The organism is Aeromonas sp. R4-1 (assembly GCF_040908325.1).
GTDB classification, from domain to species: domain Bacteria; phylum Pseudomonadota; class Gammaproteobacteria; order Enterobacterales; family Aeromonadaceae; genus Aeromonas; species Aeromonas veronii.
The window spans coordinates 56944-110587 of record NZ_JBFODM010000064.1; the positions used below are offsets into that span (position 1 = coordinate 56944).

At 59.1% G+C, this 53644-nt stretch carries 46 protein-coding genes, 1 tRNA gene, 2 pseudogenes and 1 riboswitch (1 of these 50 cut by a window edge); of the genes and pseudogenes, 24 read left to right on the forward strand and 25 right to left on the reverse strand.

Features of this window, described 5'->3' with window-relative positions:
- The 4 genes and pseudogenes from flgJ to mgtE form a co-directional block, all read left to right on the forward strand.
- On the forward strand, window positions 1-186 hold the 3' portion of the coding sequence (flgJ, locus tag AB5Y90_RS11395) for a flagellar assembly peptidoglycan hydrolase FlgJ (RefSeq protein WP_270819026.1). The gene continues 888 nt to the left of window position 1, outside the view; 186 of the gene's 1074 nt are visible here — the last part of the coding sequence; its start codon lies beyond the left edge, outside the window; the stop codon is at window positions 184-186.
- Between the two features lie 3 nt (window positions 187-189).
- Window positions 190-2193, forward strand: coding sequence for a flagellar basal body rod C-terminal domain-containing protein (locus tag AB5Y90_RS11400; RefSeq protein ID WP_368166887.1), 2004 nt, complete (start codon window positions 190-192; stop codon window positions 2191-2193).
- Window positions 2194-2197: 4 nt separating this feature from the next.
- Window positions 2198-3403, forward strand: a complete 1206-nt coding sequence (flgL, locus tag AB5Y90_RS11405; protein ID WP_270819028.1) for a flagellar hook-associated protein FlgL — start codon at window positions 2198-2200, stop codon at window positions 3401-3403.
- A 183-nt stretch (window positions 3404-3586) separates the two neighbouring features.
- Window positions 3587-3756, forward strand: a riboswitch (M-box (ykoK) riboswitch).
- 122 nt (window positions 3757-3878) lie between these two features.
- A pseudogene (gene mgtE / locus AB5Y90_RS11410) lies at window positions 3879-5222 on the forward strand (magnesium transporter).
- A gap of 60 nt (window positions 5223-5282) precedes the next feature.
- Here mgtE and ppx read toward each other — a convergent pair.
- From ppx to AB5Y90_RS11425, 3 genes are all read right to left on the reverse strand, one after another.
- Complete coding sequence (ppx, locus tag AB5Y90_RS11415; protein ID WP_100654059.1) at window positions 5283-6773, reverse strand: exopolyphosphatase; 1491 nt, start codon at window positions 6771-6773, stop codon at window positions 5283-5285.
- On the reverse strand, window positions 6763-8832 hold the full coding sequence (ppk1, locus tag AB5Y90_RS11420) for a polyphosphate kinase 1 (RefSeq protein WP_005350671.1): 2070 nt from the start codon (window positions 8830-8832) through the stop codon (window positions 6763-6765). The genes ppx and ppk1 overlap by 11 nt, the downstream gene beginning before the upstream one ends.
- 74 nt (window positions 8833-8906) lie before the next feature.
- On the reverse strand, window positions 8907-9422 hold the full coding sequence (locus tag AB5Y90_RS11425; protein ID WP_047437655.1) for a glycine cleavage system protein R: 516 nt from the start codon (window positions 9420-9422) through the stop codon (window positions 8907-8909).
- A gap of 196 nt (window positions 9423-9618) precedes the next feature.
- On the opposite strand from AB5Y90_RS11425, the gene AB5Y90_RS11430 reads away from it, so the two are divergent.
- The 5 genes from AB5Y90_RS11430 to AB5Y90_RS11450 all read left to right on the forward strand — a co-directional run bounded on the left by AB5Y90_RS11430 (window position 9619) and on the right by AB5Y90_RS11450 (window position 15571).
- Window positions 9619-10497: a DUF2726 domain-containing protein gene (locus tag AB5Y90_RS11430; protein WP_100654058.1), complete on the forward strand. Its 879-nt coding sequence runs from the start codon at window positions 9619-9621 to the stop codon at window positions 10495-10497.
- A gap of 268 nt (window positions 10498-10765) precedes the next feature.
- Window positions 10766-12187 (forward strand): sigma-54 dependent transcriptional regulator, encoded by a 1422-nt coding sequence (locus tag AB5Y90_RS11435; protein ID WP_168176933.1) that lies wholly within the window; start codon window positions 10766-10768, stop codon window positions 12185-12187.
- 106 nt (window positions 12188-12293) lie between these two features.
- A complete protein-coding gene (locus tag AB5Y90_RS11440; protein ID WP_005334126.1) occupies window positions 12294-13328 on the forward strand; it encodes a PAS domain-containing sensor histidine kinase in 1035 nt (344 codons plus the stop codon).
- Complete coding sequence (locus AB5Y90_RS11445) at window positions 13325-14668, forward strand: sigma-54 dependent transcriptional regulator (protein WP_100654057.1); 1344 nt, start codon at window positions 13325-13327, stop codon at window positions 14666-14668. The genes AB5Y90_RS11440 and AB5Y90_RS11445 overlap by 4 nt, the downstream gene beginning before the upstream one ends.
- A gap of 141 nt (window positions 14669-14809) precedes the next feature.
- Window positions 14810-15571, forward strand: a complete 762-nt coding sequence (locus AB5Y90_RS11450; RefSeq protein WP_005350685.1) for a Nif3-like dinuclear metal center hexameric protein — start codon at window positions 14810-14812, stop codon at window positions 15569-15571.
- A gap of 117 nt (window positions 15572-15688) precedes the next feature.
- Here the strand turns inward: AB5Y90_RS11450 and purN are convergent, their stop codons facing one another.
- On the reverse strand, window positions 15689-16327 hold the full coding sequence (gene purN, locus AB5Y90_RS11455) for a phosphoribosylglycinamide formyltransferase (RefSeq protein WP_005350686.1): 639 nt from the start codon (window positions 16325-16327) through the stop codon (window positions 15689-15691).
- Complete coding sequence (gene purM, locus AB5Y90_RS11460) at window positions 16324-17361, reverse strand: phosphoribosylformylglycinamidine cyclo-ligase (protein ID WP_005334116.1); 1038 nt, start codon at window positions 17359-17361, stop codon at window positions 16324-16326. The genes purN and purM overlap by 4 nt, the downstream gene beginning before the upstream one ends.
- Before the next feature lie 176 nt (window positions 17362-17537).
- On the opposite strand from purM, the gene upp reads away from it, so the two are divergent.
- The 3 genes from upp (at window position 17538) to hda (ending at window position 20138) form a co-directional block, all read left to right on the forward strand.
- Window positions 17538-18164, forward strand: a complete 627-nt coding sequence (upp, locus tag AB5Y90_RS11465; RefSeq protein WP_005334115.1) for a uracil phosphoribosyltransferase — start codon at window positions 17538-17540, stop codon at window positions 18162-18164.
- 150 nt (window positions 18165-18314) lie between these two features.
- The gene (locus AB5Y90_RS11470) at window positions 18315-19334 is read left to right on the forward strand and encodes a DUF2066 domain-containing protein (protein ID WP_064338284.1); all 1020 of its coding nucleotides are present in this window, start codon (window positions 18315-18317) and stop codon (window positions 19332-19334) included.
- Window positions 19335-19436: 102 nt separating this feature from the next.
- Entirely contained in the window at window positions 19437-20138 is a 702-nt protein-coding gene (hda, locus tag AB5Y90_RS11475; RefSeq protein WP_013723920.1) for a DnaA inactivator Hda, read from the forward strand.
- A gap of 106 nt (window positions 20139-20244) precedes the next feature.
- On the opposite strand, the gene aceA is transcribed toward hda, so the two are convergent.
- From aceA to AB5Y90_RS11495, 4 genes are all read right to left on the reverse strand, one after another.
- On the reverse strand, window positions 20245-21558 hold the full coding sequence (aceA, locus tag AB5Y90_RS11480) for an isocitrate lyase (protein ID WP_005344572.1): 1314 nt from the start codon (window positions 21556-21558) through the stop codon (window positions 20245-20247).
- A 73-nt stretch (window positions 21559-21631) separates the two neighbouring features.
- On the reverse strand, window positions 21632-23239 hold the full coding sequence (gene aceB, locus AB5Y90_RS11485) for a malate synthase A (protein ID WP_100654056.1): 1608 nt from the start codon (window positions 23237-23239) through the stop codon (window positions 21632-21634).
- Window positions 23240-23927: 688 nt separating this feature from the next.
- Window positions 23928-24068, reverse strand: coding sequence for a hypothetical protein (locus AB5Y90_RS11490; protein ID WP_005334106.1), 141 nt, complete (start codon window positions 24066-24068; stop codon window positions 23928-23930).
- 223 nt (window positions 24069-24291) lie between these two features.
- Window positions 24292-24368 (reverse strand) — tRNA-Pro (locus AB5Y90_RS11495).
- A gap of 255 nt (window positions 24369-24623) precedes the next feature.
- Here AB5Y90_RS11495 and tadA point away from each other — a divergent pair.
- From tadA to AB5Y90_RS11540, 9 genes are all read left to right on the forward strand, one after another.
- Window positions 24624-25163 (forward strand): tRNA adenosine(34) deaminase TadA, encoded by a 540-nt coding sequence (tadA, locus tag AB5Y90_RS11500; RefSeq protein ID WP_100654824.1) that lies wholly within the window; start codon window positions 24624-24626, stop codon window positions 25161-25163.
- A 204-nt stretch (window positions 25164-25367) separates the two neighbouring features.
- On the forward strand, window positions 25368-27605 hold the full coding sequence (locus AB5Y90_RS11505) for an ABC transporter permease subunit (protein ID WP_100654055.1): 2238 nt from the start codon (window positions 25368-25370) through the stop codon (window positions 27603-27605).
- A gap of 32 nt (window positions 27606-27637) precedes the next feature.
- Entirely contained in the window at window positions 27638-29287 is a 1650-nt protein-coding gene (gene pstA, locus AB5Y90_RS11510; RefSeq protein WP_005359546.1) for a phosphate ABC transporter permease PstA, read from the forward strand.
- Between the two features lie 133 nt (window positions 29288-29420).
- Window positions 29421-30239: a phosphate ABC transporter ATP-binding protein PstB gene (gene pstB, locus AB5Y90_RS11515; RefSeq protein ID WP_005334102.1), complete on the forward strand. Its 819-nt coding sequence runs from the start codon at window positions 29421-29423 to the stop codon at window positions 30237-30239.
- An 85-nt stretch (window positions 30240-30324) separates the two neighbouring features.
- Window positions 30325-31035 carry a phosphate signaling complex protein PhoU gene (phoU, locus tag AB5Y90_RS11520; protein ID WP_005334097.1) on the forward strand — a complete coding sequence of 237 codons (711 nt, stop codon included), beginning with the start codon at window positions 30325-30327 and terminating at the stop codon, window positions 31033-31035.
- 190 nt (window positions 31036-31225) lie between these two features.
- Window positions 31226-32545, forward strand: coding sequence for a hemolysin family protein (locus tag AB5Y90_RS11525; protein WP_005334094.1), 1320 nt, complete (start codon window positions 31226-31228; stop codon window positions 32543-32545).
- A gap of 19 nt (window positions 32546-32564) precedes the next feature.
- Window positions 32565-33107 (forward strand): hypothetical protein, encoded by a 543-nt coding sequence (locus tag AB5Y90_RS11530; protein WP_307895143.1) that lies wholly within the window; start codon window positions 32565-32567, stop codon window positions 33105-33107.
- Between the two features lie 293 nt (window positions 33108-33400).
- The gene (locus tag AB5Y90_RS11535) at window positions 33401-34303 is read left to right on the forward strand and encodes a homocysteine S-methyltransferase family protein (RefSeq protein ID WP_257687750.1); all 903 of its coding nucleotides are present in this window, start codon (window positions 33401-33403) and stop codon (window positions 34301-34303) included.
- Between the two features lie 9 nt (window positions 34304-34312).
- Complete coding sequence (locus tag AB5Y90_RS11540; protein WP_368166888.1) at window positions 34313-35728, forward strand: basic amino acid/polyamine antiporter; 1416 nt, start codon at window positions 34313-34315, stop codon at window positions 35726-35728.
- A 111-nt stretch (window positions 35729-35839) separates the two neighbouring features.
- Here the strand turns inward: AB5Y90_RS11540 and AB5Y90_RS11545 are convergent, their stop codons facing one another.
- Window positions 35840-36679 (reverse strand): sterol desaturase family protein, encoded by an 840-nt coding sequence (locus tag AB5Y90_RS11545; RefSeq protein ID WP_201951489.1) that lies wholly within the window; start codon window positions 36677-36679, stop codon window positions 35840-35842.
- 211 nt (window positions 36680-36890) lie between these two features.
- On the opposite strand from AB5Y90_RS11545, the gene AB5Y90_RS11550 reads away from it, so the two are divergent.
- Window positions 36891-37646, forward strand: coding sequence for an ABC transporter substrate-binding protein (locus AB5Y90_RS11550; protein ID WP_257688163.1), 756 nt, complete (start codon window positions 36891-36893; stop codon window positions 37644-37646).
- Between the two features lie 107 nt (window positions 37647-37753).
- Here AB5Y90_RS11550 and AB5Y90_RS11555 read toward each other — a convergent pair whose 3' ends face one another.
- The 5 genes from AB5Y90_RS11555 to AB5Y90_RS11575 form a co-directional block, all read right to left on the reverse strand.
- The gene (locus tag AB5Y90_RS11555) at window positions 37754-38497 is read right to left on the reverse strand and encodes an amino acid ABC transporter ATP-binding protein (protein ID WP_307895138.1); all 744 of its coding nucleotides are present in this window, start codon (window positions 38495-38497) and stop codon (window positions 37754-37756) included.
- Window positions 38481-38603 carry a hypothetical protein gene (locus AB5Y90_RS11560; protein WP_307895137.1) on the reverse strand — a complete coding sequence of 41 codons (123 nt, stop codon included), beginning with the start codon at window positions 38601-38603 and terminating at the stop codon, window positions 38481-38483. The genes AB5Y90_RS11555 and AB5Y90_RS11560 overlap by 17 nt, the downstream gene beginning before the upstream one ends.
- Window positions 38587-38709, reverse strand: a complete 123-nt coding sequence (locus tag AB5Y90_RS11565; RefSeq protein ID WP_019445266.1) for a hypothetical protein — start codon at window positions 38707-38709, stop codon at window positions 38587-38589. The genes AB5Y90_RS11560 and AB5Y90_RS11565 overlap by 17 nt, the downstream gene beginning before the upstream one ends.
- Window positions 38693-39652 carry an amino acid ABC transporter permease gene (locus AB5Y90_RS11570; RefSeq protein WP_058058080.1) on the reverse strand — a complete coding sequence of 320 codons (960 nt, stop codon included), beginning with the start codon at window positions 39650-39652 and terminating at the stop codon, window positions 38693-38695. Before AB5Y90_RS11570 ends, AB5Y90_RS11565 begins: the two co-directional genes overlap by 17 nt.
- 99 nt (window positions 39653-39751) lie before the next feature.
- Complete coding sequence (locus tag AB5Y90_RS11575; protein ID WP_005334079.1) at window positions 39752-40552, reverse strand: transporter substrate-binding domain-containing protein; 801 nt, start codon at window positions 40550-40552, stop codon at window positions 39752-39754.
- Between the two features lie 518 nt (window positions 40553-41070).
- Here AB5Y90_RS11575 and AB5Y90_RS11580 point away from each other — a divergent pair.
- A complete protein-coding gene (locus tag AB5Y90_RS11580) occupies window positions 41071-42204 on the forward strand; it encodes a GGDEF domain-containing protein (RefSeq protein WP_005359567.1) in 1134 nt (377 codons plus the stop codon).
- A gap of 92 nt (window positions 42205-42296) precedes the next feature.
- Here AB5Y90_RS11580 and AB5Y90_RS11585 read toward each other — a convergent pair whose 3' ends face one another.
- The 8 genes from AB5Y90_RS11585 to AB5Y90_RS11620 all read right to left on the reverse strand — a co-directional run bounded on the left by AB5Y90_RS11585 (window position 42297) and on the right by AB5Y90_RS11620 (window position 50980).
- Window positions 42297-43631, reverse strand: coding sequence for an MFS transporter (locus tag AB5Y90_RS11585; protein WP_127006778.1), 1335 nt, complete (start codon window positions 43629-43631; stop codon window positions 42297-42299).
- Window positions 43632-43652: 21 nt separating this feature from the next.
- The gene (uhpB, locus tag AB5Y90_RS11590) at window positions 43653-45173 is read right to left on the reverse strand and encodes a signal transduction histidine-protein kinase/phosphatase UhpB (protein ID WP_368166889.1); all 1521 of its coding nucleotides are present in this window, start codon (window positions 45171-45173) and stop codon (window positions 43653-43655) included.
- The gene (uhpA, locus tag AB5Y90_RS11595; RefSeq protein ID WP_005334071.1) at window positions 45170-45760 is read right to left on the reverse strand and encodes a transcriptional regulator UhpA; all 591 of its coding nucleotides are present in this window, start codon (window positions 45758-45760) and stop codon (window positions 45170-45172) included. The genes uhpB and uhpA overlap by 4 nt, the downstream gene beginning before the upstream one ends.
- A gap of 193 nt (window positions 45761-45953) precedes the next feature.
- Window positions 45954-46349, reverse strand: coding sequence for a nucleoside diphosphate kinase regulator (gene rnk, locus AB5Y90_RS11600; RefSeq protein WP_005334070.1), 396 nt, complete (start codon window positions 46347-46349; stop codon window positions 45954-45956).
- 245 nt (window positions 46350-46594) lie between these two features.
- On the reverse strand, window positions 46595-47332 hold the full coding sequence (locus AB5Y90_RS11605) for an ABC transporter substrate-binding protein (RefSeq protein ID WP_201990368.1): 738 nt from the start codon (window positions 47330-47332) through the stop codon (window positions 46595-46597).
- Between the two features lie 82 nt (window positions 47333-47414).
- Window positions 47415-48101, reverse strand: a complete 687-nt coding sequence (locus AB5Y90_RS11610; protein WP_151287117.1) for a hypothetical protein — start codon at window positions 48099-48101, stop codon at window positions 47415-47417.
- 78 nt (window positions 48102-48179) lie between these two features.
- The gene (locus AB5Y90_RS11615; protein WP_151287101.1) at window positions 48180-49571 is read right to left on the reverse strand and encodes an alkaline phosphatase; all 1392 of its coding nucleotides are present in this window, start codon (window positions 49569-49571) and stop codon (window positions 48180-48182) included.
- A gap of 11 nt (window positions 49572-49582) precedes the next feature.
- Window positions 49583-50980, reverse strand: coding sequence for an alkaline phosphatase (locus AB5Y90_RS11620; protein WP_005334065.1), 1398 nt, complete (start codon window positions 50978-50980; stop codon window positions 49583-49585).
- A 323-nt stretch (window positions 50981-51303) separates the two neighbouring features.
- Between AB5Y90_RS11620 and ylqF the strand changes: the two genes are divergently transcribed.
- Window positions 51304-52254, forward strand: coding sequence for a ribosome biogenesis GTPase YlqF (ylqF, locus tag AB5Y90_RS11625; RefSeq protein WP_199416693.1), 951 nt, complete (start codon window positions 51304-51306; stop codon window positions 52252-52254).
- A 158-nt stretch (window positions 52255-52412) separates the two neighbouring features.
- On the opposite strand, the gene AB5Y90_RS11630 is transcribed toward ylqF, so the two are convergent.
- Both AB5Y90_RS11630 and AB5Y90_RS11635 read right to left on the reverse strand, forming a co-directional pair.
- Complete coding sequence (locus tag AB5Y90_RS11630) at window positions 52413-53309, reverse strand: histone deacetylase (protein ID WP_368166890.1); 897 nt, start codon at window positions 53307-53309, stop codon at window positions 52413-52415.
- Between the two features lie 82 nt (window positions 53310-53391).
- A pseudogene (locus AB5Y90_RS11635) lies at window positions 53392-53644 on the reverse strand (IS1595 family transposase); the annotation flags it as partial.

Here is a 53644-nt window from a genome sequence, read left to right on the forward strand (position 1 = left end):
GACTACGTGGACTTCCTCACTTCCGGCTCTCGCTACAAGGGAGCCCTGGCGAAGGTGGATAGTCCCGATCGCTACTTTGAGGCGCTGCAACAGGCGGGTTATGCCACCGACCCGCACTACGCCAGAAAATTGAAACAGGTATTGCGCAGTGATGCCATTGCCCAATACAACGAGATGGAGCTGTAACGTATGGCAAGCGACCTGCTTGGGATTGGTTCATCGGGCGTGCTGGCACAGCAACGCCTGCTGCAGACCACCAGTAACAACATAGTGAACGTCAATAGCCAGGGCTATGTGCGTGAGCGTACGCTGGTGTATACCAATACCATCGGTCTGGGGACCGGTGACATCAAGACCCAGCGGGTAATCAACGACTATATGCAGGGGGAGGTGCGCCGTGATACCTCCGCCTATCATGCCTCCCTGACCCATTATGAACAGTTGGCTGGCGTTGACAGCTTGCTTGGGGATACCAGCAACAGCGTGGGGGCGACCATCACCTCCTACTTCAAGTCATTTCACTCTGCCAATGAATCGCCTGCCGAGATCGGTGGGCGCAAGGTGGTGATGACGGAGTTGAGTGGCATGGTCAACCGTTTTCATACCCTCTCGGCGCAGCTCGACAAGCAGAGCGATACCCTCAACACCCGCATTGAAGATGAAACCAAGCAGGTCAACAGCCTGCTCATCAGCATCAATGATCTTAATCAGGCCATCATCCGCACTCAGGGGTCACCCGAAGAGAACCTGATGCTGTTTGATCAGCGGGATGAGGCGATCCGCCAGCTGTCGGAGAAGATGGATATTCGTACCGTAGCCCAACCCAACGGCAGCATGCTGGTCAATATGAGCACCGGCCATTCGCTGATCCTCGATGGGGGCGTCGCCCAGTTCAAGGTGATTGCAGGAGATCCTGACTCCCGAGATCAGGAGCTGCAACTGACTCTGGGGGATAATCAGGCAACCATCGACCACGATACGTTTGGTGGCGCCATGGGGGGGCTGTTCAAGGCGCGTACCGACCTTGAGCCTACCAAGCGCGAACTGGGGCAGCTGGCCGTGGCGATGGCCGATGCGATGAACCAGCAGAACCGCCTCGGGATGGATCTGGATAACGAGATTGGCGGCGATATTTTCACCCTGCCTGCCAGCAAGGGCTTACCCTACGGCAATAACACCGGGACGGTCGGGGCGAATGTCAGCTTCGTGCCGGGCAAGGGGACATCAGTGACCCCGTTTGATTACGAAGTGCGCTTTAGCAGCGCCACCGGTTATGAGGTGTTCTCGCTGGACAAGTCTGGTAATCGAACCTCTGTGGCGACTGGCACGACCCCTCCTGCAACGTTTGAACTCACGGGTCACGGCATTTCAATCGATCTCACCGGTGCGCCGGCTGCGGGTGACAGACTGTTGCTGCAACCGACCAAAAGTGCGGCCGCCGGTCTGGGTCAGCTGATCACCCGACCGGAAGATTTGGCCCTGGCCTCTCCGCTTAAAGCGGAAAAGACCACCAATAATGGCGGCGGGGCTGATATCAAACTGGGTGGCGTATTCAATACAGGTGCAGGGTCAGGTTTTGGTACCAATAGTCTGAGCCCGACAGCGCCTCAGGTCGTCAAGATTGACGCCAACGGTAACTATCAGGTGTTTCAAGCCGATGGCACGACCCTGATTGGCACTGCCCCTGCGAGCAGCAAGGGGCAAAACCTGATGTCTGCGATCGTCAACCCTTTCCCCGCCGGAGCTGCAGTCTATGCCAACCCGAAACAGGCGCCAGGCTACGAGTTCAGCATCACCGGAACGGTGGATGCCGGTGACGGCTTCAAGCTCAGTTACAACAGCAATGGCTTTGCCGATAACAGCAATGGCCTGGTTCTGGCTGAGCTGCAAAACAAGGATCTGGTGCGCAAGAGCACCAATGGTGGGACGACCAACGACAAGATGACCTTCAATCAGGCCTATTCCGGGTTGGTGATGGAAGTGGGTAACAATACCAGTCAGGCAAAAACGCTGCTCAAGGCCAATGAGTCCAAGCTTATCCAGAGCACCGGCATCTTTGAAAGCGTGTCTGGGGTCAATCTGGAGGAGGAGGCGGCCAATCTGATCCGCTTCCAGCAATCCTATGCGGCATCGGCGCAAATCGTCAGCACGGCCAAAACCATTTTCGATACACTGCTCTCTTCCGTGAGGTAACGTCATGCGCATCACCACCAACATGATCTACGACCGGAATATCTATTCCCTCAACAGTGCCAACGAGCGGTTGAATACTGCCTATCAACAGCTGCAAACCGGCAATAAATTTCAGACTGCCGGCGAAGATCCTGCGGGGATGAGCCAGAAGATGGCACTGACCAAGGAGATCGACCTGTTCAAGCAGTACAGTGTCAATGGCAGCTTGCTGGAAAACAGCCTGGGGCATGAGGAGACGGTATTAACGTCGATTAACAATGCGATGCTTAGTGCCCAGACTCTGATCCAGAAGTCAAATAATGGCGCTATCAGCATGGATGATCGCAAGGCCATAGCCAGCGAGCTGGAAGGGTTGCAGCAGCAGATGTTTGACCTGATGAATAGCAAAAACTCCTCGGGTGAATTTATATTTGGCGGCAATCAGAGCAAGACCCAGCCATATATAAAAGACGCTAACGGAAAATATATTTATCAGGGTGACCCTGGTCAGCGAAATATTCAGGTCTCACCCACGGTACAAATTGCTGCCAATGATTCCGGGCAAGATCTGTTTGAAATCGTGGCGACCAGAAGAACCGCCAGTGCAACCACAGCAAATATCAAGGTTGGGATAGGCGATCAGGGTAACTTTGATAATTTCTATAAGTCCAATTATAACTCGGCACTGCCCAGTAATACCTATACCGTATCAACCACCATAGGCCCACCGGATACCTACGATATCAAGGATGCCGGTGGTGCTACCCTGCAAACGGGTAACTACACTGCTGGCACCAAGATCCCTTTCAATGGATTGGAGTTGACCGTCAGCTCGCCTGCGGGCAGTTCTGAGCAGTTTGATCTTAATCCACCGAAGAATGACAACATATTGAATGGTATGTCGGATTTTATTACCGCCTTGCGTGATCCCGCTATTACCGCTGACAACTTTGCGCTGGAAGTAGCCGATGCTACCGTCCATATGAAAAATGCTCGTCTGAATATCGATCATGGATTGGGGGAGTTGGGTGGCAGGATGAACAGTCTCGAGGCAGTCATGGATTCTAACGAGGGGTTGAGTACCCTCAACGCCGAGGCGAGAGCCAAGGTATCGGAAGCGGATCTCTATGAAGTGATTTCCGCGCTGTCAAAAGAGGATGCGGCATTGAGTGCCTCGCAACTCTCTTTCAGCAAAATAAGTCGTCTGACGCTATTTGACTATATTCGCTAATTAAAGAAGGGCCCCTTTGGGGCCTTTTCTTTTGTCCAGACTATGAAAATTGGTTCCGTGTCATCTCCTGCCAATTGTAACAAGCTGTTGCCGTTGCCCATTTAATGGGAGCTGCGGGGTTGACCTCCCTGCGGGATTGGATAATCATGCCGCCCGCACAACAGAGGGTTGTGCGAATTATTTGCAGCATCTCGTTAGGCGAGGCTCCTGTATAAACACAGGCCACTGATCTCACGACGTCCAGAGACGCCCAAGATCAGGACAGTTTTCATCGGATTAAGGTGTAAACCCAAGTGGCTTCCGGCATGCCGGATACGTTATACAGTGCTAAAGCTGGTACGTGGGGATGATGACACGCCGAACGGCGTCATTTCCTGCCTATTACTCGTCAATCAAATTGCTGTTTTCTTGTCGTTGCACCCGGCTATTTCCGGAGGCATTCAGGCTCGCCTGAAATCACATGAGGATATCTGTGATGAAGAAAACACATACCATTCTTAACCGTCACCAACTGCTCGATCTGGCCGCCCTGCAGGGTTGGCTGGAACATAATCTGGATCCGGTTCAGCGCGCCGATCAACTGCTGACCCTGCGTCCGGAAGAGCTCAACTGCATCTTTGATACCCTGCCAATCCCGCAAGGGGCCGCACTGCTTGGTTCACTCTCGGCCGAGAGTGCCGGGCGCCTGTTGCAGCGGCTCCATGGCAGCATCGTCAGCGTGTTGCAGGAGGCCATTCCCCGCCGTGATATGGTCGCCATCCTGCGCAAACTGAGTCGTCAGGATCGCACCATGTTGCTGGCTCGCTTCCCGACCCAGGCTCAGGCCATCTATTACTCCCTGCTGGATTGGCCCACCGAGTCGGTGGGGGCCAACATGCGCCACGAATATCTGGCGGTGCGGGAGGAGGACACGGTCGGTCACGCCAAACAGCTGATCCACGATGCCTGGGACAATGCCCAGCTGTTTCGCCATATCTATGTGGTCAACGGGGACGGTCGTCTGCAAGGGAGCCTCTCCCTCAAGACCTTGCTGATCGCCGACCCGCTGGCCAGTGTCGCGACCCTGATGGATCGGGAGACGGTGCGGATCAACGCCCGAGCCGATCAGGAGCTGGCAGCGCGCCTGCTCATCGACCGCGATCTGTCGGTATTGCCGGTCGAGGATCAGGGGCGACTGGTCGGTATTTTCCACGTCGATGATGCGGCGGATATTCTGGAGCTCGAATCCACCGAGGATGCCGAGATGCAGGGAGGATCATCACCGCTCGATACTCCCTATCTGCAGGCGACCCCCTGGCAGCTGTGGCGCAAACGGGTGGGCTAGCTGCTTATCCTGTTTGTGGCGGAAGCCTACACCGGCACCGTGCTGCGGGCATTTGAGGAGCAGCTGGAAGCGGCCATCGCGCTGGCTTTCTTTATCCCCTTGCTGATCGGTACTGGTGGTAACAGCGGCACCCAGATCACCACCACCATAGTACGAGCCATGGCGGTCGGGGAGGTGAGTCTGCGCAATCTCGGCACAGTGCTGAAAAAGGAGCTCTCCACCGGTCTGCTCATCTCGGGTGCCATTGCCATGGCGGCTTGGGTACGGGCATGGAGTCTCGGCGTCGGTCCCCAGATTGGCATGGTGGTGACCTTTACCATCATCGCCATCGTGCTCTGGAGTGCTACGGTCGCGTCCATTATTCCCATGGTGCTGCGCCGTTTCCGCATCGATCCGGCGGTGGTCTCTGCGCCATTCATCGCGACACTGGTGGATGGTACCGGCCTTATCATCTACTTCGAGATGGCCAAGTGGTTGTTGCCCGAGTTGCAGTAACCGGGAGATTGAGATGAAAAAGGCAGCCATTGGGCTGCCTTTTGCATTTATCTTTCCGGTTTAGCCGAGCTGGAACAACAGTGGCCAGCCCTGCTCCTGGCAATAACGATGCTCCTTCTCCAGATTCTGCATCAGGAGACGGTTCTCCTCGCACCAGTCGATCGGCAGGGTCACGACCAGCTGATCCCCTTGCACTGCGACTTTCCACTCAGGCAGCAGGTTGTCCTGCCGCTTGTGGTGAGCGGCGACTGCGAGGCGCAGGATACGGATGCAACGCAGCACCGTCTGCATGTCGTGGTTGGGCAGGGGCGGCAGCTCGGAGAGTTTTAGCCCCTTGCGCTGAAAGCGCACCAGCGCGGCCAGCAATGCCTGATCGTCCTGGTTGAAGCCAGGCAGGTCGGTGTGTTGCAGGATATAGGCGGAGTGGCGGTGAATGCCGCTGTAGTTGATGGCAAGGCCAATTTCGTGCAGCCGCGCCGCCCAGCCGAGAATGGCGCGATAGGGCTCTATCTCCATCTGCCAGGGCTCTTGCAGGGCATCAAACAGCGTCAGCACGCTCTGCTCCACCCGGGCTGCTTGTTTGCGATCCATCCGGTAGTGGGTGCCTAGCGCTTGTGCGGTGCGCTCACGGATATCGTGGTGCTGCAAGCGCTCCTCAAACTCATACAGTAATCCTTCGCGCAGAGCGCCATCGGAGTAGTCGAGCCGCTCGATGGGCAGCGAGGTAAACAGCCCGAGCAGGATGGCGACCGCAGCGGCAAACACCTCCTGACGCTCCTCGGTAAGCCCGACCAGTTTGAGGTTATCCACTCGCTTGCGCTCAATCATCAGCGCCTTGAGCCGCTCCAGCGCCTCCAGCGTAATGCTGCCGTCAGTCAGCCCTTCACCCTGCAGTACATCCCGTACCGTACGAATGGAACCTGAGCTGCCAAGGCAGCTCTGCCAGCCCAGCTTGCGGTACTGGTTGACGATGGGGGCGAGCTGGTGCTGCGCCTCCAGCACGGCATTGGTGAAGTGCTTGTCGCTCAGCTTGCCGCTGGCGAAGAAGCTCTGGGTAAAGCTGACGCAGCCCATCTTGCGGCTGGTGAGGGCCTTGTGTTCAAACCCTTCACCGATGATGAGCTCGGTGCTGCCGCCGCCGATATCGATCACCAGTACCTGGCCCTCGATATGCTGGGTATGGGCAACCCCCTGATAGATGAGGCGTGCTTCTTCCTGCCCGCTGATGATCTCGATGGGGTGGTTGAGCACCTTGGCCGCTTCACTCACAAATTCGCGGGCGTTGCTGGCGCGGCGCAATGTGTAGGTACCGGCGATGCGGATCTGATCCGGTTTGATGTTGGTGAGCCGCTCGGCAAAGAGTGACAGACAGGCGAGGCCGCGTTCCATCGCCTCCGGGCTCATTCGTTTCTGCTCATCCATCCCTTCCGCCAGCCGCACGCGCTCCTTGATGCGATCGACGATACGAAAACGCCCTTCGCTCAGATGGGCGATCACCATGTGAAAACTGTTGGAGCCGAGATCCACGGCGGCATAGAGACTATTGTCCATTGTTTGACTCGATACGTTTGAGATAGTCGTAAATCGCCACCTGAGAGCGGATCTTGCGGCGGTTGCCCCGCTTCACATATTCGTTCTGCTGGTCGGCATCAATGACCCGCGCCTTGCAGGTATCACTCAGTTGTAGTTCGAGAATGTCCATGATGCGCTGCTTGAGGCGCTCATCATAAATGGGGGTGCCCACCTCAATACGGCCGTCGATATTGCGGCTCATCCAGTCGGCGCTGGAGATATAGAGCTGGGGGTTGCCCTTGTTGTGGAACACCATCACCCGAGGGTGCTCGAGGAAGCGGTCGATGATGCTGATCACCTTGATGTTGTCACTGAGACCTGGCACACCCGGGCGCAGGGCGCACATGCCACGGATGATCATCTGGATCGGCACCCCGGCCTGACCGGCGGCATAGAGCCGGTTGATGAGATCCTTGTCCACCAGATTGTTGATCTTGAGGATGATACCGCTCGGCTGGCCCGCCTTGGCGTTGGAGAGCTCGTTGTCGATGAGACGATAGAGCTGACGGCGGCTGTTGATGGGGGAGACCAGCAGGTGGTTGAATTTGTAACGCTTATAGGGGTACTCGATGTATTCAAACACCCCTTCCACTTCGGCGGTGATGTCCGGATTGCGGGTCAGCAGCGAGAAGTCGGTGTAGATCTTGGCGGTCTTCTCGTTGAAGTTGCCGGTACCGATATGGGCATAGCGCACCGCCTCGCCATTTTCGTGGCGGGTGATGAGGCAGAGCTTGGAGTGGATCTTGAGGCTCGGCACCCCGAACACCACCTTGACCCCGGCATCGGTGAGAATATTGGCCCAGTCGATGTTGGCCGCTTCGTCGAAACGGGCGCGCAGCTCGACCACCACGGTCACCTTCTTGCCGTTGTTGGCGGCATCGATGAGGGAATGGATGATCCGTGACTTCTTGGCGACCCGGTAGATATTGATGCGAATGGCACTCACCGCCGGATCGAACGCCGCCTGGCGCACCAGCTCGGTGAAGTGGTGGAACTTGTGGTACGGGTAGTAGAGCAGGATATCCTGCTTGGTAATCGCATCGAAGGCGTTGACGAAGCCGTCAAAATCGCGGCAATCGAGGGCCGGCAGCTTGGGGTTTTCCAGATAGTCACGACCCACGTTGGGGAAGCCGATGAAATCCTTGAAGTTATGGTAACGCCCACCCGGCATGATGGCGTCGTAGGAGCTGATCTGCAGCTTGAGCTTGAGGAAGCTTATCATGGCGGCGGGCATCTCCCGCTCGTAGACGAAGCGCACCGGCATGGCGGTGAGGCGCTGCTTCAAGCCGTCACTCATCTTGTCCACCAGGCTCAAGTCCAGCTGGTCGGAGAGATCATATTCGGCATCCCGGGTCAGCTTCACCGCATAGGCGGCAATCTCGTCGTAGTCGAAGAAGCCTTTGAAGATCTCGTCGAGGCAGAAGCGGATGACGTTATCCAGAATGATGATCTGCTTCTTGCGGCGGGTCCCTTCCGGCGGCAGCTGGAAGAAGCGGGGCAGGTCGTCGGTCGGCACTTCAACCAGGGCGTACTGGATCACCTGACCGTTCTTCTTCATCTCGATGGCCAGATAGGTGTACTCATCCTTGAGGAATTTGACCGGATTGACCTCTTTGTTGAGCAGGATCGGGATGATGTGACGCAGCACCTTCTCCTTGAAGAATACCCGCAGCCACTTCTGAATGGCATCAGAGAGCTGGTTCTCGTTGACCAGGAAGATGTTGTGGCGAGCGAGCGCAATCAACAGCTCCTTGTAGGTGTTGTCGAACGCTTCACCGAGCGCCATCACTTTTTGCTGGATGGCACGCAGCAGCACTTTTGCTTCATCGTCGCCACCATGTACTTCATTGATGAGGATGCGACGCTTGACGTCCGATACCCGTACCTTGAAGAATTCATCCTGGTTGGAGGAGAAGATCCCCAGAAAACGAACCCGCTCGATGAGGGGCACCGTCTTGTCCATTGCCTCTTGCAACACCCGTTCATTGAATGAGAGCCAGCTCAGCTCTTTCTCTTCATACTGCTTGTCGGTGCTCATCTTGTGCCTCTGTTTCAGGTCGCGTCTGCGCGGCAGTTATGGCGTTAATATATGACAAATAAATGACAGTGTTGTTACTGCTCGCTGAACGCTTCGTCGATGTCTACCACCAGATCGTCGGAGAGGGATTCCAGCGCGGTGATAAGCGTATCCATCGCGAGCCCGTCGGGCAGGGCAACCAGTGCATGGGCATAGAAGAGCGGGGCGCCGGAGTGGGGAGCCGGTTCACAGCCAGTGGTGAGATCGGCCACATTGATCTCGAGCTGGCGCAGGATGCTGGCTACTTCATGGACGATGCCGGGGCGGTCGTTGCCGGTCACCGTCATCATGACTTGATGGGCTGGCTCGGCGGTAGGTGTCCCTTCGGCAAAGCTGATGGTAAGACCCGGTAGCAGGGCCAGTGCTTCGCACAGGCTCCGATAGTGCTCATCGGGAACAGAGACATGGAGGATACCGGCAAACTGGCCCGCCAGTTCGCTCATGGCGCTGCCCAGCCAGTTGCCCTGCTCGCGGCTGATGACTGCTGCCAGACTCTCGACGATCCCGGGTTTGTCTGCACCGATCACGGTGACCACCAATTGCTTTTGCATCCTGCTCTCCTTGAAATGGGATTTCTTGCTCTATCCCTATTGTGCCTGCTGGGACTGGTCATATGAACCCCCGCCTGCTGACAAATAGATAAAAAGACGGGACTTTTCACTTTCTATACACGGGTCTGCTGCCTTGCTCCGTGGCGGCTGTGGTAAAGTAATTCCCCTTTCGTGTCGTGAACTGGATCGTGCTCTCATGAATACCCTTGTCCTATCGGGATTGTTGTTGCTGGCGCTGCTTGTGCTGGCGATCTTCTGGAGTAGAGGCAGACAGCAAAAGCGCCTGCCCTATGATATGCAGGAGACCCTGTTCAGTCCCGCCGAGCGATCCTTCCTCGGGGTGCTGGATCTGGCGGTGGGTGACAAGGCCCGGGTCTTTGCCAAGGTGCGGGTGGCCGATGTGCTGACGCCGCAGGCCGGGATCGGCAAAAGCAAATGGCAGCAGTACTTCAACAAGATCAGCGCCAAGCATTTCGACTATCTGCTTTGCCACCCCGCGGATCTCTCCTTTATCTGCGCCATCGAACTCGATGACAGCTCCCATCGTCACCAGAAGCGCAAGGCGCGGGATCTCTTTCTGAAAACCGCCTGCGACAGCGCCGGTCTGCCGTTGCTGCAGATCCCGGCAAGTGCCAGCTATCTGGTGGAAGAGCTGCGCGAACAGATCCTGCCGCTGCTGGTCAAAACCAGCGAACCATTGATCGACGATTTGCCGCACGGGGCGCGCCGCGAGCCGACTTTCAACCCTCTGTTGCTGGACGGCGTGGATGTCGGTGCCGGGATGCGTGGCCGCACTGCCCATGCCGAGGCGATCTCGCCCGCGCCATTTCACGAGCCCGTCATCCAGTCCAAGGGGGTGGTGGAGACGCCGCAGAGTGAGGGTGAACTGGTCGATGGTTTGTTCGCCGATGTAGAGGATGACGAGGAGCATGAAGTACACCACTGCCCCCGTTGCGATGCGCCGCTGGTGGAGCGGGAGGCGAAAAAAGGCCCCCACGCCGGTAGACTCTTTCTGGCTTGCAGCCGTTTTCCCGAGTGTCGTTACGCGGCGCCACACCACCATAATCGCCACTGAATGCGCTTCACCGTGTCCCATGCTGCCCTCTGACGAGGGCAGTTTTCTTTCCGCTATTGGCGGCGTTTGTTAACGGCGCCAATGCAGAAAATTCCTCGGCAAAATTTATCTAATCTCTCGTTTCTGTCGATACACTTAGCCTGAATACGACAATTTTTGACAATGCGTCGGAATTTTGGCACTTTGTGTGCCAGCAAAAAGACAGTCGGTAGCTGTTTTATCATTAAATAAAACAATAAGTTAGTTCAGGACATCGCGAGGAATGGATATGGTGGAGATGGGCGTGTTGATTGTTGATGCCGATGCGCAGCGGCGCCAACAGTTGGGAACCGTGCTCTCGTTTATGGGGATCCCGTGGCAGGAGGTGGCACAAAGCGATCTGGATGTGGCCATCGAATCCTCCGGTCCGCTGCAAGGGGTGCTGGTGGGTGAGCTGACCGACCGTCCCTTGTCAGAGCTGCTGGCAGCCTTCCCCCGCACGCCGTTCCTCTCGTTGGTTGAGGCCGAGCTGCCCAACAGCAACTTTATCGGGGTTGCCCTCTCGCCCTTTACCTATGAATCCCTCACCCGTCATCTGCACTTCTGTCAGGCGTTCGTCTCCTTGCATCCTCGTCAGCAGACCCATGACAAGGGGCAGGCCCTGCTGCGTTTGCTGGTGGGCAAAGGGAAGGGGATCCAGGAGGTACGCCGCCTCATCAGCCAAGTGGCCGAGACCGATGCCAACGTGCTGATCCTCGGGGAGTCGGGGACCGGTAAAGAGGTGGTGGCTCGCGCTATCCACGAACTCTCTTCCCGCAGCAGTGGCCCCTTCGTGCCCATCAACTGCGGCGCTATTCCGGCCGAATTGCTGGAGAGCGAACTGTTTGGCCACGAGAAGGGGGCGTTTACCGGCGCCATCGCGGCTCGTCGCGGTCGCTTCGAGCTGGCGCAGGGGGGCACCCTGTTCCTCGACGAGATCGGCGATATGCCGATGCCGATGCAGGTCAAACTGCTGCGGGTGTTGCAGGAGCGGTTGTTCGACAGGGTTGGTGGCGGCAAGCCCATTCAGGCCGATGTGCGCATCATAGCGGCGACCCACCGGGATCTGGAGGCGATGATCCGCACTCAGGGTTTCCGCGAAGATCTCTACTACCGCCTCAACGTTTTCCCCATAGAGACGCCGCCGCTGCGGGATCGCATCGATGACATCCCGCTGCTGCTGCAGGAGCTGCTCAACCGCCATGCCGAGCAGCACCACGGCTTTATCCGGCTGACCCAGCGGGCGCTGGAGTCGCTGATGCAGTACCCCTGGCCCGGCAACGTGCGCGAGCTCTCCAACCTGCTGGAGCGGCTGTTGATCCTCTATCCACACCAGATCGTCGATGTGGCGGATCTGCCGAGCCGTTATCGCCTGCTGCCGAGCGAGCCGCGGGATGAGCGGCTGACCGAGATGGATGAACGGGATGCGCTGGCGGCGGTGTTTCAGGATCCGCCCGAGCTGGATCACTCCCTCGCTTCGGCCCGCACCATGCAGCTGCCGGAGGAGGGGGTCAACCTCAAAGAGATGCTGGCCGACCTTGAAGTGGAGCTGATCCGTCAGGCGCTGGAGTCTCAGGACGGGGTCGTGGCCCGCGCCGCCGATCTGCTTGGCATGCGGCGTACTACCCTGGTGGAGAAGATGAAAAAGTACGGGATGAGCAAGGACGTCTAAGGGTCAAAGCCTTGACGCTAATGCGCAATTCATTGTTTTAATTCATATAATTTAGTGGCATGGAAATTGAATAACCTGACCCAATAGCCAGTTTGAGGTCAGGTTTATGACAATCCAGCAGCAGGACATGCCACTCCAGTCCCACGAAGTGAGCCAGCTCTATGCCATCTTCAAGGCGCTCCCCACCGGGGTGTTGCTTCTTGACGGGGCTGGAGTGGTCACCCGCGCGAATCCGGCGGCCATCTCCCTGCTGGGGGAGCCGTTGGAAGGGGAGCTCTGGCGCCACATCATTGCGCGCTGCTTCGAGCCGCGCGAGGATGATGGCCACGAGATCTCCCTGCGCGACGGGCGCCGGGTCCAGCTCTCGACCCAGCCGCTGCCGGATCAGCCCGGCCAGCTGGTCTTTATCAATGACCTGACCGAAACCCGTAAACTGCAAGACCGCATCAATCACATGAAGCGGCTGTCGGCGCTCGGCAATATGGCGGCCTCGCTCGCCCACCAGATCCGCACACCGCTCTCCGCTGCCATGCTTTATGCCGCAAACCTGGCCAACCGCACCCTCAAGCCGGAATCCCGCACTCAGTTTCAGCAAAAGCTGATGGCCCGTTTGCAGGATCTGGAGAAGCAGATCAACGACATCCTACTGTTCGCCCGCAACGGTGACAATCAGGTGGTCACTCCCATCTCGGTACAAGGGCTGCTGGCCGAAGTGCAGGCCGGAGCCGAGGCCTTCTGCCAGCAGCAGGGCTGCGAGCTGCACATGGAGGCGCCGGAGCCCGATCTCTGCCTGCTGGCTAACAGCAGTGCGCTGGCGGGGGCCATCAACAACTTGATTGCCAATGCCCAGCAGGCAGGGGCCACCTCACTCTTGGTCAGCGCGGTGCGCAGCGGTGCCCGGGTGGAGATGCGGGTCATTGATAATGGCAAGGGGATTCCTTCCCATCAGCTCGGTCAGGTATTCGAACCCTTCTTTACCACTCGCTCCCAAGGCACTGGTCTCGGGCTGGCGGTGGTGCAATCTGTAGTGCGTGCCCATCAGGGGGAGGTCGGTGTGGCCTCGGTTCCCGGTGAGGGCACCTGCTTTACTCTGTCGTTCCCCCTGCATCAGCAACCGGTGCAGCTTGGAGGTGTAGCATGACACAGGCCAGGATCCTGGTAGTTGAAGATGACAATGGTCTGCGCGAAGCGCTGGTGGATACCCTTTTGCTCGGCGGTTATGAGTGCCGTGAAGCGGACAGCGGCGAGCGGGCTCTGCTGGCCCTCTCCCGTCAGCCATTTGACATGGTGATCTCCGATATCCAGATGGGGGGGATGGACGGTCTCACTCTGCTGGCTACTATCCGCCAGCAATATCCGCAGATACCTGTGCTGCTGATGACCGCCTACGCCAATATCGACGGCGCGGTGCGCGCCATGCGTGAAGGGGCCATCGACTATCTGGCCAAGCCGTTCTCGCCGGAGGTGCTGCTTAATCAGGTCAGCCGCTATGTGCCCGCCCAGAAGGTGGAGAAACGCGCTGTGGTCTACGGGGATCCCAAAACTGCCGAGCTGTTCCAGCTGGCGACCCGGGTGGCCAGAAGCGAAGCGACCGTGATGGTGACCGGCCCGAGCGGGACGGGGAAAGAGGTGCTGGCCCGTTACATTCACGATAACTCCAGCCGCGCCGAGCAGCCCTTCGTCGCCATCAACTGCGCCGCCATTCCGGAAAACATGCTGGAGGCGACCCTGTTTGGCTACGAGAAGGGCGCCTTCACCGGTGCGGTACAGGGGTGCCCGGGCAAGTTCGAACAGGCGCAGGGGGGCACCCTGCTGCTTGACGAGATCACCGAGATGGATCAGGGGCTGCAAGCCAAATTGCTGCGGGTGTTGCAGGAGAAAGAGGTGGAGCGGCTCGGCAGTCGCAAGATGATCCCGCTGGATGTGCGGGTCATCGCCACCAGCAACCGGGATTTGAAAAAAGCGGTGCAGGATGGCCTGTTCCGCGAAGATCTCTACTATCGCCTCAACGTCTTTCCGCTGCGCTGGTCTGCCCTGTTCGAGCGGCCCGGCGACATTCTGCCGCTGGCGGAACATCTGCTGGCGCTTCATGCCAGTCAGCAGGGGTTACCGACACCACAGTTGACGGATGCCTCGAGGGTACGGCTGCTGGCTCACCCCTGGCCCGGCAACGTGCGGGAGTTGGACAACGTGGTACAGCGTGCCCTGATCCTCAGCCCCGACGGGGTCATTGATTGTGACCACCTCATTCTGGAGGAGCTGGATGAGCAGGAGATGGAGTTTGTCAGCGTGGAGCGCAGCTATGGTGGCGATCGCCTCGGCAGCGAGCTCAAGCAGCAGGAGCACCAGATCATCCTCGACACCCTGCAAGATTGTAACGGCAGCCGCAAGGCGGTGGCCGACCGACTCGGCATCAGCCCGCGCACCCTGCGCTACAAGCTGGCCCAGATGCGGGAGGCGGGGATCGACCTGCCAGCCTGAGGCCGAGAGGGAAACCGCACTGTGTGGGGGCTGTCATGGTCTTGACGGCCCGGCTCGATTATCATGGGGCCCTTGGCGTTTTGAGCCTGGGCCCTGTTTTTATTGGTAAAGCAGGGGACCGAGCCTTAATAAGGGACCCCTATGATCTCTCATCGAAAACTCGAAACCGTACTGAACCATCTGCTCGAACCGCATGCTATCAAGGATTACTGCCCCAACGGTTTGCAAGTGGAGGGGCGTGAGCGCATTCGCAAGGTAGTGACCGGTGTCACCGCCAGTCAGGCGCTTATCGACGCCGCCGTGGCTGCCGAGGCCGATGCCATTCTGGTCCATCACGGCTACTTCTGGAGCGGTGAACCGGCCCAGATCACCGGCATGAAGCAGCGTCGTCTCAAGACCCTGCTGACCCACGATATCAATCTGTTTGCCTACCATTTGCCGCTGGATGTCCATCCTGAGGTGGGTAACAACGCCCAGCTCGCCAAGCTGCTCGACATCAAGGTACGCCGCGGTCTGGAGCCGTGGAACAGCAAGAGCGTCGCCATGGTGGGCAAGCTGGAAGAGCCGATGAGTGGGCGCGATTTTGCCAAACTGATTGCCGAACGACTTGGCCGCGAGCCACTCTATTGTGGCGATACAGGCCCCGAGCTTATCCGTTCCGTGGCCTGGTGCACCGGCGGCGGTCAGAGCTACATCAATCTGGCGGCGGAGCAGGGCATCGATGCCTTTATCTCCGGTGAAGCCTCCGAGCAGACCATTCACACCGCCCGCGAGATGGGGATGCACTTCTACGCCGCTGGCCATCACGCCACCGAGCGTTACGGCGTCAAGGCGCTGGGGGAGTGGCTGGCGACCGTGCACGGGCTGGATGTGACCTTTATCGATATCGACAATCCGGTGTAGGGTCGCTTGGCCGCGTAGCGGCGTCATCGGACCGGACCTAAGCCATCGTGTGGTAGGTAGAAATGACAAGGGAGGCCTAAGCCTCCCTTGTTGTATCTGACATGCAGTTGTTGGCGGTTACTCGCAGGCGTAGCCAGCGGGGCCCAGCAGGGCGCCATCCAGTTGCACAGCGCCGTCCACCATCTGCAGCCTGCCTTCGCAGAACCAGCGCACCACCAGCGGGTAGATGCTGTGCTCCTGCGCCTGCACCCGTGCCGCTACCTCGTCCGCAGTGTCCCCTTCAAAGATGGGTACGCGGGCCTGCAGGATCACCGGGCCCCCGTCCAGCTCTTCGGTCACGAAGTGGACGCTGGCGCCGTGTTCACTGTCACCGGCATCTATGGCGCGCTGGTGGGTGTGCAGGCCCTGATACTTGGGCAGCAGGGAGGGGTGGATATTGATCATCCGCCCGGCGAAATGGCGCACCAGATCGCCGCTCAATATCCGCATAAACCCGGCCAGCACCACCAGATCCGGCTGATAGTCTGCCATCAGCGCCAGCAGGGCGGCGTCATACTCCTCCCGGCTGGCAAACTGCTGCTGGGCCAGAATGGAGGTCGCCACGCCAGCTTCTTTGGCGCGAACCAGACCATAGGCATCGGCCTTGTTGCTGATAACGCCGACCACTTCACCGGCAATCTTGCCGCTGGCGCAGTGGTCGAGGATCGCCTGCAGGTTGCTGCCGCTGCCAGAGATTAGGACGAGGATCCGCATCATTTGATGACGACCTGCTCCTCACCGTCTGCTGCCTTGGCGATATGGCCGATGTGCCATGCGTTCTCGCCTTCCGCCTTGAGCAGGGTCAGCGCCTTCTCCAGCTGGTTGGCGGGCAGGGCGATGATCATGCCGACGCCGCAGTTGAAGGTGCGATACATTTCGTGACGGGTGACGTTGCCAGCCTGCTGCAACCAGCTGAACACTGCCGGCCACTGCCAGCTCTGCTCGTCGATCACCGCTTGGGTGTTGGCGGGCAGGACACGGGGGATGTTCTCCCAGAAGCCACCGCCGGTGATGTGGGAGAGGGCGTGGATCTCGCACTCCTTGATGAGCTTGAGCACAGGTTTCACATAGATGCGGGTCGGCTCCAGCAGGGCGTTTGCCAGGGTGGTGTCACCCAGCGGTTGATGCACGTCGGCTTTGGAGACTTCCAGAATTTTACGGATCAGGGAGAAGCCGTTGGAGTGAGGGCCGCTGGCGGCCAGGGCGATCAGGGCATCCCCTTCACCGACCTTGCTGCCGTCGATGATTTCGCTCTTCTCCACCACACCGACGCAGAAACCGGCGATGTCGTAGTCTTCCCCTTCATACATACCCGGCATCTCGGCGGTCTCGCCGCCCACCAGGGCACAGCCTGACTGCTCGCAACCGGTACCGATCCCGGTGACCACCGCGGCTGCGGTGTCCACGTCCAGCTTGCCGGTTGCATAGTAGTCGAGGAAGAACAGCGGCTCGGCGCCCTGTACGATCAGGTCATTGACGCACATGGCCACCAGATCGATGCCCACGGTGTCGTGCTTCTTCAGGTCGATGGCCAGCCGCAGCTTGGTGCCCACACCATCGGTACCGGAGACCAGTACCGGCTCCTTGTAGCCCGCAGGGATTTGACACAAGGCCCCAAAGCCGCCAAGACCACCAAGGACTTCAGGACGACGAGTGCGCTTTGACACGCCCTTGATACGTTCAACCAGTGCATTGCCGGCATCGATATCTACGCCAGCATCCTTGTAGCTCAGTGAGGTTTTGTCAGTCACGAGTATTCCCCGTCATGTAAAGAAGTGGAGGGTAAAATTCGGGGCGTATTCTAACAGTGGCGGTGAAAAACCAGAAAGGAAATCGTTTGCGCGTTTTTGCGCGGAAATGCTCTACAAGTGGTGGCTTTTGTTGTATGATTCCGCGATTTTTTTGCGGCAGGTTAGAGGAGATAATAATGAAAGTCGTTGAAGTCAAACACCCCTTGGTCAAACACAAGATCGGTCTGATGCGTGAAGGCGATATCAGCACCAAGCGTTTCCGTGAACTGGCCAAAGAAGTGGGCAGTTTGTTGACCTATGAAGCGACCTCTGACTTCGAAACCGAGAAGGTTATCATCGATGGCTGGAATGGGCCAGTAGAAGTTGACCAGATCAAAGGCAAGAAGGTAACCGTCGTACCCATCCTGCGTGCCGGCCTTGGCATGATGGATGGCGTGCTGGAGCACATGCCGAGCGCCCGCGTCAGCGTGGTCGGTATCTACCGCGATGAAGAGACCCTGCAACCGGTTCCCTATTTCGAGAAGATCGTCAGCAACATCGAAGAGCGTCTGGCGCTGGTCATCGATCCGATGCTGGCCACCGGCGGCTCCATGATCGCCACCATTGATCTGCTGAAGAAGAAAGGCTGCCAATCCATCAAGGTGCTGGTACTGGTTGCCGCGCCGGAAGGGATCAAGGCGCTGGAAGCCGCTCACCCTGACGTAGAGCTCTACTGCGCTTCCGTCGACCAGGGGCTGAATGAGAAAGGCTACATCGTGCCGGGTCTGGGCGATGCAGGCGACAAGATCTTCGGTACCAAATAAGTTTATGCCTTGACCTGCTTCCCATGTGGAAGGGGTGATCGGAGCCGGCGCATCGCCGGCTCTGCTGTTTGTGGCCGCTTGTGCCAGCCTTGCCGCAGGACGCGCCTTGCCGCTACCATAAGCACACTCTCCCATTTCGAGACTCTGTTCATGTTCAAACGTGTTGTGACCGCCCTCTGCTGCGGCTTGTCATTCATGGCTTCGGCCGCTCAGGTGACCGACCTCTATCAGGGCAAGGCCCCGACCAGTGGCGACATGGTGGCCGCTCAAGGGCAGGCACTGGGTCAGGTGCTGATCAAGGTGACCGGCAAGCGCGACATCCTCACCCAACCTGTGGTGGTCAAGGCGCTGGCGGCCCCGGGCGACTATGTCAAAAGCTATGGCTATCAGGATCAGGACTCCGTCAAGTATCTGAAGGCCGAGTTCAAGAGTGACAAGGTCAACAGCCTAGTCTCCGAGAGCCAGTATGCCCTGCTTGGCCCGGCGCGTCCCCAGATGGCCATCTGGCTGGTGGTTGATCAGGGTGAGCGTCGCTTGCTGGCGGATCAATCCAGCGATGGTTGGGCGCAAGCCTTGCGCGAGCAGGCCCAGATGCTGGGGCTGCCCATCAGCATTCCGCTGATGGATCTCGATGACAACATGGCGGTCAGTGCCACCGATGTCTGGGGACGCTTTGCCGACCCGATTTTGCAGGCAAGCCAGCGCTATGGCGCCGAGATGGTGGTGCTGGGCAAGCTGACACCGGAAGGTGACAAGTGGAGCATCGATTGGGGACTCTACGGCCCCAAAGCGGCCGGTGAGGTAACCGAGCTGACCCGTGGCAATAGCACCGGCACTCAGGCCGAAGTGGCGCAAGGGTTTGCTGATACCCTGGCGGCCTGGCTGGTGAAAAACTACGGTGCCCGCATTTCGGGTCCGGCAACCAGCCAGACCCTGGTGGTGGATGGCCTCTCCGAAGTGGACAGCATGATCGCCGTGCAGAAGATGCTGCAGGGGATGGCCAACGTCAGCAAGGTGGCGATCGGCAAGCTGGAGGGGGACCAGGTCACCTTCAACTTTACCCTGCAAGGGGATCAGGCCGAGCTGGTGCGGGCGCTGCAGCTTGAGAGTCGTTTGCGCAAGGTTGACGATAATGGCAGCGGTTTGCGTTACCAATGGTCGCAGCCCTGATTTTATAAGGCTTTTGTAGACCGCCCGGCCTGTCCGGGCGGTTCTCTATCTGCCTTTGCGATGATACACTTAGCCACAAATGTCACAGTCAAAGCCCAACGAGTGAAGCAACCGGCCCAACTGTCTTTAGCCGTACAACTACCGGATGATGAAACCTTCGTCAGTTTTTATCCCGGCAACAATGCTCATCTGATCACCGCCCTCAAGAATGCGGCCATCGGTCAGGGATCGCCTTTCCTCTATTTCTGGGGAGCCAAGGGATCCGGACGCTCTCATCTGCTCCACGCCACCTGTGCCGAGGTCAACGCCCGCGATGCAGCGGCGGCCTATCTCTCCCTCGATCAATTTGAACAGCTCGACCCCAGCATGCTTGATGCCCTCGAAAGCCTGCCGCTGGTCTGCCTTGACAGCCTTGAGGCGATCGCCGGCAATGCCGTTTGGGAGCGGGCGCTGTTCGATTTCTACAACCGCTGGCAGGAGAAGGGGGAGGGAACGCTGGTGGTCACCGGCTGCAGCGCACCGCGCAAACTGGGGCTGCAACTGCCGGATCTCGCCTCGCGCCTAGACTGGGGGGTGAGTTTCCATCTCGAAGAGCTGGATGACGAAGGCAAGCTCAGTGCCCTGCAGCTGCGTGCCGAGCTGCGGGGCTTCAAACTGCCCATCGATGTGGGGCGCTTCCTGCTCAACCGACTCTCCCGCGATATGCGAACCCTGCTCACCACTCTCAATCAGCTCGACAACGCCTCATTTCGCGCCAAGCGCAAGCTCACCATTCCCTTTGTCAAAGAGATCCTCGAGCTCTGATCCTCTCGGCTGTGTGCGGTTGTGGCCTGACTTTCGTTTGAGTAGCAGATAAAAAGAAACCCCGGCTTCAGGCCGGGGTTTTGCTATTTCAAGACAGCTCTGCCTATCAGTGGAACTGATCTTCTTCGGTCGAACCGGTCAGCGCGGTGACCGAGGATTGGCCGCCCTGAATGACGGTGGTCACCTTGTCGAAGTAACCGGTACCGACCTCCTGCTGGTGGGCCACGAAGGTGTAGCCACGGCTGGCGGCGGCAAATTCCGGCTCCTGCACCATCTCAACGTAGTGCTTCATCCCTTCGCCACGGGCGTACTGGTAGGCCAGTTCGTACATGTGGAACCACATGTTGTGGATACCCGCGAGGGTGATGAACTGGTACTTGTAGCCCATGTCGGAGAGCTCCTGCTGGAAGCGGGCGATGGTGGCATCGTCCAGATTCTTCTTCCAGTTGAAGCTAGGGGAGCAGTTGTAGGCCAGGATGCGATCCGGGAACTTGGCCTTGATTGCTTCGGCAAATTTACGCGCTTCGTCCAGATCCGGCTTGGCGGTTTCACACCACACCATGTCGGCGTAGGGGGCGTAAGCCAGACCGCGAGCGATGGCCTGATCGATACCGGCACGTACCTTGTAGAACCCTTCAGCAGTGCGCTCGCCAGTCAGGAAGTCTGCATCGTACGGGTCGGCGTCGGTGGTCAGCAGGTCAGCGGCGTTGGCGTCGGTACGGGCGATCACCAGGGTGGTGGTGCCGCATACATCGGCTGCCAGACGAGCGGCAACCAGCTTCTGCACCGCTTCCTGAGTAGGTACCAGCACCTTGCCGCCCATATGACCGCACTTCTTGACTGATGCCAGCTGATCTTCGAAGTGCACGCCAGCGGCGCCCGCTTCAATCATCCCCTTCATCAGTTCGAAGGCGTTAAGCACGCCACCGAAACCGGCTTCCGCATCGGCCACGATCGGCAGGAAGTAGTCGATAAAGCCCTCATCCTGCGGCCCAACCTTGTTGGCCCACTGGATCTGGTCGGCACGGGCGAAGGAGTTGTTGATGCGCTCCACCACGGACGGTACCGAGTTGGCCGGGTAGAGGGACTGATCCGGATACATGGTGGAGGACAAGTTGTTGTCCGCCGCCACCTGCCAACCGGAGAGGTAGATCGCCTCGATCCCCGCCTTGGCCTGCTGCACCGCCTGACCACCGGTCAGGGCGCCGAGGCAGTTGACGTAGCCTTTCTTGGCGTCGCCGTGGATCAGACCCCACAGCTTGTCGGCACCACGCTGGGCCAGAGTGTGCACCGGCTGCAAGCTGCCGCGCAGATTCACCACGTCTTCGGCGCTGTAGCCGCGCTTGATCCCTTTCCAGCGGGGGTTTTCCGCCCAGTCTTTCTCGATAGCCTGGATCTGTTGCTCACGGGTCAGTGCCATATCAGTTCCCTCTTTCATTGATTTCACGTTTCCATTGACTTGTTATTGGCGAGCCCCGCTGGGGGCCCGTGATTCAGAGCCGCTCGTAACCGGGCAGCGTCAGAAAATCGATCAGGGTATCGGCGCAGGTGATCTCTTCCATCAGCTCGCTTGCCTCGGCAAAGCGTCCTGCCTGCCAGCGCGCAGTACCCACCTCGGCTTTGACCACCTCCAGCTCCTCGGCCAGCATCTGGCGGAACAGCTCCTTGGTCACCACCTTGCCATTCGACAGGCTCTTGCCGTGGCGGATCCACTGCCAGATGGAGGTGCGGGAGATCTCGGCGGTGGCGGCATCTTCCATCAGACCATAGATGGGTACGCAGCCGTTGCCGTTGATCCAGGCCTCCAGGTATTGCAGGGCGACCCGGATATTTGTACGCATGCCTGCTTCGGTCCGCTCGCCCTCACAGGGGGCCAGCAGGTCGGCGGCAGTGATGGGGGCATCCTGCTCGCGCAGCACGCCAATCTGGTTCTTGGCGCCAGCCGCAATGGTGGCATTGAACACCGCCATGGCGGTGTCGGCGAGGCCAGGGTGGGCGACCCAGGTACCGTCGTGGCCGTTATTGGCTTCGCGCTCCTTGTCCGCTTTGACCTTGGCGAAGACCTGCTCGTTGACGGCCGCGTCCTTGGCCGGAATAAAGGCGGCCATGCCACCCATCGCCAGCGCACCGCGCTTGTGACAGGTCTTGATCAGCAGCCGCGAGTAGGCGGAGAGGAATGGCTTGTCCATGGTCACCACCTGGCGGTCGGGCAGAACGCGATCCGGATGGTTCTTCAAGGTTTTGATATAGCTGAAGATGTAGTCCCAGCGGCCGCAGTTCAGCGCGACGATGTGATCCTTCATTTGATAGAGCAGCTCATCCATCTCGAACACGGCCGGCAGGGTTTCGATCAGCACGGTGGCCTTGATGGTGCCGCGGGGTAGACCGAACTTGTCCTCGGTCCAGGCGAACACTTCGCTCCACCAACGCCCTTCCAGATGGCTCTGCAGCTTGGGTACATAGAAGTAGGGGCCGGAGCCTTTGGCCAGCAGCGCCTGATAGTTGTGCAGGAAGTAGAGGGCAAAATCGAACAGGCCACCTGGGATGGGCTCGCCATCAAAGGTGACATGTTTTTCCGGCAGGTGCAGACCGCGTACCCGGCAGATGAGTACCGCCGGATTGGGGGTCAGGGTATAAGCCTTTCCTTCCGGACTGGTGTAAGAGATGGTGCCGTTGACCGCATCGCGCAGGTTGATTTGACCCTCGATCACCTTATTCCAGGCGGGAGCCAGTGAGTCCTCGAAGTCCGCCATGAACACCTTGACGTTGGCGTTGAGGGCGTTGATCACCATCTTGCGCTCGACCGGGCCGGTGATCTCCACACGGCGGTCTTGCAGGTCGGCGGGAATGCCGCGAATGGTCCAGTCACCTTCACGGATGTGGGCGGTTTCCGGCAGGAAGTCCGGCAGCTCGCCGCCATCGATACGGGCCTGACGTGCCACACGTTGTTTCAGCAATTCCCCTCTTTGGGGAGCAAAACGTTCCACCAATTCGGAGACCAGAGCCACCGCGTCCGGCGTAAGAATTTGCGCGTATTCGGGTTGCATCTCGCCCTGGATGCGAAGGCGGGCGCTGCAGTGGGTCTGAGCCGGTGCCGACATAAGGTTCACTCCTTTGAGAATTACATTTTGAACTTACTAACTACGACTAAAGTCGAATTCCTGTTCCTGAAACGTTCCCGCAACAACGGGGTAACACGATTGATAAGGTGCGAAATATTGTTGAGTACGTCAACAGTTTTTTTTAAACACCTGTTTTTTGGATATGGTTAAGTTGATGTTTTTTATTGCTTTATTGGGTTGGTGTAAAAGCTCTACGCAGATGGTTATGCTCCTGCTTTTTCCCATCGGACAACGGCTAATTTGGGCCGTTACCCTGCCCCTCATTTTGTAACTTATTACGTAATAAAATTACAAATGCAAAAACAAATCCCGACCTAACTCCAGGCTTTGCCAAAACAGCCGTATAAATTGCGTTTGAATGTGGCAATGAATGTTTTGCTATTGCTAGACCTAGTTGGTGAACGTGCGTTTTAAACTTGGTGTGGTGACGCAGGCTCTGTTGGCACCAGCGGTTGCAACGATGGAAAGTGAAGCGCAATAACGTAGGTTTGTATCAATTGCCGGGGGGAATGATGGAGAGGGAAGGGGGAGACGCATTAGTCAATAATACTGCCATCCTTGATAGAATTAGCAGTTTGTCGTTTTTTGCAGATTTCTCGCCAAGGGTGTGAAACTGAGTGTGTTGAACAGGCGATGCCCCAGTGATTGAGCGGCCATCTGGCCGGGCTCAATAGTCATCATCCGGTTCGGCAAGATCGATCACATCCAGCTGGATGACCTGTTCATTTTCGCTTTCGGTGTGGCAAGGGGTGTCGTGAGGAACGGAGTAAAGCGTAATGGCGGGTGCGAAATCGGTGTTCTGGTTCATGCCTGGTCCTGTGTTGCACGCAAGCCGGACAGTGATCCCTTCACTCGTGTTTCCACCTCCCTGTGTTGTCTACCGGCGGAAAGTTGCGCATCTTAATGAGTTCTGAAAAAAGATTCAAGTGGTTCTGAGTGTTTTTTGTTCTTGGTAGGCTGGCGCTGTCAGGAGGATAAATCGGAGGCAAAAAAATAGCCCAGTCGTTTGACTGGGCTATTCTCGGGGAAAATGGTCGGTGTGAGAGGATTCGAACCTCCGACCCTCTACACCCCATGCAGATGCGCTACCTGGCTGCGCTACACACCGACGGAGTCAGACTCGGCTGACGGGAAGGAAGTCTAATAGCATGACCAAACGGGTGCAACTCCTTTTTTATCATAGAGATGCCGATTGCTTCTTTATTGCTCAGTCGGGATGCGGCTTGGGTCTGACGTGCAGATTTGGCATAATCGCCGCCCTGTCACCGCGAGCTATCATGCCTGCTATCTATGGATTCATCTGACAGGTATGGATAGCTGGAATGTAAAAAGCACAATTGAACAATATAAAGAGGGGATGGGCGTGAAACCATCAGAGGTCCCAGATATACCGAGTCAAACCGAGCAGGACGAACAGTGGATGCGCCATGCCATGACATTGGCCGCCCGGGCCGAAGGGATTGGCGAGATCCCGGTCGGTGCCGTACTGGTGCTGGATGGTCAGGTGGTGGGAGAGGGGTGGAACCGCTCCATCAGCGAACACGATGCCTGTGCCCATGCCGAGGTGATGGCGATCCGGGCGGCGGGCAAGCAGCTGGCGAACTACCGGCTGCTCGACACCACTCTTTATGTGACGCTGGAGCCGTGCTGTATGTGTGCCGGTGCGCTGATCCATAGCCGGGTCAAGCGGGTGGTTTACGGCGCCCGAGATCTCAAGACCGGTGCCGCGGGGTCGGTGTTCGAGATCTTGCAGGACCCGCGCCACAACCACAGTGTCGAGCTGACCGGCGGTGTGCTGGCCGATGCCTGCTCGGCCCAGTTGTCGGCCTTCTTCAAGCGCCGTCGCGCCGAGAAAAAGGCGGCCAAACTGGCGCTGCAACAATCAAACGATACCCTTTCCTGAATCATTCGGGGGCAGCGCAGGCTGCCCTTGCTGATTATCAGCATAAATATCCCTTTATAAACAATATATTACGCTCGCCCGCCTTCGAAGGGATCCCCGCCCATTTTTCCGCTAACAACCTCTGTTAAAGCGTTCTCGATGTAACAAAACTGTCATGCAACCGCCATATAATGCCGCGAAGCCTAGCTTACATTGAGGTCTTGCATGTCATCGGAATCGTTAAACCTGGTCATGGCGGGCAGTAGAAAACGCCGGATCAAGGATAAATTGGCCAAATATGGCGTCACCACAGGCGGAGCCCTGGTACTGGTGGCGCTGCTGCTTATCTTCTTTTATCTGCTGTATGTGGTGAAACCCATCTTCAATGGCGCCTCCATGGAGCCGACAGCCTCGTTTACCCTGCCTGCCGCAGGGAAGACCGCCTGGCTCGGCGTGGAAGAGCAGAACGAGATCGGCTATCGCTTCAGCGATAAAGGGCAGGTCAACTTCTTTGCGGTGCAGGGAGATGACAAGATCAAGGTCGGCCAGTCACTGGGTCAGGCCCAGGTTGCTGGTGACATCACCACGGTAGCGACCCCAGCACCGGGCCAGCGGCTGATCGCTTACGGCTTTGTCGATGGCAAGGCGCAGGTCGTCCAGCCAGCGTTCAAGGTCTCCTATCCCAACGATGTGCGGGTGATTGAACCCAGCCTGCAATATCCCTTCGGCGAAGAGCCGGTGGTGATCGACCCGCAAGGGAAGGCACTGCAACTGATGGTGTTCGAAGCCACCAAGGACAAGATGGCGACCGCCGCCGTGACCGAAGATGGTCGTGGAGTGATGACGGTGATGAACGGTGAGGAGAACTTCATCTCCGGGGAGATTGAGTGGAGCAGTGAAAACTACACGATTCCCTCCCTGCCGCGCCATGTGGATCAGATGTTGCTGACCCCCAATCTGCGGATCCTGTTCGTGCGCGAGGGCAATCGCCTCTCCGTCTATGACATTCATAACCTGAGCGAAATCTCCCTGCGCAACGTGTTGGAGATCAATGCCCCCAACGCCAATGTGACCCGGGTTCAGCTGCTCTCCGGCGCCTCTTCACTGCTGGTGGGTAATGACAACGGCGTGATTTCCCAGTGGTTCGAAGTGGCGAAGGATGGCAAACGCCAGTTCACCCAAATTCGTGACTTCAAGGGCGATGGCGCGGTAGATCTGCTGACTCCCGAGCACTTTCGCAAAGGCTTCATCAGTGCCGACAAGGACGGCATCATCAGCTTCTTCCACGCCACCGGCGAGACCAAGCTGCTGACCGAGACGGTGGAAGGTGGCGAACTCTCTGCCCTGGCCATCTCCCCCCGTCACAATCTGTTGCTGATGCAGCAAGGGAATACCTTCAAGCTCTTCTCGGTGGAGAACGAACACCCCGAAGTGACTTGGTCTGCCCTCTGGCAACAGGTGTGGTACGAAGGGTATCCGGAGCCCCAGTATGTGTGGCAATCCACCTCCGCCAGCAACGACTTTGAAGCCAAGCTGAGTTTGGTGCCGCTGGTATTCGGTACGCTGAAAGCCTCTTTTTACGCCATGGTGTTTGCTGTGCCGCTCGGCGTGGCCGGTGCCATCTATACCGCCTACTTCATGTCGGCAGGGCTGCGCAAATACGTCAAGCCGACGGTCGAGATCATGGCGGCGCTGCCGACTGTTATCCTGGGCTTCCTGGCGGGTCTGTGGCTGGCGCCGATCATCGAGGGTGCCTTGCCCGGGGTGATCCTGCTGCTGATATTGCTGCCGATGGGGATGCTGCTGACTGCATTGCTCTGGAACTATCTGCCGGAGCGCGGCAAGTCCTGGCTGCCGGAGGGGTGGCACGCCATCCTGCTGATCCCGGTGCTGCTGCTGATTGGCTGGGGTGCCTTCGCCTTGAGCCCGCTCATCGAGAATGCCTTTATGCACGGCGATTCGCGCATCTGGCTGACTCACGAAATGGGCATCAAGTTTGACCAGCGCAACTCGCTGGTGGTCGGTATCGCCATGGGCTTTGCGGTCATCCCCACTATCTTCTCCATTGCTGAAGATGCGGTCTTCTCGGTGCCCAAGCATCTGACCCAGGGCTCGCTGGCACTGGGGGCCACCCCGTGGCAGACCCTGAGCCGGGTGGTGATCCTCACCGCGAGCCCGGGCATCTTCTCTGCGGTGATGATGGGTCTTGGCCGCGCCGTGGGCGAGACCATGATCGTGCTGATGGCTACCGGCAACACCCCCATCATGGACTTCTCCATGTTCCAGGGGCTGCGCACCCTCGCTGCCAACATCGCGGTGGAGATGCCGGAATCGGAAGTGGGCAGCTCCCACTATCGGGTACTGTTCCTCGCGGCCTTCGTCCTGTTTGTGTTCACCTTTTTGTTCAACACCCTGGCCGAATTTGTCCGTCAGCGGTTGCGTGAAAAATACAGCTCGATGTAAGGGGCGACTCTGTAATGGACAAGGAATCGACAATGGGTAAGTGGTTTAAATCAGGGGCCCCCTGGATCTGGATGACCGGCGGTGCCGTCAGCCTGAGTCTGGTGGCGGTACTGGGTCTGCTGCTGCTGATCGGCTGGCGTGGTCTGGTCTACTTCTGGCCGCACCCCATCTATGAGTGGCAGCTGGAAGACGCCAGCGGCAACAAGAGCGTTCTGATCGGCGAAATCAACGATCGCGAGCAGGTACCGGTAGAGCGACTGCGCGCCGCAGGTCTGGCGCTGGAAGGGGAAGAGCGCGAGCTGCTGACCCGCTATCTGGTCAAGACCGGTAACCGCGAGTTCGTTGATCTCGATTTTCGCTGGGTGCTGGAGACGGACATCAAGTCCCAGAGCCAGCCGGCCGAGCTGGCCATGGTTGAGCGTGCCACCAACGGCAACTTCTATGGCTATATCGTCGGGGTGAAAGAGGATGGCCGCGAGCTCACCTCTGATCTGCATCCTGCCCTGCAGCGGGTGCTGGCGCGAGCCAATGCCCTTTCAGAACAGGCCAACGATCTGCAAAAAGGGGACATCGGCAGCATCAACTATCAACTGGAGCGGCTGCGCCTGAAAGAGCGCAAGGCCGAGCTGGATGACAAGCTGACCGATCAGCTCAAAGCCGAATTGGCCAGCGAGCGTCAGGCCCTCAACGATCGCTATCAGGTGCTGGAAAAAGAGCTCTTCTCACTGCGTAGCCAAGCGGACCGCGACGCCATCACCGTCAAGGATATGCGTGGCGAGCTGGTGACCATGCCGATGTCCAAGGTACTGGACGTGGTATGGCCCAACGACATGAGCCTGCTGGCCAAGGTGGGTCACTGGTTCCACCAGATCGGCAAGTTCGTCTCTGACGATCCCCGTGAAGCCAACACCGAGGGCGGGGTGTTCCCGGCCATCTTCGGCACTGTGTTCATGGTGTTCCTGATGGCGATCATCGTGACCCCGCTGGGGGTGGTGGCGGCAGTCTACCTGCACGAATACGCGGGCAAGAACAGCCTGACCAAGATCATCCGCATCGCGGTAATCAACCTGGCGGGCGTGCCATCCATCGTTTACGGCGTGTTTGGTCTGGGCTTCTTCGTCTACACACTCGGCGGTTCGTTAGACCAGCTGTTCTACCCGGAAGCGCTGCCGAGCCCGACCTTTGGCTCACCCGGCGTGATCTGGTCGGCGCTGACCCTGGCCATCCTGACCCTGCCGGTGGTGATTGTCTCCACCGAAGAAGGGTTGGCGCGGATCCCGAGCACCATCCGTCAGGGCTCGTTGGCACTGGGTGCCACCCAGGCCGAGACCCTGTGGCGCATCGTGCTGCCGATGGCGAGCCCGGCCATCATGACCGGCCTTATTCTGGCGATTGCCCGTGCAGCCGGTGAAGTGGCGCCGCTGATGCTGGTGGGGGTGGTAAAACTGGCACCGACCCTGCCGATGGATGGCAACTTCCCGTATCTGCATGTGGAGCGCAAGTTCATGCACCTGGGCTTCCACATCTATGACGTCGGCTTCCAGAGCCCCAACGTCGAGGCGGCCCGCCCGCTGGTCTACGCCACCTCCTTCCTGCTGGTGACGGTGATCGTGGGTCTGAACCTGACCGCTATCGGTATTCGTAACCACTTGCGCGAGAAATTCCGGTCGCTGGAGCATTAATCCGGCGCCGCTTGAGTGATACAAGAGTGAGATAACAGAGGGGCGGCCGAGCGCGAGCCGCCATCTCTCTGCACCAATACGTGAGGGGCGCCGGCAGCAGTCCGGCCACTCCAGATTGATTTTGAGGTAACAGATGATCAACGTAACGACCACGTCTACCCAGCACACCGCGCTGGACCTGCTCAACCTGACCCCGGAGCAGACCGCGCTGGAGGTGAAGGATCTCAACCTGTACTACGGCAGCAAGCAGGCGTTGTTCAACGTCAACATGAAGATCCCCAAAGGGCAGGTGACCGCCTTTATCGGCCCGTCAGGCTGTGGTAAATCGACCCTGCTGCGCTGCATCAACCGGATGAACGATCTGGTGGAGATCTGCCGCATCGAGGGAGAAATCCAACTGCACGGCCATAACATCTATGACAAGAGCGTCGATGTTTCCGCCCTGCGCCGTCAGGTGGGCATGGTGTTCCAGCGCCCGAACCCGTTCCCCAAGTCCATCTACGAGAACGTGGTCTATGGTCTGCGCCTGCAGGGGATCAACGATCGTCGCACTCTGGATGAAGCGGCCGAGCGCTCCCTGCGCGGTGCGGCCCTGTGGGATGAGGTGAAGGATCGTCTGCATGACAACGCCTTCGGTCTCTCCGGTGGTCAGCAGCAGCGTCTGGTGATTGCCCGTGCCATCGCCATCGAGCCGGAAGTGTTGCTGCTCGATGAACCGACCTCGGCGCTCGACCCCATCTCCACCCTCACCATCGAGGAGCTGATCAACGAGCTCAAGAGCCAGTTCACCGTGGTGATCGTGACCCACAACATGCAACAGGCTGCGCGAGTGTCGGATCAGACCGCCTTCATGTATATGGGCGAGCTTATCGAGTACTCGGATACCAACACCATTTTCACCACCCCGGCCAAGAAAAAGACCGAAGATTACATTACCGGTCGTTACGGCTAAGGAGAGGAGAGGATGAATCTCAGCAAACAGATTGGCAGTCGGTTCAACGGCTAAGGCATAATCGGAGCAATCAAGGATTATTTGTATGGACAATATGAACCTCAATAAACACATCTCCGGTCAGTTCAATGCCGAGCTAGAGAGCGTGCGCAACCAGGTGCTGGTGATGGGTGGTCTGGTGGAGCAGCAGCTCACCGACGCCATCGCGGCGATCCACGATCAGGATCTCGATGCGGCGCGCAAGATCGTGGCCAACGACCACAAGGTCAACGCGATGGAAGTTGCGATCGACGAGGAGTGCACCCGCATCATCGCCAAGCGTCAGCCGACTGCCTCCGACCTGCGACTGGTGATGGCCATCATCAAGACCATCACCGATCTGGAGCGCATTGGCGACGTGGCCGACAAGATCGCCCGCATGCTGACCGACAACGCCAACAAGCCGCAGCCGCCGCTGGTGTCGCTGGAGAACATGGGCCGTCGCACCATCAAGATGCTGCACGATGTGCTCGACGCCTTCGCCCGCATGGATCTGGATGCAGCGCTGGCGGTCTACAAAGAAGATGACAAGGTAGACCGGGAGTACGAGTCCATCATCCGTGAGCTGATGACCTATATGATGGAAGATCCCCGCACCATCCCCCAGGTGCTCAACGTCCTGTGGGCGGCGCGAGCCATCGAGCGGGTCGGCGATCGCTGCCAGCACATCTGCGAGTACATCGTCTACTACGTGAAAGGCAAGGATGTGCGCCACACCAAGGCGGACGATCTGGGCACCTTGCTGGGCAAGGGCTAACCGGAAGTGAATAAAAAGGCGCGTGAAGCGCCTTTTTTGTTGCATAACTGGTCGGAGTAAGATAAAGCCCCCAACTGGCTGTTTTCTGATAGAATACTCCCCCTGTGTGAGTCCCGGATGGGCTCACGGTCCGGTCTCCCGGGCCCAGTTTGCCGTCTTGTGCTAAGGCGGGTGTAGCAATAGGTTAATCATGAGTTTTGCCGATAGTTTGTTCTTTTTAATGCTGCTGGTTGGCGGCAGTGTGTTCTTCTCCCTCTCCGAGATCTCTCTCGCCGCGTCTCGCAAAATCAAATTGCAGGTAATGGCGGATGAAGGTAATCGCCAGGCCGAAAAGGTGCTGGCCCTGCAGGCCCAGCCGGGCAACTTTTTCACCGTGGTGCAGATTGGCCTCAATACCGTCGCCATTCTGGGCGGTATCCTGGGTGAGTCTGCCCTCAACCCCGCCATCAAGGGGATTGTCTCCCAGTTCTACCAGGGCCCCTGGCTTGGCGAGATCAGCTCCGGTGCCTCCTTCGTGTTTGTCACCGGCATGTTTATCCTGATCGCTGATCTGATGCCCAAGCGTCTGGCCATGACCATGCCTGAGCAGATTGCCGTGGTGGTGGTGCGCCCGATGCTCTTCTTCGTCACCGTGTTGATGCCGCTGGTGTGGGTCTTCAACGGATTGGCGAACTCTCTGTTCCGTCTGATGCGCGTCTCCACGGTGCGTAACGACGAGATCACCTCCGACGATATCTATGCGGTGATGGATGCCGGTGCCGAGGCGGGGGTTATCCAGCGCGAGGAGCATCAGCTCATCGAGAACGTGTTCGAGTTGCAGTCCCTTGGTGTCACCTCTGCCATGACGGCCCGCGAGAGCCTCATCTACTTCACCCTGCAAGAGAGTGAAGAGAGCATCAAGGCGAAGATCGCCGAGCATCCCCACAACAAGTTTCTGGTCTGTGACCACAACCTCGACAGCATCAAGGGCTTTGTCGATGCCAAAGAGCTGCTGATCCGCGTTATCGGTGGCCAGAGCATCGACCTTATCGGTGGCAACCTGGTGCAGAACGTCATCATCATCCCCGATACCCTGAACCTCTATGAGGCGATGGAGTACTTCAAGAATCATCGTGGCGACTTTGCCGTGGTGATGAACGAGTACGCGCTGGTGGTGGGGATTGTCACCATGAATGACCTGATGAGTACTGTCATGGGCGAGTGGGCGACCCACGTAGTGGAAGAGCAGATCGTCCAGCGCGACGAGAACTCCTGGCTGGTGGACGGGGTCACCCCCATCTCCGACGTGATGCGCGCCTTCGATATCGAAGAGTTCCCCGAGAACCAGAACTACGAGACCATCGCCGGCTTTATCATGTATATGTTGCGCAAGATCCCCAAGCGCACTGATTCGGTCAAATACGCCGGTTACAAGTTCGAAGTGGTGGATATCGACAGTTACAAGATTGATCAGCTGCTGGTTACCCGGGTCGAACCGGCTGTGGCCGAGAAACCAGCTCAGGAATCGTAAAAGGAGCGACATAAGAGTCATGAAGATGCAGTCTCATTCCCGTGCGCTGGCCTGTGTCGCGCTCGCCCTGGCACTGGGTGCCTGTAGTCAGAGTGCGCCGCGCAAAGCCACAGTGGTAGCCAAGCCGGTAACCCCCAAGCCTGCCGTGGTCGTGCAGCAGCCGGATCCTGATGCGGTGGTGCAAAGCGGCATGGCCGAGCCGAGCCCGGTCTTTGATGAGCAGTATCATGGCCCGGATCAGGGGTCACTGGAGTCGGTGACCGCCCTGTTTGCCCGTGGTTACATCGAGTCCGCCATGCGCGAGACCATGCTGGCGGCAGTGCACAACGACTATCCGCTGCTCGGCATGCGGGATGTGCGGTTGACCGATCCGGTCTCCAAATTCCTCACCTCCGAGCATGCGGCCACCACGGCCCATGACTACCTCTATGCGGGTGTGCAGCGTCGCCTCGGTCGTCCGCTCAGCCCTGCCCAGTGGGAGCAGATCTGGCGCGGCTTGCCGCAGCAGGGTCGGGTCTCGGACTGGGTCAAGCAGATCAAGCGAGTGCTGGCCGGGCGTTAAGTCGCCAGCGGATCAAGATTGTGATGAGGCCACCTTCGGGTGGCCTCTTGCATTTCTGCGTTTGCCTCGCCGTTTGCACGCTGATTTCTGCTGATACTGATTGCCGCCCGTGGCACTTTGTTTTATCTTGCTTTGGCCGTCTAAACATCTATGTGTTTTTATGGCTGTGTAATAAAAGGGCTTCCCAGGATGAAGCAGGACGATCTGCAGCGATTCGATGCGAAACCGCAGATCAACAAAACAAACAGATAAATACGCAAATAAACAACGCACATAACAAAGAGACACGACAGATGGAAACCAGGGAATTGTGGGTGCTGGATGGGGGCATGGGGCGCGAGCTGGCACGGCGAGGAGCACCGTTTCGTCAACCCGAGTGGTCGGCGCTGGCCTTGATGGAGGCGCCAGAGACGGTGCGTGACGTGCATCAGGCCTATGTGGCTAGCGGTGCCCGGGTCATTACCACCAACAGCTATGCGCTGGTGCCGTTTCATATCGGCGATGAGCGTTTCTTTGCCGACGGGGAGGGGTTGGCAGCGCTGGCTGGTCAGCTGGCCCGAGAGGTGGCTGACGAGCAGAAGGGCGCCGTGCAGGTGGCGGGTTCTCTGCCACCGCTCTTTGGCTCCTACCGTGCCGACCTGTTCAAGGCGGACCGGGTGAGCGAGCTGGCGACGCCGCTTATCCGGGCGCTATCCCCTTATGTGGATATCTGGCTGGCCGAGACCATGAGCCTGATTGCCGAGCCACTGGCCCTGAAAGCGCTGCTGCCGAAAGATGGCAAGCCGTTCTGGGTTTCCTTCACGCTGGAAGATGAGGCGCTGGGCAATGAGCCGACACTGCGCTCCGGCGAGCAGGTGGCTGATGCGGTGACCGCGCTGGTGGCGGCCGGGGTCGATGCCATCCTGTTCAACTGCTGTCAGCCTGAGGTGATTGAGGGGGCCCTCGAGGTGGCCAGCGCCCGATTGCAGGCGCTGGGCCGCGCTGACATTCGCCTCGGTGCCTATGCCAACGCCTTCCCGCCGCAACCCAAGGAGGCCACCGCCAATGATGGGCTGGACGAGATCCGCGCCGATCTGGGGCCGCTGGATTACCTTGGCTGGGCCGAGCGCTGGCGCGCAGCTGGTGCGAACTTGATCGGCGGTTGCTGCGGCATCGGCCCCGAGCATATTCAGGCGCTGAGCAGCCGGTTGCGCTAAGGAGCTTCCATGAAAGAGAGCAAGATTGGGCTCTGGTCCCTCACCGCGCTGGTGTTCAGTTCCATGGTGGGGGCGGGGATTTTTAGCCTGCCCCAGAACATGGCCGAGGTGGCAGGCGCCCGCGCCGTGCTGATCGGCTGGGGCGTGACGGGGGTGGGTATCCTGGCGCTCGCCATGAGTTTTCTCTATCTGTCGCGGTTAAGGCCGGATCTCGACGGCGGTATCTACAGCTACGCCCGCGCCGGTTTTGGCGAGCTGGTGGGATTCTTCTCCGCCTGGGGTTATTGGCTCTGTGCCACCATCGGCGTGGTGGGTTATCTGGTGATCGCCTTTGCGGCGCTGGGCAGCTTTGTCGATACCCCGGAGCAGATCTGGTTTGGTGAGGGAAACACGCTGGCAGCGTTTGTCGGCGAGTCCTGCATCCTCTGGGCGGTGCATCTGCTGGTGGCCCGTGGCGTGCAGCAGGCGGCGCTGTTCAATCTGGTGGCGACTCTGGCCAAGAGCCTGCCACTGCTGCTGTTTATTCTGTTTGCTTGCTACTGGTTCGACCCTGTTACCTTCGCGGCGGATCAGCAGGGCAGCACTCTGGCTGTGCCGGTCTCCGAGCAGGTGCGCAACACCATGCTGATCACCCTCTGGGTCTTCACCGGTATCGAGGGGGCCGCGGTGTTGTCGGCCCGCGCCCGAAACCGGCGGGATGTGGGCACCGCCACCGTACTGGGGGTCGTGTTGGCACTGCTGCTCTATGTGCTTATCTCGGTGCTGGCGCTGGGGATATTGAGTCGGCCCGAGCTCGCAGCGCTGCCCAACCCCTCCATGGCAGGGCTGATGGCCCAGATGACCGGCTCCTGGGGCAAGCTGCTCATCAGCGTCGGCCTTATCGTCTCGGTGCTTGCCTCCTACGTGAGCTGGACCCTCTTCTCGGCGGAGGTGCCGTTCAGCGCAGCCCGCCACGGCGCGTTTCCCGCCATCTTCCGGCGCCAGAACCGCAATGGGACGCCTATCGCATCGCTCTGGCTCACCAGCCTGACGGTGCAGACTTGCCTGCTGCTGGTGTGGCTGCTCGGCAAGGGCTACACCAGCCTGCTGCTTATCTCTACCTCGATGATTTTGGTGCCCTACCTGCTGATCGGTCTGTTCTTGCTCAAGCTCTCGTTCAGCAAGAAGGGTGAGGGCGGGCAGGGCCGCGGTCTGATGCGGGCGGTGGCGCTGGTGTCGAGCGGTTACGGCTTCTGGCTGCTCTATGCCGCCGGGGTGGAGTATCTGCTGCTGTCGTTGTTGCTCTACGGGCCGGGTCTGCTGCTGTTTCTCTACAGCCGCCGTCAGCTGGGCGCAGATCTTTGCCTGAGCGGTCGCGAGCGGCTGTTGGCCGGAGTGACCTTGCTGAGCCTGATTCCCGCCGTCTGGTCGTTCGCCCATCTGTGACATCGAAGATGTGACTGACCATAAAAGAGAGCGCCACTGTGGCGCTCTCTTGTTATCAGGGACTGGTTATCAGGGGCTTGCTATCCGGGAGTTGCGATTCGGGGCGAAGGCTCAGCGGCTGGCAGGTCCGGCCGGTTTGCCAAACAGCACCGCGAGTTTTTGTCGCCATGGCAGGCCACGGGCGTCACGCAGCATGTCGCGCCACTCATGGAAGGTGAGAGTGAGGGGGTTGAAGCTGTGGATCGGTTTGGTGATGCCGAAGAGGCATGGCTCGGACGGGTCTTCCTCGACAAAGGTGCCAAACAACCGATCCCAGATGATCAGCACGCCGGCGAAGTTGCGGTCTATGTACTTGGCGTTGCTGGCGTGATGCACCCTGTGGTGGGAGGGGGTGTTGAAGATCCACTCCAGCCAGCCGAGCTTGCCCACCACCTGAGTGTGGACGAAGAACTGGAAGCCCAGACTCAGCAGCACGGTGGCGACCACCGCCTCAGGCGGGAAGCCGATGAGGATCATCGGGATCCAGAACAGCCACATGCCGGAGATCGGGTACATCAGGCTCTGGCGAAAGGCGGTGGAGAGGTTGAGCCGCTCCGAGCTGTGGTGCACCACGTGGGAGGCCCACAGCCAGCGAACATGGTGGCTGGTGAAGTGGAACAGCCAGTAACAGAGATCCTGCAAGAGGAACAGCAGTAGCACACTCCAGAGATTCAGCTCGATATCGAACAGTCGCCAGCCCCAGAGGGTGTCATACAGATAAGCAATGGCGATGGCCGCCAGCGCATCGCCCCCTTGGTGCATCAGGGCCAGCGCGGCGTTGGCGAACAGATCCCGCCACTGGTAGGTGGCAGTGGGAAAGGCAGCGCCATGTTTGCGCAGGTAGAGCATCTCCCAGCCGATAAAAGCCAGAAAAACCGGGGAGAGGTAGAGCAAAAGCAGTTGCACATCCATATGCGGCCATCCATTCAGAGCAATTGCTCTCCAGCATAAAGGATGGATTTAATATTTCATTAACATTTTTCTGCCAACGAATAGATGGCATGAAATATGGCGCGGCAGCAGAGGAAGGCGCGGCGGATGGCTATGCTTGATGCAGGCTTTTTCAGGAGGTGCTGGCTTATGCGCGTCTGGTGTTGCTTGTTGCTTGTTGCTGGGGTTGTGCATGATGGCGCACGCCAAGACCCGGGTCGAGATCCTGGCGGATGCCGCCTATCCCCCCTACTCCTGGCAGGAGGGGGAGGAGGTCAGGGGGATCTATGCCGACATCATCCGAGAGGTAACCTCTGCCATGCCTGACTATGAGGTGGTGCTCAAGCCCATGCCGTGGCGGCGCGGTCTGAGCATGGTGGAGCAGGGGGCTGCCTTCGCCATTTTTCCACCTTACTACATGCCCGATACCCGCCCTTACATGTGGCCCTACTCCCAGCCGATGCTGGATGAAGAGCTGGTGGTGATGTGCGGCGCCAGTGTGGCGGCCAATACCCCGCAGGCCAGGTTTCCGCTCGACTATCACGGTTTACGCTTTGGCATGAACGCCGGTTTTGCCGTCGGCGGCGATGCCTTTTGGCAGGCGGTAAAAGAGAAGCAGATCGACGTGGAGGAGGTGAAAAGCAATCGGGAGAACCTGCTCAAGATTGTCCGCGGCAGGGTCGATTGCACCATCAATGATCGCCTCTCCCTGCTCTATGAGTTGCTCAACATGATAAAGGCCGATCAGCTGGCGGTGGCCGATATGTCCCTGCTCAAACAGGGTCCGGTACTCAGCAAGGAGCAGGGGTTTCTCGGATACAGCCGCAAGGGGGAGTACCCCTACAAACAGGCCTTTATCGACCAGTTTGACAAGGAGCTCTATCAGCTCAAAAAACGTGACGGAGTGAAAGTGATCGTGGAGCGCTATCTGGGAAAGTCCCCGCGCTGAGCCGATGAGAGGGGCACTCGGGTTCAGCTGGGTTAAGCCTGCTCAGCGTGACGCACAAGAAGAGGGACCTTGCGGTCCCTCTTCGTTTATCCAGCAGAGCGTGTTGGCTACAGCACCTGACTCAAGAACTGGCGCAGACGCGGGGAGGGGGGATTGTCGAAGAAGTCGGCCGGTTTTTCATCTACCAGCAGTTCGCCACTCTCCATAAAGAGCACCCGATCCGCCACCTCGCGGGCAAAGCCCATCTCGTGGGTCACCACCACCATGGTCATTCCTTCGCGGGCCAGCCCCTTCATCACATCCAGCACTTCCCCCACCATTTCGGGGTCGAGCGCACTGGTGGGCTCGTCAAACAGCATGATGCGTGGCTGCATGGCGAGTGCCCGGGCGATGGCCACCCGCTGTTGCTGACCGCCGGAGAGTTGGGAGGGATAGCTGGCCGCTTTCACCGACAGCCCCACTTTCAGCAGCAGCGCCTTGGCTCTGTCTTCGGCCTCACGGCGCGACAGGCCACGCACCTTCTGTGGAGCGAGGCAGATATTATCCAGCACCGTCAGGTGGGGGAAGAGGTTGAAGGACTGGAACACCATGCCCACCTCTTCCCGCAGCTTGTTGACATCGCCGGGCTCGGTCAGGCTGATTCCATCGACCAAGATATTGCCGTCGTTGATGGTCTCCAGCTGGTTGAGGGTGCGCAGGAAGGTCGATTTGCCCGAGCCGCTGGGGCCGACGATCACCACCACTTCCCCTTCGGCCACCTGGGTGCTGACATTTTTCAGGGCATGCACTTCGCTGCCGTAGAACTTCTCTACGCCGGTCGCTTTGATGATGGGATCAGTTGTTGCGCGCATATTTCGCCTCCAGAAAACGAACCGGGAAGGCGAAGGGGGTGCCGGTGATGGCTGCACTTCTCGATGCTTGTTGCACCTTGTTGATGGGATCAGTTACTGCGCGCATATTTCGCCTCCAGAAAACGAACCGGGAAGGCGAAGGGGGTGCCGGTGATGGCTGCACTTCTCGATGCCTGTTGCACCTTGATGATGGGATCAGTTACTGCGTGCATATTTCACCTCGAGACGGCGTACCAGGAAAGAGAGGGTGCCGGTCAGCACCAGATAGAGCAGGGCGACGGTAAACCATACCTCGAACGGGCTGAAGGTGGAGCTCACCACTTCGCGCCCCGCCTTGGTCAGATCGGTGATGGAGATGACCGAGACCAGCGAGGAGTCCTTGATCAGGTTGATGAACTGGCCTGCCAGCGGTGGCAGCACCCGCTTGAACGCCTGCGGCAGGATGACGTAGCGCATGGTCTGGGCGGAGGTCATACCCAGGCTGCGGCCCGCCTCCATCTGCCCCTTGTGGATGGAGCTGATACCGGCGCGGACGATCTCCGCCACATAGGCGCCGGTAAAGACCGCCAGCGCGGCGACCCCGGCGGTGAAGCGGTCGAGGTTCAGCACGGTACCGATAAAGAAGTAGACGATGAAGATCTGAACCAGCAGCGGCGTGCCGCGGATCAGCTCCACATAGGTGATGGCCAGATTGCGCAGGGCCGGATTGGGGGAGAGACGTGCCAGCCCGGCCAGGGTACCGAGCAGGATGGCGAAGATGCCCGCCACCAGCGAGAGCTTGACGGTGACCCAGACGCCCCAGGCGATGGGGCCTGCGGTCCAGCTCAGTTGGGTGTCGAGGGTATCGCCACGAAAAACGGTATCCCCTTCGGCGACTTGTACGCCGGTACTGGCAATGGCTTGCCGCACATTGGGGTCGAGATCGTCTTGCAGGAACAGCTTGCCCTTCTCGGCCTCGCTGGTGCCCGCCATCACGGTGCCGTCAAATTCGGCCAGATTCTTCTGCTCCGCCTGATAGGCGATGTATTGGGGAATGCGTTCCCAGCGCCAGGTGTAATCCACTGACTGGACAGCCTTGTAGATGCCGAATACGGCAACCAGCAGCATCAGCAGGAAGACGCCTTGCCAGAGTAGCTGATTGGGCTGTTTTTCCATCTGTCTTGTCGGTTTGGGTGTGTGCACAGTCACAACCTCTTCTCGTTATTGTGTGGGGAGCTGCGTGGTGCAGGGGCGGCATGCGCCGCCCCCAAGAGGTTATTTGAGCTGATTCAGCCAGGCGTTGGATTCGAACCACTTCTTGTAGAGACGGTCGTAACTGCCATCGCCCTTGATCTGGCGCAGGTAGTTGTTGAACCAGTTGAGGGTGTCCTGATCCCCTTTGCGGATGGCCCAGGCCAGCGGCTCGAAGGTGAACGGCTTGTCGAGGTGCACCACGGCGCCCTGATTCTGGGAGGCAAAAATAGCGTTGTAGGGCAGGTCATAGACGAACGCATCGACCTTGCCGTTGATCACTTCCAGCTTGGCGTCATCCTGTGTTTCAAACTGCAGCAGGGTGGCTTTGGGGATCAGGCGCTTGACTGCCTGCTCGCCGGTGGTGCCGAGCTTGACCGCGATCTTGTATTTCGGGTCGTTGAGGTCGGTGAAGGATTTGATTTCGCCCGCCTTCTCTTTGCGCAGGACTATGGTCTGGCCGACCACGATGTAAGGATCGGCAAAGTTGACCCGCAGGTTGCGCTGGGGAGTGACGGTCATGCCGCCCATGATGACGTCGAACTTGTTGGTCAGGAGCGCCGGAATGATGCCATCCCAGGCGGTGTTGACGAATTCGACCTTCACGCCCATCTCTTTGGCGACCATCTTGGCGAGATCCACGTCAAAGCCGATGTATTGGCCCTGCTTGTTGGTCATCTCGAAGGGTTGATAGCCCGCGTCGAAGCCGACTCGCAGCACGCCGCGTTCGAGCACGGCATCCAGGGTGGACGTGGGGGCTGGGGTCGGGGCCGCCGTGGCGATCCCGCAAAACAGCAGGGTAGAAAGAATCAGTTTTTTGATCATAAGTGACGTCTCTGTCGGTGGTGTGTTCGGCCTTGAACCTGATCCCGTGCGACTCCGTGGCACAAGAGACTGCTGCATCCGGCAACAGGCAAGACAGGATGAATGTCTTGAGCGGGACAAAAGCCCCATATGAGATGCTATGAATAGTGGTTGAGTGAAAAATGTACCAAAAACAGATTGTGTCAGAAGACTCAACAGGTTAGAGACATTTATTGCTCATGGCTTCATTCATAAAATCACACGAAAACAACATATCTATCTAATTGAGTGGGTTCAAGCCCAAATTATCCCCAAGACATTTTGTTACAAAGTCAGGGCGCCGCTTGCGGCTCTTATTGTGCTATTGGGCTCCGTAAGAGGCTTCTTGTGGGGCTTATACGAATACGCATTGGTGGGATATCACACGCATTGCTCTGTTTGTCAGCAAACGAACGGGCTTTATTGTGAAAACCATCAAGTCGCACTGGGTCTTGGCAAACGCTTCTCATATACTCAGTCCCTCTCTGCATGGCTTTGGTATGGACGCCTCACTACTGCTTAAGCTGGATATTTTTACCTTGATGATCATGGCCTTGTGTGGCTATTGTCTCGGTTTCCTCACTCTCACCATCATTCGCGTTACCCACAACGATATTCCCGGCGTCGGGGTCTGGTGGTGGTCCAGTCTGTTTGCCATGCTGGGTCAGGCGGGATTTGCCAGTCTGCTGCTGACACCCACCCCCTATGGCTCCTGGGTGGGCAATGTCTTCCTGATTTTTCATGTGTCGTTATTGCTGGTCGCCCAACGCTGTTTCTTCCGTCAATCGCCGGGCTGGCCTGTCTGCTGGGGATTCATCCTGCTGTTTGCCGCCGTCATGACCTGGTCGGTCGCCATCGATGGCCGGATTGCGGTACGGGTGATGATCAGCAGCGCCACCTTTCTCATGCTCAGTACGCTTATCATCTGGCAACTCTGGCGTCACGGCCGACCCGATTATCAGGTGGCAGTCTGGGTGCTGATTGGCCTCAATCTGGTGTTGATCGCCATGACCCTGATGCGGATGTTTACCGTGTGGGGCGAGGTGATCGAAAGCCCGTTCCAGCGTCAGCTGTTCAACGTGTTGCCCTATGTCTCCATGCTGGTGGGTAGCTCCATGCTCACCTTTGGGGTGCTGCTGCTCTGCAACCAGCACCGGGCGCTGGAGCTGCGCTATCAGGCCAGTCATGACCCGCTGACCGGGTTACTCAATCGCCGTGGTTTTATGGAGCGTCTGGCCCGGGGACGCCCTGCACAGCAGGGGGCGCTGGTGGTGCTCGATCTGGATGACTTCAAGCAGATCAACGATCGGCATGGTCATGAGGTAGGGGATCGGGTGCTGGAGCGGGTCGGGTTGGCACTGCGCGAGCTGGAGGGCGTATTGGCCAGTCGCTTTGGGGGCGAGGAGTTTGTGCTGCTGTTTCGCCATGCCACCGCAGAGGAGGCGATCGCCCGTTGTCAGTCACTGCGGGTTCAACTTGCGGCCAGCGAGGTAGAGGGGATCCATATCACCGTCAGCATGGGTATTGCTCACTGGCAGGGGGAGTGGCACTTTGACAGCCTGTTCAGCCGTGCGGATGACGCTCTCTATCGGGCCAAGCGGGAAGGAAAGAACCGGGTCTGTCAGGCTGCCTGATGCAGGAATAGGTTCAGGAATAACAGCAGGGCGCGGTGATCCGCGCCCTGTCTGTTTCTGTTTGCCGGATATAGCTTGTCAGCTGCCACCTGCTACTCTGCATTCGTTTGAGCGGCTCTCGGTGCCTGCGCCTTGAGGAAGGGGAGCAGCAGCAGGGCCGAGACGCCCGCTGCCACAGAGATCACCACGAAGAAGCCGTTCCAGTGCCAGATCTCCATCACCTTGGCCAGCGGATAACCCGACAGCGCCGCCCCCATGTAGGCAAACAGGCCGACAAAGCCGGTGGCCGCCCCCGCCGAGTTTTTGTGGGAGCACTCCGCTGCCGCCATGCCGATGAGCATCTGGGGGCCAAACACGAAAAAGCCGATGGTGAAGAAGCAGGCCGCCTGCATCACGTAGCTGAAGAAGGGCATCAGCCAGAGCGATCCCACCGCCAGCAGGATCCCCACCGCAAAGATGAGATTCATCGGGCCACGGTTGCCGTTGAACAGCTTGTCCGATCCCCAGCCCGCCACCAGCGCACCGATAAAGCCTCCCACCTCGAACATGGAGATGGCCGAGTTGGCGCTCATCAGATTGAAGCCGCGCTGCTCGGTCATGTAGAGATTGCCCCAGTCATTGATGGCGGTGCGCACCACATAGACCAGCACGTAACAGCAGGCGAGCAGCCAGATATAGGGGTTGCCCAGTACATATTTGCGCAGGATCTGGCGATGGGAGAGCCCCGCATCCTGAGTCTGCTGGGCCAACTCCATGGCATCCTTGCGCCACTCGCCTACTGTCGGCAGTCCCATGGCACTCGGGGTATCCCGCAGTCGCCAGCAGAGGAACAACCCCGCGATGATGGCGATAAGGCCGGGCACTATCATGCCGTAGCGCCAGCCATGTTGCAGAGCGATGGTGCTGACGATAAGGGGGATGAGCGCGCCGCCGACGTTGTGGGCGGTGTTCCAGGCCGACCACCAGACCCCGCGCTCGGTACGCGAATACCAGCTGGTGAGCAGCTTGGAGCAGGGGGGCCAGCCCCAGCCCTGGAAGAAGGCGTTGGCGACCCAGAGGGCGGCAAACATCCAGAGTGCCGACGAGAGGCCGAACAGTATGTTGATCACGCCGGTGGCCATCAGTCCGACACCCATGAAGTAGCGCGGGTTGGCGCGATCACTGATGATGCCGGAGAAGAACTTGGAGCAGCCGTAGGTGATGTAGAACAGGGTCCACAGCATGCCGATGTCGGACTTGTCCAGCATGCCGCTCGCCAGCATGTCCGGCATGGCGAAGTTGAAGCTCTTGCGGGTGAAGTAGAAGACCGCGTAGCCCAGATACATGGTCAGCAGCAGGTGCAGCCGCCAGTGGCGATAGGTGGCATCGATCTCGGCCTGATCCCGGATAAGGGGCCGGGGCGGCGCGCTTCTCATAAAACTCAGCACAGGCAGGCCCTCTGGTGGTGATTAGCCATGACTCTCTTCCCGTCTGCGACTGGGCAGATTGACCGTCAGCTGGGTGCCGTGAATGCAGGAGAGTTGCAGACTGCCCCCGAGCGCTTGTACCCGCTCGCGAATACCGAGCAAGCCATAGCCCTGTTGCGGGCGGCTTTCCGGCAGACCGCGGCCATCATCTTCCAGCACCAGTTGCAACTGCTCGCCGCTGGTCCGGGCGCGAATGGTGACCGAGTGGGCGTTGGCATGTTTGACCACGTTGTTGAGCCCCTCCTGACAGACCCGAAACAGGGTGACCCGCTGGGCATCCGAGAGATCCCCATCCGCCAGCTGCCACTCCAGCCGGGTGACGATGCCGTGACGCTCCAGCTCCAGCTCCCGCAGCAGTGCCCGTATCGCCTGTTCCAGAGTCATGTCGTCGAGCTGACGCGGGCGCAGCCGCCCGAGCAGACCGCGCACCGCGTCGTAGATCCCGAGCGACAGCGTGTCGATCAGGGCGCTGCTCTGGCCCACCCCGGCATTATCGGGGGCGAGGCGGCGCACGATCCCTGCCTGGGTACGAATGGCTGTGATGGTTTGGCCGATGTCGTCGTGCAGCTCGCGCGCTACCTCCTTGCGGATGCTCTCCTCGGTCTCCAGCAGCCGCTCGGTGAGCTGGCGATTGTGGGCGAGCTGGCGGGTCAGCGCCTGATTAAGTTCGCGCTGGCGCTGGATCCCGGCACCCAGCAGCAGGCCGGTCAGGCTCTGGGCCAGCAGGGAGAGCAACAGATCGAGGGGGTGATCGTGCCAGGCCTGACTGGCCAGCAGGGCGATGGTGTTCATCAGGGTGGCGAGCAGTGCCCCCTGCCAGCCGTAGCGCCACGCCATGGCGATGATGGGGATGGCCAGACAAAACGGGGTGAAGCGTACCAGCGAGTTGGGCAATCCCAGTTGCAGCCAGAGGCTCAATACGAACAGCAGCAGATACCAGACCAGATGGCGAAAGCGCCACTCTACCGGCTGATCCACCAGCGCAGGCCCCAGCGGCACCCAGGTGGCGCGAGTGAGGTAGTGCCAGATCAGCATGCAGGTGGAGGTCAGCGTCAGCCCGCCGGTCAGGCTGAGCAGCAGGGCCGAGAGGCCATCTTCCCCGGCCAGATGCCAGAGCAGGGCTTGCAGCAGCGCCGCTGCCGTGACGGTGGCGAGCAGCAGCAACAGTTGTTGCCAGTCGTTGCGCACCTGCTGGCGACGGGCAATCAGCAGCGGTAGCAGGGTCAGCAGACTGCCCGCGACCAGCCAAGGCCAGTGGGGCAGCCCCACCTCCAGATTGAGCCAGTAGAGCAGCAGTCCTTCGCACAGCAACAGCGGCGGCCAGTAGTGGCCGGGACTTTGCAGCAGCAACCCGAGGCGCAGGCCGAAGGGGAACAGCAGTACCGCCAGCGCCGGGCCACCCGCCAGATGCAGGCTGATGCTCCAGAGGCAAAACCAGCCAGCGGCAAAGATGAAGCAGGCCGCCAGCGCGATGGCGACATAGCTGGCAAAACGGGAGATCACCAGCTATCCAGCATGCGGTGGGCCAGCTCGACGTTGTTGCTGACCTTGAGCTTGTCCATCAGGTTGGCGCGATGGACGTGCACCGTCTTGGGGGAGAGGCCGAGCTGCTCGGCGATGGCCTTCACCTCCAGCCCCTGTGCCAGCAACTGGGCAATCTCCCGCTCCCGATTGGTGAGGGGATCCCGGCTGCTGCTGGCCAGTTTCTGGGCGATGTCCGGCGTAAGATAACACCCCCCCTGGGCGGCGGTGCGCACGGCAGCGATCAGCTCGTCCGGACTGCAGCGTTTGGAGAGAAACCCCTTGGCGCCGGTTTGCAAGGCCTGCTCGATGAGGGCCGGGCTGTCGTGCACCGAGAGCATCACCACCGCAAGGCCGGAGGGGAGCTGCTTGAGCAGATCCAGTCCCGACTGGTCGGGCATCGAGATGTCGCAGACACAGACCCGCGCCCCGCTGCCGGGCAGACCGGCAAGGGCGTCGCTGGCGGAGCCGAATTCGGCGACCACCTGCAGATCGGGCTCCAGATTGAGCAGTTGGGCAAAACCGGATCGGACGATCTGGTGATCGTCGATGAGGGCAATTTTTATCATGATGTCAGCCTGAAATTCGGTGCGTCATGACCATGACGCGGCCAACAAGATACCTGCCCCCCGAGTCAGGCTCAAGCAGCAGCAGGAAAAGGGGCTAAAAACCGGGGGGCAAGGTGTGTAAAGCTTGATCGGGATCAGCTGGCAAGGGCGAGCAAGCGGGCTGATCAACAGGGGGATGACCAGCCCGGGGGACTCAGCGGTGCAGCTCGCCGGCGCGCTCCGGCTGATAGACAACTTCCAGAATTTCGACCTCGATGGTGCGACCGGCCGGGCCCGGCCAGGCGATGCTGTCGCCCACTTTCAGACCGAGCAGGGCGCTGCCCACCGGCGCCAGTACCGAGATGTTGCTCTCGTCGCCCTTGGCATCGCGCGGATAGACCAGGGTGAGGCAGAACTCGTTGCCGCTGCTCTGCATCTTGAAGCGTACCTTGCTGTTCATGGTGACCACGTCCGGCGGCATGTCGGCCGGTTCACGGATCTCGGCGCGGTCCAGCTCCTCTTGCAGGGCCAGATGCTGCGGGTGGTTGCCAAGCAGTTGTTCGATACGGTCCAGATCAAGGCTGGAGATAACCAGATGAGGTTGTTTCATAAGATATTCCTTATCAATAGCGGATAGGCCCATACCGGCGGGTGCAGGTTGGCCATCACACAGGGTGTTACAAAAATGGATTCAACAGGTTCAATCGATTGAAAATGCCATGCCCCCAAGCGACTCGCGGCCGAAGGAGCGAGGCGGGGGCTCAGCAGGGTGTGAGCAAATGCGAGGAAATAGCGAGTATTTTCATAGGCCTACCATAACCATTCTGGCCGGCCTTGGCAACCGTGATTGAGTGACTACTCAGGAGCCTGATAGTTGTACTGACGGATGATCCGCGCCAGTGTGCCATCATGGCGCATCTCGTCTATCACGGCTTGCCAGCGCTGCGCCTGTTTGAAGGGGAAATCCTTGTGAGCGGCCAGGAACAGTTGGGTGTTCATCAACACTTCCCCGCGAACCAGCTGTTGTGATGAGCGTTTGTCTTGTTGTTGGGCATACAGGATGACATTCCATGCGGCGACCCAGGCATCAATGCGACCGCGATGGAGTTTATGAGCGTTGAGTTGCTCATCTGCCACTGTCTCTCCCCGGATCCCGATGCGTTGCTTGAGTAAGTGTTGACCAAACGAATAGCGCAGCACGCCCACATCAAGGTTTTTCAAATCGCTGCTTTTCAGTGCTTTTGGGTGAAACCGGCGATCGCTGACGATCAAAAACTGCTCATTGAGGATGGGCGTTACCCACTGATAGAGGTGCTCTCGCTGACTGCTTCGCACGGGCGGTATCATCAATACATCGGGACGGTGAATTGTCTGGGTCAGTGCACGTGGAAGTGGCATCAGCTCGATGGTAAGCGGCTCGCCTAGACGGCGGGCTGCTTCCTCCATGATCTCGATACCCACCCCGCTGGGTTTACCATGGGAGGACTGAATGACGTAAGGGGGCAACTCGGCCGCCACCAGCACAATAGCCTGGGCACCGGTGTGTACCAGCAATAACAGCAGGGCAAAAAAGGGCAGGCAGAGAGCGCGCATCAAGGTCGTGAGCCAGAGTCGAATATGCAGAGTGTAGCATTCCTGCCTGCGTTGTCGTTGTGCCCGCAGAGGGGTTGGGATCTCAGTCGAAGAAATCCCGCAGATCGCGCACTTCGTAATCAGCGAGTTGCTGCCAGGGGAGCTGAGCAGGCAGCTTGCGCAGGGTCACCTCCATCCGGTAGCTGCGATAGCCGTCGAGACTGGCCGATTCGACTACCAGCGGGATCTGCCACTGACTCGACCAGAGAATGCGGGTTCGTTGCTGCCCTTCGCGCTTTTCATACCAGCGGGCCTGCTCGGGGGTGGCCTCATCCAGCGGAGTCATCCCCTCGATCAGCGCCGGGTTGACGAGATGGCGGATCCGCGGCCAGTCGGGCTTGAAGGCCACCTGGCCATACTCTTCCACCGGCACCTCAACCAGCTGGTTGTGCCAGCTGTCGGCATAACGCAGCTGCAGCTCACCCTCATCACTGCGGCTGACCCAGCGGGCCGCCATCTGGTGGGTAAAGTGCTTGTGGCCGGGCGTGGCGTCGTGAGTGGCGTGATAGGCACGGGCAAGGGGGAGGGGAATGAGCCGCTGGCTCCACACCTGATTGCCCACGCGCAGCCACTTCTCTTGCCAGACACTCTCTCTGGCGATGCCATCGCTGCCGGTATTCCGGTCGTGATAGCTGATCCGGGCGGCGAGATCCGGGGGCGTGTCGTCAGCATGCAGGGGGAAGGCGAGGGTGCTGCCAAGCAGCCATAACGAAAGCAAAAGTCGCATCATCATCTGTCGCTCGAAAGTGCCGGGGCCCGGGCCCGGGCCGCTGAGTCAATTGCTCAGATGCACCCGGGCCCCTGCTGCTTACAGGCCGAGCGCCTCCCGCAGTTTGCCAAACACCTTGGTGTTATCCAGCGTGCCTTTGAAGCGGTTGCTGCCGGCGCCATCGGCAAACAGCATCACATCGCCGCCGCCGTGGGTTTCCGATGTCAGTTTGACGCCGGTCTCCTGCAGGTAGTCATTGGCCATCACCTGATCGCTGGTGAGGACCGGGCGCACATCGGGGCGGTTGGGGCCGTTACCGAACACCAGGGTGGTGAAGGGCTTGCCATCCACATCGTTCTGGGTCGAGCCATCGCCATTTTTAACCAGGTCGAGCACCGGATTGCCCTTGGCGGAGTAGCCGTTAATGGTCATAGTATGGTCATGGTCGGCGGTGACCACGATCAGGGTATTGTTGAGATCCACTTTACCCAGCGCCGTCTTGACCGCCTCATCCAGAGCCACCGCGTCGGTGAGCGAGCGCTTGGCATTGGTGCCGTGCAGGGCGTGATCGATCCGGCCGCCTTCTACCATCAGGAAGTAACCCTGACTGTTCTTGCTCAGCAGGTCGATCGCTTTGGCGGTCATTTCGGAGAGGGACGGCTGGGTATTGGCAGCCCCCTTGGCGACCCGATCAAGCTCGTAGTCCAAGTGGGATTTGCTGCTGAACAGACCGAGCACTTTACCGCTGGTGACCTTGGCCAGTTCACTTTGGGTGGTGACATAGCTGTATCCCTGCGCCTTCATCTCGGCGGTCAGGTCGCGGTTGTCATTGCGACCGCCCTTGTTGCTGGCGCTGTAGGGGGTCCAGTGGTTGGCACCACCGCCCATCAGCACATCGACCCCATCCCCAAGCGCCTGGTTGAAACCAGTTCCTCCCGGAACAGCTTGTGCGGCGATGTCATAAGCGGCATCCCGATGGCAGATGTGGGCGTAGGTAGCCGCCGGTGTCGCGTGGGTCAGCTCGGTGGTGGTGACGGCTCCGACCGATTTGCCTGCCGCCTTGGCCAGCTCCAGGATGGTGGGCACCGGCTTGCCGTTATCGCTGCTGCAATTGTTGACGGTTTTGTTGCCATTGACGTCTTTGCCGGGGGCGATGGCTTTGGTGTCGCTGCTCATGGCGATCACCTCGTTGTTCATCTTGACCCCGGTGGTGTAGGCCGCCATGGAGGGGGCCGAGTCGGTGGTCTGGGCATCGTTGGAGAAGGTCTTGATGCGGGCACTGCGCGGCAGTTTCATCATCTCCAGATTGCCCTCTTCTCCCACCTTGAACAGGCGGGTGGCGGTGAGCACGGTGGGCCCCATGCCATCACCGATAAAGAGAATGACGTTTTTGGCATCAGCGGCCTGTGCCTGGGAGGTTGCGCCCAGCGCACTGAACAGGGCTGCGCAGACCAGCGTGTGCTTGATGGATGTGTTCATCTGTTTGCTCATGAAAGTGCTCCTTACAGCTTGGCCGCAGCCTTGATCTTGCCGAACACGGCGGTGTTATCGAGAGAGCCATGGAAGCTGTCAGCCCCCTTGCCGATGGCGCCGAGGAAGACATCTGTGCCGCCGTGGGTCTCGTTGCCGATTTCGCCTACCTTGACCACCACTTCCTGGTGGTAGTCATTGGCGGAGACGGTGGCATCGTCGAGTGGTGCGACGCTGCTGCGCGGGCCATCCACCCGGTTGTAGCCGTTGCCAAAACCTATGATGGTGTAGGGCATGCCCTCGCTATCCTTGCTTGGCTCGCCAGTCTCGTAGTTCTTCACCAGCCCAAGTACGCCGGGGTTGTCGGCGGTGGTCTTGCCGGTGCGCTTGGCATAACCGTTGAGCACTAGCGTGTGGTCGTGATCGGCGGTAACCACGATCAGGGTGTTTTTCAGCTCGGGGTCGCTCTTTTTCACCTCGTCGATGGCAGCCTTGATGGCGTTGTCGAAGGCGATGGTGTCCTGCAGCGCCCGCTTGGCGTTGGTGTCGTGCAGGGCGTGGTCGATACGGCCCCCTTCCACCATCAGGAAGTAACCCTTCTCTTTGCCCTTGAGCTGCTTGATGGCGGCCAGGGTCATCTGGGCCAGTGACGGCTCGCTGGCAGGGCGGTCCAGGTCATATTTCATGTGGCTGGAACCAAACAGACCCAGCAGCGGCTTGCCCGCATCGGCCTTGTTCAGCTCATCCAGATTGCTGGCAAACTGGTAGCCCTTGGCCTGCATTTCGCTGATGAGGTTGCGGCCATCCTCCCGCTTGCCCTTGTCGGCTTTGGGCAGGAAGAAACTGCTGCCGCCACCGAGCACCACATCCAGCCCCTCCTTGAGGGCGCTGTTGTAGCCTTTGCCGCCCGGTACCAGCTGGACGGCGATATCTGCCTCCAGATCCCGGTTGCAGATATGGGCATAGGTAGCCGCAGGGGTGGCGTGGGTCACCCGGGTACTGGTTACCACGCCGGTACCGCGGCCATCGGCTTTGGCCAGCTCCAGCAGGGTAGTCACCGGCTTGCCGGCGCTCTTGCTGCAGTCGCTTTCATAGGTGGCGTCGCCGTCCATGCTGATGACACCGTTGTTGCTCTTGACCCCGGTCATGTAGGCCGCCATGGAGGGGGCCGAGTCAGTGACCTGGGCATCGTGGGAGAAGGTCTTGATAAAGGCCGTCTCTGGCAGGGTATCGATGGTGAGATCACCCTCTTCGCCGACACCGTAGATGCGGGCCGCCGTCAGGGTGTTGAGGCCCATGCCGTCACCGAGGAAGAAGATGACGTTGGTGGGTTGGGCTGCGGGCTTGGTCGCCACCGTGTCATTGTCTGATTTGCAACCGGCAGCCAGGGCGGCGCCGATCATCACTGCAAGTCCTGCCATTTTTCTCATTGGGGTTCGCTCCTTGTAAAACCTGAGCGCAGCCTAGAGGGGGCAGATGACACTTTTACTGACTATCGGTGACGGTTGTGTGAAAAAGTGATGAAAATGTTACACTATATCAAAGTGTTATCTATCAATTGAGCCGGTTGGTCCGGTCGCTTCCGGCAAGGTTTCTCCGCCTCGGCGGTTTGCTGATTTGATGAAGTGATGGCTAGAATGACCTGTCAAAATGTGCCCGCAGCAGGTAAAATGCGCCCCCTTCGTTCGATGCCCGCGGCAGAGCGCCTGTTGTTCCATGCGCGCGCCCGCAGCCCCCACAGAGAGTAACGGATATGTCCATCAACTGGTTCCCCGGTCACATGCACAAGGCCCGCAAAGAGATTGCCGAGGTCATGCCCCAGGTCGATGTGATCATCGAGATGCTCGATGCCCGCATCCCCTTCTCCAGCGAAAACCCGCTGGTGCCCGAGCTGCGTGGTGATACCCCGGTGATCAAGGTGCTGAACAAGGCGGACCTGGCCGATCCGGCGATCACCGATCTGTGGGTGGCGCACATGGAAAAAGAGAAGGGGATCAAGGCGCTGCCGCTGACGCAACAAGAGCCGGAGAAGATCAAGCAACTGCTGACTCTCTGCCACGAGATGCTGCCGGAGCGCAATTTTGAGCTGCGCGGCGTGCGGGCGATGATCATGGGGATCCCCAACGTGGGCAAGTCCACTCTGATCAATACCCTGGCGGGGCGCATCATCGCCCGTACCGGCAACGAGGCGGGGGTGACCAAGTCCCAGCAACGGATCAAGCTGGATAACAACGTTATCCTGACCGATACCCCGGGTTTTCTCTGGCCCAAGCTCAATCCGCCCTCCTGCGGTTATCGTCTGGCCATCACCGCAGCCATCAAGGACACAGTGTTCGACTATGCCGATATCGCCATGTTCGCCGCTGACTACTTCATCAAGGCCTATCCGGAGCAGATCAAGGCGCGCTACCAGATTGACGAGCTGCCCGAGACCGAGATCGAGCTGCTGGAGATGATCGCCCGCCAGCGAGCGTTTATGCGCAAAGGGGGGCTGGCCGACTTGCACAAGGCGTCCGAGATCCTGATTAACGAGTTCCGCTCCGGCTTGCTTGGCCGCATCTCGCTGGAGACGCCGGAGATGGTGAGCGTCGAGATTGTCGAAGCCGCCGCAGAAGCCGAGCAAAAAGCCAAAGAGAAGGCCGAGCGGGAAGAGGAGCGTCAGGCCCGCGCCCGTCGCAAGTACGCCCGCAAGCGTCAGAAATAGTTATCCTCAGGCGTCCCGAGCTTGCCTGACAACGAGCGAGCTTGTGTGACCCAGATGACGAAACACGAAGAGGCGACCCCAGGGGTCGCCTCTTCTGTCTTATCTGGTGAAGTGCCCGCCCGACTCTGATGGGGTGTCCGCGCTATAAAGCCATGCCATCAGCCAAAACGGTGGAGCGCCGCCTCAAACAGCGACATATGAAGCGGGATCAGCTGTTGCCAGTCGCGGCGATAGCCGCCACCGGGCATCGCCGCGATGGGCAACCCATGCTTGATTGCACAGTCAAATACCATGGCATCGCGTAGGTGAACCCCTTCATCGCTCAGGGAGAGATAACCAAGCTCGTCGGCATGATGCACATCGACGCCCGCCTGATAGAGGATGAGATCCGGCGAATAGAGCCGCAGTGCCAGCGAGAGTGCCTGTTGCAACGTGGTGAGATAGGCATCGTCCGTCATGCCGCTTGGCAGAGGAAAGTCGAGGTGAGAGGTGGCTTTGTGATGGGGGAAGTTGTGCTCCCCATGAAGGGATAGGGTGATGATATCGCGCCGTCCGGCGCACAGGGCCGCACTGCCATCTCCCTGATGCACATCGAGATCGACGATCAGCACCTGTTCACAGCGCCCCTCGTCGAGGCAAGCCTGGGCGGCAATCACCAAATCGTTAAACAGACAAAAACCGCTGCCGTGATCCCGATGGGCGTGGTGGTAGCCACCGGAGATCTGCAAGCCGCAGCCCTGCTCAAGAGCATGGCGGCTGGCGGCAACGGTGGCACCCACCGAGCGCAAGGTGCGCTCCATCAGCATGGGTGACCAGGGAAAACCGATCTTGCGGATGGCGCGATCTTCCAGCTGGCCGCTCAGGGCCGCCGCGACATAATCGGCATCGTGAATGCGACAGATTTGCTCACAGGTTGCGGCCGGTGCTTCGCCAAGGGGGTAACCCTGCACCTGCAGGCGTTCAAACAGCCCCTGATACTTGGCCAGCGGAAAGCGATGGCGCTCGGGTAGCGTCAGGGAGGAGTAGAGGGGGTGATAGAAAATGCGCAATGACATGGTGCCATTCTCCCTGGCAAGGTGGCGCTTTCCATATATGAAATCAGCAGATGAATCCATATATGTACTCCCTATATAAAGGCTATGTCCCAATTACGTGTTGCATGGGGCGCCCCAGCGCCTCATGCAAACATGCTTTGATATTTACGCCTTTTCCGTAACGCTCCAACATCCGGCGCCAACCCAGGTAGTTCTTCAGGTAGTGCGTCGCCACGCCATGGAACCGCTCCATCCACTCTTTCAACCGATGGTGATATCCGTTCACATGCTGGATGTGATACGCACCGACTACCCGTTCGCCTTGACGATTGCGCACCACCTGATGGGTTATACCC

Excerpts from the sequence above, each read along its gene's own strand:
- AB5Y90_RS11470 (WP_064338284.1), top strand. The coding sequence starts at position 18,315 with ATGTTCAAACGTGTTGTGACCGCCCTCTGCTGCGGCTTGTCATTCATG.
- AB5Y90_RS11560 (WP_307895137.1), bottom strand. The coding sequence starts at position 38,603 with ATGCGCGCAGTAACTGATCCCATCAACAAGGTGCAACAAGCATCGAGA.
- pstA (WP_005359546.1), top strand. The coding sequence starts at position 27,638 with ATGGGTAAGTGGTTTAAATCAGGGGCCCCCTGGATCTGGATGACCGGC.
- purN (WP_005350686.1), bottom strand. The coding sequence starts at position 16,327 with ATGATGCGGATCCTCGTCCTAATCTCTGGCAGCGGCAGCAACCTGCAG.
- AB5Y90_RS11425 (WP_047437655.1), bottom strand. The coding sequence starts at position 9,422 with ATGCAAAAGCAATTGGTGGTCACCGTGATCGGTGCAGACAAACCCGGG.
- ppk1 (WP_005350671.1), bottom strand. The coding sequence starts at position 8,832 with ATGAGCACCGACAAGCAGTATGAAGAGAAAGAGCTGAGCTGGCTCTCA.
- AB5Y90_RS11435 (WP_168176933.1), top strand. The coding sequence starts at position 10,766 with ATGGTGGAGATGGGCGTGTTGATTGTTGATGCCGATGCGCAGCGGCGC.
- AB5Y90_RS11525 (WP_005334094.1), top strand. The coding sequence starts at position 31,226 with ATGAGTTTTGCCGATAGTTTGTTCTTTTTAATGCTGCTGGTTGGCGGC.
- phoU (WP_005334097.1), top strand. The coding sequence starts at position 30,325 with ATGGACAATATGAACCTCAATAAACACATCTCCGGTCAGTTCAATGCC.
- AB5Y90_RS11610 (WP_151287117.1), bottom strand. The coding sequence starts at position 48,101 with ATGATGCGACTTTTGCTTTCGTTATGGCTGCTTGGCAGCACCCTCGCC.
- AB5Y90_RS11605 (WP_201990368.1), bottom strand. The coding sequence starts at position 47,332 with ATGCGCGCTCTCTGCCTGCCCTTTTTTGCCCTGCTGTTATTGCTGGTA.
- rnk (WP_005334070.1), bottom strand. The coding sequence starts at position 46,349 with ATGAAACAACCTCATCTGGTTATCTCCAGCCTTGATCTGGACCGTATC.
- flgL (WP_270819028.1), top strand. The coding sequence starts at position 2,198 with ATGCGCATCACCACCAACATGATCTACGACCGGAATATCTATTCCCTC.
- AB5Y90_RS11445 (WP_100654057.1), top strand. The coding sequence starts at position 13,325 with ATGACACAGGCCAGGATCCTGGTAGTTGAAGATGACAATGGTCTGCGC.
- uhpA (WP_005334071.1), bottom strand. The coding sequence starts at position 45,760 with ATGATAAAAATTGCCCTCATCGACGATCACCAGATCGTCCGATCCGGT.
- AB5Y90_RS11545 (WP_201951489.1), bottom strand. The coding sequence starts at position 36,679 with ATGGATGTGCAACTGCTTTTGCTCTACCTCTCCCCGGTTTTTCTGGCT.
- AB5Y90_RS11620 (WP_005334065.1), bottom strand. The coding sequence starts at position 50,980 with ATGAGAAAAATGGCAGGACTTGCAGTGATGATCGGCGCCGCCCTGGCT.
- AB5Y90_RS11430 (WP_100654058.1), top strand. The coding sequence starts at position 9,619 with ATGAATACCCTTGTCCTATCGGGATTGTTGTTGCTGGCGCTGCTTGTG.
- AB5Y90_RS11550 (WP_257688163.1), top strand. The coding sequence starts at position 36,891 with ATGATGGCGCACGCCAAGACCCGGGTCGAGATCCTGGCGGATGCCGCC.
- AB5Y90_RS11530 (WP_307895143.1), top strand. The coding sequence starts at position 32,565 with ATGAAGATGCAGTCTCATTCCCGTGCGCTGGCCTGTGTCGCGCTCGCC.
- upp (WP_005334115.1), top strand. The coding sequence starts at position 17,538 with ATGAAAGTCGTTGAAGTCAAACACCCCTTGGTCAAACACAAGATCGGT.
- AB5Y90_RS11570 (WP_058058080.1), bottom strand. The coding sequence starts at position 39,652 with ATGGAAAAACAGCCCAATCAGCTACTCTGGCAAGGCGTCTTCCTGCTG.
- aceA (WP_005344572.1), bottom strand. The coding sequence starts at position 21,558 with ATGGCACTGACCCGTGAGCAACAGATCCAGGCTATCGAGAAAGACTGG.
- AB5Y90_RS11490 (WP_005334106.1), bottom strand. The coding sequence starts at position 24,068 with ATGAACCAGAACACCGATTTCGCACCCGCCATTACGCTTTACTCCGTT.
- ylqF (WP_199416693.1), top strand. The coding sequence starts at position 51,304 with ATGTCCATCAACTGGTTCCCCGGTCACATGCACAAGGCCCGCAAAGAG.
- AB5Y90_RS11580 (WP_005359567.1), top strand. The coding sequence starts at position 41,071 with ATGGACGCCTCACTACTGCTTAAGCTGGATATTTTTACCTTGATGATC.
- AB5Y90_RS11535 (WP_257687750.1), top strand. The coding sequence starts at position 33,401 with ATGGAAACCAGGGAATTGTGGGTGCTGGATGGGGGCATGGGGCGCGAG.
- aceB (WP_100654056.1), bottom strand. The coding sequence starts at position 23,239 with ATGTCGGCACCGGCTCAGACCCACTGCAGCGCCCGCCTTCGCATCCAG.
- ppx (WP_100654059.1), bottom strand. The coding sequence starts at position 6,773 with ATGGACAATAGTCTCTATGCCGCCGTGGATCTCGGCTCCAACAGTTTT.
- AB5Y90_RS11440 (WP_005334126.1), top strand. The coding sequence starts at position 12,294 with ATGACAATCCAGCAGCAGGACATGCCACTCCAGTCCCACGAAGTGAGC.
- AB5Y90_RS11575 (WP_005334079.1), bottom strand. The coding sequence starts at position 40,552 with ATGATCAAAAAACTGATTCTTTCTACCCTGCTGTTTTGCGGGATCGCC.
- AB5Y90_RS11630 (WP_368166890.1), bottom strand. The coding sequence starts at position 53,309 with ATGTCATTGCGCATTTTCTATCACCCCCTCTACTCCTCCCTGACGCTA.
- AB5Y90_RS11615 (WP_151287101.1), bottom strand. The coding sequence starts at position 49,571 with ATGAGCAAACAGATGAACACATCCATCAAGCACACGCTGGTCTGCGCA.
- AB5Y90_RS11400 (WP_368166887.1), top strand. The coding sequence starts at position 190 with ATGGCAAGCGACCTGCTTGGGATTGGTTCATCGGGCGTGCTGGCACAG.
- AB5Y90_RS11540 (WP_368166888.1), top strand. The coding sequence starts at position 34,313 with ATGAAAGAGAGCAAGATTGGGCTCTGGTCCCTCACCGCGCTGGTGTTC.
- AB5Y90_RS11555 (WP_307895138.1), bottom strand. The coding sequence starts at position 38,497 with ATGCGCGCAACAACTGATCCCATCATCAAAGCGACCGGCGTAGAGAAG.
- AB5Y90_RS11565 (WP_019445266.1), bottom strand. The coding sequence starts at position 38,709 with ATGCACGCAGTAACTGATCCCATCATCAAGGTGCAACAGGCATCGAGA.
- pstB (WP_005334102.1), top strand. The coding sequence starts at position 29,421 with ATGATCAACGTAACGACCACGTCTACCCAGCACACCGCGCTGGACCTG.
- AB5Y90_RS11505 (WP_100654055.1), top strand. The coding sequence starts at position 25,368 with ATGTCATCGGAATCGTTAAACCTGGTCATGGCGGGCAGTAGAAAACGC.
- AB5Y90_RS11450 (WP_005350685.1), top strand. The coding sequence starts at position 14,810 with ATGATCTCTCATCGAAAACTCGAAACCGTACTGAACCATCTGCTCGAA.